Annotated in this window: 54 protein-coding genes, 1 pseudogene and 1 riboswitch (1 of these 56 running past the window's edge); of the genes and pseudogenes, 34 read left to right on the top strand and 21 right to left on the bottom strand. The window is 67.7% G+C overall.

The window, feature by feature from the left end:
* A protein-coding gene (locus B0684_RS02915; protein WP_018168861.1) for a 2-oxoglutarate dehydrogenase E1 component crosses the window boundary here: on the bottom strand, nt 1-2,225 show its 5' portion. 586 nt of this gene lie to the left of the window's left edge; only the first 2,225 of its 2,811 coding nucleotides appear in the window; it begins with the start codon at nt 2,223-2,225; the stop codon falls past the left edge of the window.
* A 189-nt stretch (nt 2,226-2,414) separates the two neighbouring features.
* Here B0684_RS02915 and uvrD point away from each other — a divergent pair, with 189 nt between their 5' ends.
* Nucleotides 2,415-4,619, top strand: a complete 2,205-nt coding sequence (uvrD, locus tag B0684_RS02910) for a DNA helicase II (protein WP_038038012.1) — start codon at nt 2,415-2,417, stop codon at nt 4,617-4,619.
* Between the two features lie 208 nt (nt 4,620-4,827).
* Here the strand turns inward: uvrD and B0684_RS02905 are convergent, their stop codons facing one another.
* Nucleotides 4,828-5,358, bottom strand: coding sequence for a DsrE family protein (locus B0684_RS02905; RefSeq protein ID WP_018168859.1), 531 nt, complete (start codon nt 5,356-5,358; stop codon nt 4,828-4,830).
* A gap of 158 nt (nt 5,359-5,516) precedes the next feature.
* On the opposite strand from B0684_RS02905, the gene rpsT reads away from it, so the two are divergent.
* A complete protein-coding gene (rpsT, locus tag B0684_RS02900) occupies nt 5,517-5,786 on the top strand; it encodes a 30S ribosomal protein S20 (protein WP_019612252.1) in 270 nt (89 codons plus the stop codon).
* A gap of 165 nt (nt 5,787-5,951) precedes the next feature.
* Here the strand turns inward: rpsT and ggt are convergent, their stop codons facing one another.
* The 3 genes from ggt to coaD are packed head-to-tail and all read right to left on the bottom strand — an operon-like array spanning nt 5,952 to nt 8,443.
* Nucleotides 5,952-7,661, bottom strand: coding sequence for a gamma-glutamyltransferase (gene ggt / locus B0684_RS02895; protein WP_018175958.1), 1,710 nt, complete (start codon nt 7,659-7,661; stop codon nt 5,952-5,954).
* 8 nt (nt 7,662-7,669) lie between these two features.
* On the bottom strand, nt 7,670-7,921 hold the full coding sequence (locus tag B0684_RS02890) for a YfhL family 4Fe-4S dicluster ferredoxin (protein ID WP_018168857.1): 252 nt from the start codon (nt 7,919-7,921) through the stop codon (nt 7,670-7,672).
* Between the two features lie 33 nt (nt 7,922-7,954).
* The gene (gene coaD / locus B0684_RS02885; protein ID WP_018145020.1) at nt 7,955-8,443 is read right to left on the bottom strand and encodes a pantetheine-phosphate adenylyltransferase; all 489 of its coding nucleotides are present in this window, start codon (nt 8,441-8,443) and stop codon (nt 7,955-7,957) included.
* A 104-nt stretch (nt 8,444-8,547) separates the two neighbouring features.
* On the opposite strand from coaD, the gene B0684_RS02880 reads away from it, so the two are divergent.
* The gene (locus B0684_RS02880) at nt 8,548-8,775 is read left to right on the top strand and encodes a hypothetical protein (RefSeq protein ID WP_018168855.1); all 228 of its coding nucleotides are present in this window, start codon (nt 8,548-8,550) and stop codon (nt 8,773-8,775) included.
* A 96-nt stretch (nt 8,776-8,871) separates the two neighbouring features.
* Here the strand turns inward: B0684_RS02880 and B0684_RS02875 are convergent, their stop codons facing one another.
* The 3 genes from B0684_RS02875 to B0684_RS02865 form a co-directional block, all read right to left on the bottom strand.
* Nucleotides 8,872-9,882, bottom strand: coding sequence for a PA2778 family cysteine peptidase (locus B0684_RS02875; protein WP_018175957.1), 1,011 nt, complete (start codon nt 9,880-9,882; stop codon nt 8,872-8,874).
* Between the two features lie 12 nt (nt 9,883-9,894).
* Nucleotides 9,895-10,308, bottom strand: coding sequence for a PA2779 family protein (locus tag B0684_RS02870; protein WP_018145017.1), 414 nt, complete (start codon nt 10,306-10,308; stop codon nt 9,895-9,897).
* Nucleotides 10,309-10,412: 104 nt separating this feature from the next.
* Nucleotides 10,413-10,850 carry a hypothetical protein gene (locus B0684_RS02865; RefSeq protein WP_018145016.1) on the bottom strand — a complete coding sequence of 146 codons (438 nt, stop codon included), beginning with the start codon at nt 10,848-10,850 and terminating at the stop codon, nt 10,413-10,415.
* A gap of 152 nt (nt 10,851-11,002) precedes the next feature.
* Here B0684_RS02865 and B0684_RS02860 point away from each other — a divergent pair, with 152 nt between their 5' ends.
* Both B0684_RS02860 and merB read left to right on the top strand, forming a co-directional pair.
* On the top strand, nt 11,003-11,227 hold the full coding sequence (locus B0684_RS02860; protein WP_018175956.1) for a GDCCVxC domain-containing (seleno)protein: 225 nt from the start codon (nt 11,003-11,005) through the stop codon (nt 11,225-11,227).
* Nucleotides 11,224-11,859: an organomercurial lyase gene (gene merB, locus B0684_RS02855; protein ID WP_018175955.1), complete on the top strand. Its 636-nt coding sequence runs from the start codon at nt 11,224-11,226 to the stop codon at nt 11,857-11,859. Before B0684_RS02860 ends, merB begins: the two co-directional genes overlap by 4 nt.
* Here merB and B0684_RS02850 read toward each other — a convergent pair.
* The gene (locus tag B0684_RS02850; RefSeq protein ID WP_018175954.1) at nt 11,856-13,121 is read right to left on the bottom strand and encodes a 6-phosphofructokinase; all 1,266 of its coding nucleotides are present in this window, start codon (nt 13,119-13,121) and stop codon (nt 11,856-11,858) included. The genes merB and B0684_RS02850 overlap by 4 nt on opposite strands.
* 217 nt (nt 13,122-13,338) lie before the next feature.
* Here B0684_RS02850 and B0684_RS02845 point away from each other — a divergent pair, with 217 nt between their 5' ends.
* Complete coding sequence (locus B0684_RS02845) at nt 13,339-14,352, top strand: class 1 fructose-bisphosphatase (protein WP_018175953.1); 1,014 nt, start codon at nt 13,339-13,341, stop codon at nt 14,350-14,352.
* Nucleotides 14,353-14,487: 135 nt separating this feature from the next.
* Nucleotides 14,488-15,831, top strand: a complete 1,344-nt coding sequence (chrA, locus tag B0684_RS02840) for a chromate efflux transporter (protein ID WP_018649604.1) — start codon at nt 14,488-14,490, stop codon at nt 15,829-15,831.
* 36 nt (nt 15,832-15,867) lie between these two features.
* On the opposite strand, the gene B0684_RS02835 is transcribed toward chrA, so the two are convergent.
* The 3 genes from B0684_RS02835 to B0684_RS02825 form a co-directional block, all read right to left on the bottom strand.
* Nucleotides 15,868-16,869, bottom strand: a complete 1,002-nt coding sequence (locus tag B0684_RS02835; protein WP_018175951.1) for a 2-hydroxyacid dehydrogenase — start codon at nt 16,867-16,869, stop codon at nt 15,868-15,870.
* Between the two features lie 249 nt (nt 16,870-17,118).
* The gene (locus B0684_RS02830; RefSeq protein ID WP_018649603.1) at nt 17,119-19,146 is read right to left on the bottom strand and encodes a CocE/NonD family hydrolase; all 2,028 of its coding nucleotides are present in this window, start codon (nt 19,144-19,146) and stop codon (nt 17,119-17,121) included.
* Nucleotides 19,143-20,456 carry an ATP-grasp domain-containing protein gene (locus tag B0684_RS02825; protein ID WP_018175950.1) on the bottom strand — a complete coding sequence of 438 codons (1,314 nt, stop codon included), beginning with the start codon at nt 20,454-20,456 and terminating at the stop codon, nt 19,143-19,145. The genes B0684_RS02830 and B0684_RS02825 overlap by 4 nt, the downstream gene beginning before the upstream one ends.
* Nucleotides 20,457-20,642: 186 nt before the next feature.
* Here B0684_RS02825 and B0684_RS02820 point away from each other — a divergent pair, with 186 nt between their 5' ends.
* From B0684_RS02820 to B0684_RS02790, 7 genes are all read left to right on the top strand, one after another.
* Complete coding sequence (locus tag B0684_RS02820) at nt 20,643-21,755, top strand: 4Fe-4S dicluster domain-containing protein (RefSeq protein WP_018175949.1); 1,113 nt, start codon at nt 20,643-20,645, stop codon at nt 21,753-21,755.
* Complete coding sequence (locus tag B0684_RS02815) at nt 21,752-22,225, top strand: cyclic nucleotide-binding domain-containing protein (RefSeq protein ID WP_018175948.1); 474 nt, start codon at nt 21,752-21,754, stop codon at nt 22,223-22,225. The genes B0684_RS02820 and B0684_RS02815 overlap by 4 nt, the downstream gene beginning before the upstream one ends.
* On the top strand, nt 22,215-23,075 hold the full coding sequence (locus tag B0684_RS02810; RefSeq protein WP_018649602.1) for an FAD/NAD(P)-binding protein: 861 nt from the start codon (nt 22,215-22,217) through the stop codon (nt 23,073-23,075). The genes B0684_RS02815 and B0684_RS02810 overlap by 11 nt, the downstream gene beginning before the upstream one ends.
* A complete protein-coding gene (locus B0684_RS02805) occupies nt 23,072-23,884 on the top strand; it encodes an NADH-quinone oxidoreductase subunit B family protein (protein WP_018168839.1) in 813 nt (270 codons plus the stop codon). The genes B0684_RS02810 and B0684_RS02805 overlap by 4 nt, the downstream gene beginning before the upstream one ends.
* Nucleotides 23,881-25,179, top strand: a complete 1,299-nt coding sequence (locus tag B0684_RS02800; protein WP_018175945.1) for a Ni/Fe hydrogenase subunit alpha — start codon at nt 23,881-23,883, stop codon at nt 25,177-25,179. Before B0684_RS02805 ends, B0684_RS02800 begins: the two co-directional genes overlap by 4 nt.
* A 40-nt stretch (nt 25,180-25,219) precedes the next feature.
* Entirely contained in the window at nt 25,220-25,870 is a 651-nt protein-coding gene (locus B0684_RS02795; RefSeq protein ID WP_018175944.1) for a hydrogenase maturation protease, read from the top strand.
* A gap of 233 nt (nt 25,871-26,103) precedes the next feature.
* Nucleotides 26,104-27,111: a chemotaxis protein CheB gene (locus B0684_RS02790; RefSeq protein WP_018175943.1), complete on the top strand. Its 1,008-nt coding sequence runs from the start codon at nt 26,104-26,106 to the stop codon at nt 27,109-27,111.
* 110 nt (nt 27,112-27,221) lie between these two features.
* On the opposite strand, the gene gdhA is transcribed toward B0684_RS02790, so the two are convergent.
* Nucleotides 27,222-28,571, bottom strand: coding sequence for an NADP-specific glutamate dehydrogenase (gene gdhA, locus B0684_RS02785; protein WP_018168835.1), 1,350 nt, complete (start codon nt 28,569-28,571; stop codon nt 27,222-27,224).
* Between the two features lie 235 nt (nt 28,572-28,806).
* Nucleotides 28,807-29,129, bottom strand: a pseudogene (locus tag B0684_RS13860) (EamA family transporter); the annotation flags it as partial.
* A 157-nt stretch (nt 29,130-29,286) separates the two neighbouring features.
* Here B0684_RS13860 and B0684_RS02775 point away from each other — a divergent pair.
* Nucleotides 29,287-30,420 carry an acyl-CoA desaturase gene (locus B0684_RS02775; protein WP_018168834.1) on the top strand — a complete coding sequence of 378 codons (1,134 nt, stop codon included), beginning with the start codon at nt 29,287-29,289 and terminating at the stop codon, nt 30,418-30,420.
* 33 nt (nt 30,421-30,453) lie between these two features.
* On the opposite strand, the gene B0684_RS02770 is transcribed toward B0684_RS02775, so the two are convergent.
* The gene (locus B0684_RS02770; RefSeq protein WP_018144999.1) at nt 30,454-30,771 is read right to left on the bottom strand and encodes a response regulator; all 318 of its coding nucleotides are present in this window, start codon (nt 30,769-30,771) and stop codon (nt 30,454-30,456) included.
* A 210-nt stretch (nt 30,772-30,981) separates the two neighbouring features.
* Between B0684_RS02770 and B0684_RS02765 the strand changes: the two genes are divergently transcribed.
* Genes B0684_RS02765 through B0684_RS02735 form a run of 7 tightly spaced genes read left to right on the top strand, consistent with a single transcriptional unit; the run spans nt 30,982 to nt 36,509 of the window.
* Nucleotides 30,982-31,329 (top strand): DUF3024 domain-containing protein, encoded by a 348-nt coding sequence (locus tag B0684_RS02765; RefSeq protein ID WP_018649599.1) that lies wholly within the window; start codon nt 30,982-30,984, stop codon nt 31,327-31,329.
* Between the two features lie 9 nt (nt 31,330-31,338).
* The gene (locus tag B0684_RS02760; RefSeq protein ID WP_018168831.1) at nt 31,339-31,599 is read left to right on the top strand and encodes a hydrogenase maturation nickel metallochaperone HypA/HybF; all 261 of its coding nucleotides are present in this window, start codon (nt 31,339-31,341) and stop codon (nt 31,597-31,599) included.
* Nucleotides 31,596-33,905: a carbamoyltransferase HypF gene (hypF, locus tag B0684_RS02755; RefSeq protein ID WP_018649598.1), complete on the top strand. Its 2,310-nt coding sequence runs from the start codon at nt 31,596-31,598 to the stop codon at nt 33,903-33,905. The genes B0684_RS02760 and hypF overlap by 4 nt, the downstream gene beginning before the upstream one ends.
* Nucleotides 33,906-33,909: 4 nt before the next feature.
* Complete coding sequence (locus tag B0684_RS02750) at nt 33,910-34,164, top strand: HypC/HybG/HupF family hydrogenase formation chaperone (RefSeq protein ID WP_018649597.1); 255 nt, start codon at nt 33,910-33,912, stop codon at nt 34,162-34,164.
* On the top strand, nt 34,161-35,249 hold the full coding sequence (gene hypD, locus B0684_RS02745; protein WP_018649596.1) for a hydrogenase formation protein HypD: 1,089 nt from the start codon (nt 34,161-34,163) through the stop codon (nt 35,247-35,249). The genes B0684_RS02750 and hypD overlap by 4 nt, the downstream gene beginning before the upstream one ends.
* Nucleotides 35,246-36,250 carry a hydrogenase expression/formation protein HypE gene (hypE, locus tag B0684_RS02740; RefSeq protein WP_018649595.1) on the top strand — a complete coding sequence of 335 codons (1,005 nt, stop codon included), beginning with the start codon at nt 35,246-35,248 and terminating at the stop codon, nt 36,248-36,250. The genes hypD and hypE overlap by 4 nt, the downstream gene beginning before the upstream one ends.
* Before the next feature lie 52 nt (nt 36,251-36,302).
* On the top strand, nt 36,303-36,509 hold the full coding sequence (locus B0684_RS02735) for a hypothetical protein (RefSeq protein WP_018168826.1): 207 nt from the start codon (nt 36,303-36,305) through the stop codon (nt 36,507-36,509).
* Between the two features lie 2 nt (nt 36,510-36,511).
* Here B0684_RS02735 and B0684_RS02730 read toward each other — a convergent pair whose 3' ends face one another.
* Nucleotides 36,512-37,015: a GNAT family N-acetyltransferase gene (locus B0684_RS02730; RefSeq protein WP_143592439.1), complete on the bottom strand. Its 504-nt coding sequence runs from the start codon at nt 37,013-37,015 to the stop codon at nt 36,512-36,514.
* 170 nt (nt 37,016-37,185) lie between these two features.
* Between B0684_RS02730 and B0684_RS02725 the strand changes: the two genes are divergently transcribed.
* The 3 genes from B0684_RS02725 to B0684_RS02715 all read left to right on the top strand — a co-directional run bounded on the left by B0684_RS02725 (nt 37,186) and on the right by B0684_RS02715 (nt 40,160).
* Nucleotides 37,186-38,136: a PDC sensor domain-containing protein gene (locus B0684_RS02725; protein ID WP_018168824.1), complete on the top strand. Its 951-nt coding sequence runs from the start codon at nt 37,186-37,188 to the stop codon at nt 38,134-38,136.
* Nucleotides 38,137-38,229: 93 nt separating this feature from the next.
* Nucleotides 38,230-39,066, top strand: a complete 837-nt coding sequence (locus B0684_RS02720) for a PP2C family protein-serine/threonine phosphatase (RefSeq protein WP_026305913.1) — start codon at nt 38,230-38,232, stop codon at nt 39,064-39,066.
* A 47-nt stretch (nt 39,067-39,113) separates the two neighbouring features.
* Entirely contained in the window at nt 39,114-40,160 is a 1,047-nt protein-coding gene (locus tag B0684_RS02715; protein WP_233123371.1) for a LysM peptidoglycan-binding domain-containing protein, read from the top strand.
* Here B0684_RS02715 and B0684_RS02710 read toward each other — a convergent pair.
* Complete coding sequence (locus B0684_RS02710; RefSeq protein ID WP_018168821.1) at nt 40,137-41,858, bottom strand: serine/threonine-protein kinase; 1,722 nt, start codon at nt 41,856-41,858, stop codon at nt 40,137-40,139. The genes B0684_RS02715 and B0684_RS02710 overlap by 24 nt on opposite strands.
* Before the next feature lie 19 nt (nt 41,859-41,877).
* A complete protein-coding gene (locus B0684_RS02705) occupies nt 41,878-42,360 on the bottom strand; it encodes an FHA domain-containing protein (protein WP_018168820.1) in 483 nt (160 codons plus the stop codon).
* Between the two features lie 212 nt (nt 42,361-42,572).
* Here B0684_RS02705 and B0684_RS02700 point away from each other — a divergent pair, with 212 nt between their 5' ends.
* Together B0684_RS02700 and B0684_RS02695 are read left to right on the top strand one after the other, a co-directional pair.
* Nucleotides 42,573-42,944 carry a DUF5362 family protein gene (locus tag B0684_RS02700; protein ID WP_018144985.1) on the top strand — a complete coding sequence of 124 codons (372 nt, stop codon included), beginning with the start codon at nt 42,573-42,575 and terminating at the stop codon, nt 42,942-42,944.
* Nucleotides 42,945-43,056: 112 nt separating this feature from the next.
* A complete protein-coding gene (locus B0684_RS02695) occupies nt 43,057-44,154 on the top strand; it encodes a GGDEF domain-containing protein (protein ID WP_018168819.1) in 1,098 nt (365 codons plus the stop codon).
* A gap of 311 nt (nt 44,155-44,465) precedes the next feature.
* Here the strand turns inward: B0684_RS02695 and thiC are convergent, their stop codons facing one another.
* On the bottom strand, nt 44,466-46,355 hold the full coding sequence (thiC, locus tag B0684_RS02690; protein WP_018168818.1) for a phosphomethylpyrimidine synthase ThiC: 1,890 nt from the start codon (nt 46,353-46,355) through the stop codon (nt 44,466-44,468).
* Between the two features lie 81 nt (nt 46,356-46,436).
* Nucleotides 46,437-46,534: riboswitch (TPP riboswitch) on the bottom strand.
* Between the two features lie 101 nt (nt 46,535-46,635).
* On the opposite strand from thiC, the gene B0684_RS02685 reads away from it, so the two are divergent.
* Nucleotides 46,636-47,316 carry a TIGR00153 family protein gene (locus tag B0684_RS02685; protein ID WP_018168817.1) on the top strand — a complete coding sequence of 227 codons (681 nt, stop codon included), beginning with the start codon at nt 46,636-46,638 and terminating at the stop codon, nt 47,314-47,316.
* Nucleotides 47,317-47,350: 34 nt separating this feature from the next.
* Complete coding sequence (locus B0684_RS02680) at nt 47,351-48,610, top strand: inorganic phosphate transporter (protein WP_018168816.1); 1,260 nt, start codon at nt 47,351-47,353, stop codon at nt 48,608-48,610.
* Nucleotides 48,611-48,662: 52 nt separating this feature from the next.
* Here the strand turns inward: B0684_RS02680 and B0684_RS02675 are convergent, their stop codons facing one another.
* On the bottom strand, nt 48,663-50,171 hold the full coding sequence (locus B0684_RS02675) for a protein adenylyltransferase SelO (protein ID WP_018168815.1): 1,509 nt from the start codon (nt 50,169-50,171) through the stop codon (nt 48,663-48,665).
* Between the two features lie 145 nt (nt 50,172-50,316).
* Here B0684_RS02675 and B0684_RS02670 point away from each other — a divergent pair, with 145 nt between their 5' ends.
* Nucleotides 50,317-50,820 carry a hypothetical protein gene (locus B0684_RS02670; protein ID WP_018649594.1) on the top strand — a complete coding sequence of 168 codons (504 nt, stop codon included), beginning with the start codon at nt 50,317-50,319 and terminating at the stop codon, nt 50,818-50,820.
* Nucleotides 50,821-50,887: 67 nt separating this feature from the next.
* Here B0684_RS02670 and argH read toward each other — a convergent pair whose 3' ends face one another.
* Nucleotides 50,888-52,336: an argininosuccinate lyase gene (argH, locus tag B0684_RS02665; protein WP_018175931.1), complete on the bottom strand. Its 1,449-nt coding sequence runs from the start codon at nt 52,334-52,336 to the stop codon at nt 50,888-50,890.
* Nucleotides 52,337-52,449: 113 nt separating this feature from the next.
* On the opposite strand from argH, the gene B0684_RS02660 reads away from it, so the two are divergent.
* The 4 genes from B0684_RS02660 to B0684_RS02645 form a co-directional block, all read left to right on the top strand.
* Nucleotides 52,450-53,481 carry a sensor histidine kinase gene (locus tag B0684_RS02660; RefSeq protein WP_018168812.1) on the top strand — a complete coding sequence of 344 codons (1,032 nt, stop codon included), beginning with the start codon at nt 52,450-52,452 and terminating at the stop codon, nt 53,479-53,481.
* A complete protein-coding gene (locus tag B0684_RS02655; protein ID WP_018175930.1) occupies nt 53,478-54,200 on the top strand; it encodes a LytR/AlgR family response regulator transcription factor in 723 nt (240 codons plus the stop codon). Before B0684_RS02660 ends, B0684_RS02655 begins: the two co-directional genes overlap by 4 nt.
* A 103-nt stretch (nt 54,201-54,303) precedes the next feature.
* Nucleotides 54,304-55,248 (top strand): hydroxymethylbilane synthase, encoded by a 945-nt coding sequence (gene hemC / locus B0684_RS02650; RefSeq protein ID WP_077276955.1) that lies wholly within the window; start codon nt 54,304-54,306, stop codon nt 55,246-55,248.
* A 4-nt stretch (nt 55,249-55,252) separates the two neighbouring features.
* Nucleotides 55,253-55,685, top strand: a 433-nt coding sequence (locus tag B0684_RS02645) for a uroporphyrinogen-III synthase (protein ID WP_143592438.1), incomplete at its 3' end; no start/stop codon positions are given.

The raw sequence follows: 55,685 nt of genomic DNA, 5'->3' as shown, positions 1-55,685 counted from the left end.
ACGCAGACCTGCATGTTCTCCTGCGCCGCCAGTTGCAGGAAGCGCTCCGGGCGGGCCGAGGAGTGCTCCGGCCCCTGCCCCTCGTAGCCGTGGGGCAGCAACAGGGTCAGGCCGGACAGGCGCCCCCACTTCTGCTCGCCGGAGGAGATGAACTGGTCGATCACCACCTGAGCGCCGTTCACGAAGTCGCCGAACTGCGCCTCCCAGACCACCAGAGCCTCGGGCGCGGCAGTGGCATAGCCGTATTCGAAGGCGAGCACGCCCTCCTCGGACAACAGCGAATCGATCACCAGGAAACGCGGGTGGTCCGGATCCAGGCGCCGCAGCGGGACGATGGCCTTGCCGGTCTCCTGGTCGTGCAGGACCGCATGGCGGTGGAAGAAGGTGCCCCGGCTGGAGTCCTGCCCGGACAGGCGAATGCGGTAGCCGTCCTGGATCAGCGCGCCGTAGGCCAGGGTCTCGGCCGCACCCCAGTCCAGCGGCTGCTCGCCGCGCGCCATGGCCACGCGGGCATCCAGGATCTTCTGCACGCGGTCGTTCAGTCGGAAACCCTCCGGCGGGGTGGAAAGCTGCTCGAGGGTGCGCGCCAGACGGTCGGCGGGGGCGCCGGTGTCCACATCCTGGTCCCAGGTCTGGTTCAGATAGGGGCCCCAGTTGGTCGAGGATCCGGCATGGCTGTTGCGCTCGCGCAGCAACGACAGCGCCACCGGCTGGCCGGCATCCAGTCGGCCGCGATAGTCCTCCAGCGCTTGCTCCTGTGCGTCTTCGGTCGTCAGGCCCTCGCGGATCAGGCGTCTGGCGTAACGCTCGCGGGTCGTCGGCAGGTCGCGGATACGACGATACATATGCGGCTGCGTCGCGGCCGGCTCGTCGGCCTCGTTGTGGCCCTGGCGGCGGTAGCAGACGAGATCGATGACCACGTCCTTGCCGAAGCGCATGCGGTAGTCCAGCGCGATCTGGGTGATGAACACCACGGCCTCGGGATCATCGCCATTCACATGCAGGATGGGCGCGTTCACCATCTTGGCGACATCCGTGGCGTAATGCGTCGAACGAGCGTCCTTCAGGGTCGAAGTCGTGAAACCGATCTGGTTGTTCACCACCACATGCACGGTGCCCTTGGTGGAGAAGCCCCGGGTCTGGGACATGTTCAGGGTCTCCATGACCACGCCCTGCCCGGCAAAGGCGGCATCGCCATGGATCACCACCGGCATCACCCGGTTGCCCTTGCGATCGCCGATACGCACCTGGCGCGCCCGCACCGAACCCTCCACCACCGGGGTGACGATCTCCAGGTGCGAGGGATTGAAGGCCAGCGCCAGATGCACCCGACCGCCCGGGGTATCCAGGTCCGAGGAGAAACCCATGTGGTATTTCACGTCGCCGGTGCCACGGTCGTCGCGCGGACGCCCCTCGAACTCGTTGGCCAGCTCCTCCGGGGACTTGCCGAACAGGTTGACCAGCACGTTGAGGCGTCCGCGGTGTGCCATGCCGACCACGAACTCCTGCAGCCCGCGCGCGCCGCCCCGCTGGATCAGGGCATTCAGCAGCGGGATCAGGCTCTCCGCGCCTTCCAGCGAGAAGCGCTTCTGCCCGACATAGCGCCGATGCAGATAGCGCTCCAGACCCTCGGCCGCGGTCAGACGCTCGAGGATCGCCAGGCGGGTGTCGTCATCGAAACCGAAGTGGCCATGGGCCGATTCCAGACGCTCCTGCAGCCAGCGCTTCTCGTCGGTGGCCATCAGGTGCATGTATTCCGCGCCGATGCCGGCGCAGTAGGTCTCCTTCAGCACCCGTTCGATCGTATCCAGCGAAACCCGCCCGTCGATGAACAGCGAGCCCGGATCAAAGGTGACATCGGGGCCGACCTGGTCGAGGCCGTGATGCTCGCGGCTCAGCTCGCGCGGTGGCTCCGGCGGTTCGCGCTCCAGAGGATCCAGACGGGCGCCAAAGTGACCGAGGTAGCGGTAGGCATTGATGAACTGCAGCACGCGGATCTGCAGCTGTTCATGGGCCAGATCCGGACGATCGGTGGAGCGCCGGCGGCGTTCCGGGCGCGGCGCCCCTTCCAGCGAGCGGAAGTAATCGGCCCAGGCCGGCGGGACGGAATCGGGCTCGTCCTGGTAGCGCTCCAGCAGATCCTCGGCGAAAGCGAGGTTATCCGGGTGCAGCTCCTGCCCGGATACGGGGCTGTCCAGCCGGTGCCGGGATGGCATCTCGTTCATTCGCGGTCTCTTCCCATTCCTGATGCGTCGGCCTTTGGGACCTGATCGGCGCGCGAGGTTCCCGCGCGGAGTCGATGAATCAGCGTCTTCTTGAAGGCTGCCTCCGAGGGTAGCGCGTTTGCGCGGGCGAAGGCACACGGCCCGCATGCGGAACGTGCGATTCCGGCCGGGTTTCCCTACCATTCGCGCATGGATGTCTCCCCCCTGCTCGATTCCCTCAACCCGGCCCAGCGCGAGGCCGTGGCCGCCCCGCCGCATCCGGTGCTGGTCCTGGCCGGCGCCGGCTCCGGCAAGACCCGCGTGCTGGTGCACCGCATCGCCTGGCTGATTGGCGTCGAGGGCGTGGCCCCGCACAGCCTGCTGGCGGTCACTTTCACCAACAAGGCGGCGGCCGAGATGCGCGGGCGCATCGAGTCGCTGCTGGGGCACCCGGCCACCGGGCTGTGGGTCGGGACCTTCCATGGCCTCGCCCACCGCCTGCTGCGCCAGCACTGGCAGGAGGCGAAGCTGCCGCAGGCCTTCCAGATCCTCGACTCCGATGACCAGCTGCGCATGGTCAAGCGCGTGCTGCGCGCCCTGGAGCTGGACGAGTCGCGCTGGCCGCCCAAGCAGGCGCAGTGGTACATCAACGCGCGCAAGGACGAGGGCTCGCGCCCGGAACACCTGCCGGATACCGGCGACCCGGTCGCCCGCCAGTGGGTACGCGTCTACACCACCTACCAGCAGGCCTGCGAGCGCGCCGGTGTGGTGGACTTCGCCGAGCTGATGCTGCGCTCGCTGGAATTGCTGCGCGACAACAAGGCCCTGCTGGAGCACTACCGCACGCGCTTTCGCCACGTGCTGGTCGACGAATTCCAGGACACCAACGACATCCAGTACGGCTGGCTGCGCCTGCTCGCCGGGGACAGCCCGGTATTCGCCGTGGGCGACGACGACCAGTCGATCTACGGCTGGCGCGGCGCGAAGATCGAGAACATCCAGCACTTCCAGAAGGACTACCCGGGCACCCAGGTCGTGCGCCTGGAGCAGAACTACCGCTCCAGCGCCAACATCCTGAACGCGGCCAACGCCCTGATCCGGCACAACTCGGGCCGTCTGGGCAAGGAGCTGTGGACCGAGGGCCACGAAGGCGCACCGGTCCGCCTGTACACCGCGCTGAACGAGCAGGAAGAGGCGCGCTTCATCGCCGAGACCATCGCCCGCCACGTGGACCAGGGCGGGCTGTACCGCGAGTGCGCGGTGCTGTATCGCTCCAATGCCCAGTCACGCGTGCTGGAAGAGACCTTCATCGGCCGGCGCATGCCCTACCGGGTCTACGGCGGCCTGCGCTTCTTCGAGCGCCAGGAGATCCGCGATGCCCTGGCCTACCTGCGCCTGGCCGGCAACGGCGATGACGATGCCGCCTTCCTGCGCGTGGTCAACCAGCCCCCGCGCGGGATCGGCGAGAAGACCCTGGAGGGCCTGCGCCAGGCCGCCCAGGCAGCCGACACCAGCCTGCTGCAGGCCGCCACTCACGCGGTGGACGCCGACGCCCTGCCCGGACGCGCGCGCACCGCGGTCGCCGGGTTCGTGCAGCTGGTCCGCACCCTGCAGCAGGAGCTCCCGCGCCAGCCGCTGGCCGATCAGGTGGAACAGGCAATCGAGCGCGCGCAATTGCGCGAGCACTACAAAAAGGAAAAGGGCGAGCGTGGCGAGGCACGGCTGGAAAACCTGGACGAGCTGGTAGGGGCCGCGCGCGCCTTCGACATGAGCAGCACCGCCGAGAGCGAGGAAGGCGAGGGCAATCGCCTGACCGAATTCCTCGCCCACGCGGCACTGGAGGCCGGCGAGGGTGCGGCCGACCCGCACGAGGACGCGGTGCAGATGATGACCCTGCACTCGGCCAAGGGCCTGGAGTTTCCGCTGGTCTTCCTGACCGGCATGGAAGAGGGGCTGTTCCCCAACGCCCGCTCGCTGGAGGAGCCGGGGCGACTGGAGGAGGAGCGCCGCCTGGCCTATGTCGGCATGACCCGCGCCGAACAGGAGCTGTACCTGATCCATGCCGAGACGCGGCGGCTGTATGGACGCGAGTCCTACAACGTCGCCTCGCGCTTCATCAACGAGATCCCCGAGGGCGCGCTGGAAGTGCTGCGCCCGCAGGCCTCGCCGTATGGCGCGGGCCGCTTTGCCGCGGCCCGGAACAAGACGGCGGGCTTCGGGGCCATGGATGCGCAGGCCGCCGAGGCCTCCGCGGCGGGCCTGGCGATCGGCGCACGGGTGCACCACGCGAAGTTCGGCGAGGGGCTGATCACCCAGTTCGAGGGTTCCGGCAACTCGGCCCGGGTCCAGGTGAACTTCGCCCACGCCGGCTCCAAGTGGCTGGTGCTGAGCTTCGCCAAGCTCGAAGTCCTGTAATCCACGACTGAACGGGCACGCCCGACACGGCCTGCTTGCACCACGAAGGGCACGGAGAAAAAGGACTCGAGGGGGTATTGCGCAAGGCCGGCGCACCCTGTCCGCGATGCCCCAGTATCGCACCCACCCCTGGCCGTCTCCGGACCTTCGTGGAGACACGAAAAAGCCCCGCCGAGGCGGGGCTTCGGGTCAAGCATGCGGAAGACCCTTACTCGATCTTGATGTAGGCGAAGCCTTCCTCGTTCTGCAGCTCGGCCACGCGCACCACACCCGAGGGCACGAAGGTGACGTGGTCATAGATCAGGTCCTCGTCCAGTCCGATCTGCGAACGGGTGATCTCGCACAGCTCGAGCTTCACGCCGTGGGTGCTGGCGAGGCTCATCAGGCGCCCACGCAGGGTGTCGCGCTCTTCCTTGAGCTCCTCGTCGGCCTCGAACGGGGTATCAGCCAGGTCGTCATCGGTCAGGAAGCGGATGCCGTGCGCCACGAACACGATGCGCACGTCGGCATCGATAAACTCGTTCTGGTAATGCGTCATCATATTGTTGATGCTGGTCAGCATCGCGGAGAAGCGGCGCGGGTCGGCAAAGTCGGCGTGATAGACGACCTTGGCCTCCGGCTCGAAGGCCTTGGCCTGCGGCATGAAGGCAATGCTGGCCAGCAGGAGCGCCACGAACAGCAGGGCCATGCCCGATGCTGTCGCCGGTGCGGCCCGAAGGGTCTGGTTGAATCGATTCATCCTGTTCTCCTTTGAATGGCTTTCTTTCTTCTACAGTAGACGCATGGACGGCCCCAGGCCATCCCCATCACGCGCACGACCCGGTTGACGCTGGAGTGCTCCGGGGGTATGCTCTGCCGCCTTTCCAGAACCTAGCGATTTAACGCGAGGGAAGTACTTTGGCAAATATTGCTTCTGCCCGTAAGCGGGCCCGTCAGGCGGTCAAGAACCGCGCCCACAACATGGGGCTGCGCTCCCGTTTCCGCACGGCCATGAAGGCCGTGCTGAAGCCGCTGCACAAGGGCGATGCCCAGGCGGCCGCCGAGGCCTACAAAGAGGCCGTTCCGGTGATCGACAAGACCGTGAGCAAGGGCCTGATTCACCGCAACAAGGCGGCTCGCCACAAGAGCCGCCTGAACGCCCGCATCCGCGATCTGGCCCAGGGCTAAGCCCCCGGGTTCCGGGCCGGTACTGCCGGCCCGGCGGTTGCAGTGAATCGAAAAAGCCGCTCCCCGATCTCGGGGTGCGGCTTTTTGTGTGGGCGCAATTCGTGAAGGCCAGGGATACGCTGATTCATTCGCGCGCCCCCTGTGCGCGCGTCCACCAGCGCGTCTTCAGGGCTGGAACACCCGCGCCTCGCCCTCGCCGCGCGGATCGGAAGCCGCCTCCAGGCGACCCGCCCCGCGCTCCCACAGGATGGCGTTCATGTCACCGAACGGACGCACCTGCGGCACCAGCTGATGCCCTCGCGAGACCAGCTGGCCACGCAGTTCGGCATCGAACGCCCCGGTTTCGTGTTCCACCCGATCGGGCAAATACTGGTGGTGATAGCGAGGCGCCGCGACGACCTCCTCGATGGATTGCCCCTCGAGCACGCCGAACACGCCGTGCAGGACCATGGTAATGATGCGGCTGCCACCCGGCGTGCCCAGGATCGCCACGCGATCCTGGGTCTCGACGAAGGTCGGGCTCATGCTCGACAACGGGCGGCGCTGCGGCGCGATGGCATTGGCCTCGAAACCGACCAGGCCATAGGCGTTGGGCTCGCCCGGCTTGGCCGAGAAGTCGTCCATCTCGTTGTTCAGCAGCACGCCCGTCCCGGGCACCACGTAGCCGGACCCAAACGGGTAGTTCAGCGTCAGCGTGGCCGCGACCCGGTTGCCCTCGGCGTCGATCACGGAAAAGTGCGTCGTCTCGCGACTCTCGGCCGCGGCCGAGCCCGGAACCTCGGGCTGCGGCTCCACTGACAGCGGCAGGTAGCGGCTGGGGGTGGCCGTGTCGGGATGGATGGTAGCGCGCAGACCGGCCGCGTATTCGCGCGACAGCAGCCGCTTCAGCGGCATATCCACATGGTCCGGATCGCCCAGGTACTCGGCGCGATCACGATAGGCGCGGCGCATCGCCTCGATGGTCAGGTGGACGCGCATGTCCGGCGCCAGTGCCTCGAGGTCGTAGAACGCCAGGATGTTCAGGATCTGGCCGAGCGCGACCCCGCCGGAAGATGGCGGCGAGGCGGTGGTGATCGTGGCGCCAAGATAGTCCAGACGCACGGGGTCGCGCTCGACGACCGCGTACCCCGCCAGGTCGTCCAGAGTCCAGATACCGCCGGCCTCGCGCACGCCGGCGACCAGGCGCTCGGCCAGATCACCGGTATAGAAACCATCACGGCCTTCGTCCGCCAGGCGCCGAAGGGTCACGGCCAAGTCCGGCTGGCGCAGAATCGCGCCTTCGTCCGGCAGGCGACCCGCCTCAAGGTAAATGTCTCGTGCGTCAGCCCCGTCGCGCAGGGCCTGATGACGAAAGCCCGCCATCTGCAGGTAGCGGCCGCTGACCGGAACACCGTCCTCGGCCAGACGGATCGCCGGGGCCAGGCTGTCGGCCAGCGAAAGGCGTCCGTATTCCCGCGCCAGGTGATCCATGCCAGCGGGCATGCCGGGGATGCCGGCGCCAAGCACGCCATCCAGCGACAAGCCGTCGATCACCTCGCCGTCGGCATCCAGATACATGTCGCGGTCGGCCGCGGCCGGGGCGGTCTCGCGGGCATCGAGCATCACGCTGCGGTCGGAGGATGCCTCGTACAGCAGGAAGAACCCGCCGCCCCCGAGCCCGGAGCCGTAGGGCTCGGCTACACCCAGGGCGGCGGTAATCGCGACGGCGGCATCGAAGGCGTTGCCGCCGTCGCGCAGCACGGCCTCGCCCGCCTCGGTGGCGGCCGGATGCGCGCTCGCCACTGCGTGCTGCCCCGGCCCGGCCAGCGCCAGCGGCGCCGCCAGCGACAGGGTGACGAGGACCGTGCAGTGCAGGAGCGGGCGACGCCAATCCATGTCGCGGCCTACTTCGCGGCCATCAGGGCGTCGTACTTGGCCGTCAGCTGCTCGCGGGTCTCCTTGTGATCGGGATCCAGCGGGATGCAGTCCACCGGGCAGACCTGCTGGCACTGCGGCTCGTCGAAATGGCCGACACATTCGGTGCACAGGGCGGGGTCGATCTCGTAGATCTCGTCCCCCGGGTAGATGGCCTCATTCGGGCACTCGGGCTCGCAGACATCGCAGTTGATGCATTCGTCGGTGATCATCAGGGCCATGGGCCGTTCCTCGTATCCAGTGGCGGGGCCCGGCTAGCGTGCTGCGCCGTTTTGTTCGGCCAGCATGCGCGCCACACCGGGGCTAACGAATTTTGAGACGTCGCCGCCCAATCGGGCGATTTCCCGTACCAGACTGGAGGAGACGAAGCTGTACTCCTCCGCTGGCGTCAGAAACAGCGTTTCGACCTCCGGCGCAAGCTGTCGGTTCATCGCTGCGAGCTGGAATTCATGTTCAAAGTCGGACACCGCCCGCAATCCGCGCAGGATCACGTTGGCCTGCTGCGCATGAACAAAGTGCGCGAGCAGGACATCGAAGCCCTGCACCTCCACGCCGGGGATGTCACCTACCGCCTGCTCGGCCAGGGCCACGCGGGTCTCCAGCGGGAAGGCCGGGCCCTTGTTGGGACTGGCGGCCACCGCGACTACCACGCGATCGAACAACCGTGCCGCACGCCGCACGATGTCCGTGTGACCGTGGGTGATCGGGTCGAAGGTGCCAGGATAGATGGCAGTAACGGACATGGGCGAATGGCCGGTCAGGAAAGCCCCCATTAGACCGCAAGCACCGCGAACAGACAAAATGCCTTTCGCGCACGCCGCGCCCGCACCAAACTAAGGACAGCCCGATGAGTGACGACTACCGCCCCCCGCTTGCCGACTACTGGGACCAGCTCGAGTCCCGCTACGGCGGCGGCTTCAACTTCCATCAGATCTCGCGCGACGAACTGGCGCAATTGGTGGAACACCTGCGTCAAGCGGTAAAGAATGACCCGCAGGTCACGGACGTGGAGAAGCAGAACCTGGGCCTGGTGCTCAAGCACGCCGAACAGGCCCTGGAAAAACGCTCGACCTAACGCAACAGGGACTGTCCCTGCGAGCGGTGCGCGGTCATCCACACCCTGCCGATCGCCGCGGGCTTCGCGACTCGCGATGACGGAAGCCGTGCGGTCTTACCGCGCGCGTGCCTCGGTCGCCACGGCACAGGGCGGCAGGGCTCGACACTCGGCGCCGCCGTCCGGAGCCTCCGCCGCAGCGCCCAGGGTGCGCGCATACGCTCCCGGTCCCGCCAGATCGGCCGCACAGCTCGCGGCCTCGCGTGCCTGCTCGCCGCACTCGCGAGCGATCAGCACGTGCGCGAGGTTGTTCCAGCCCTCGTGGCGGGCCGGATCGCGCTCGACCAGCGCCCGCAGGGCATTCTCCGCCGCCGGCAGATCGCCCTGGGCAAAGGCCACGTTGGCGCGACCCACGTAGGGGATCGGTTCATCGGGCCAGCGGTCCATGGCGGTTTCGTAGCCCGTGGCCGCCGCCGCAAAGCGCCCGGTCTGTTCCAGTTCGTTGACCGCACGCAGCCAGCGCAGCGGCTGGGCGGTGGCCGGCAGGGTATCGGGGGACATCACAAGGAAGGCCCAGCGCTCACCCCGCGCCCAGGTGCGCTCGAAGCGGGCGAAGGAATTCACGTGGCGCTGGATCGGGCCGCTGCGCAGGAAGATCTCCCGATCCTCCAGGTCGTATCCGATAACCACCGCAAAGTGCCATTCCGGGATCAGGGCCACCCCGAGGTTCTGAAACACCACTACCGGGTTGCCCGCCGCCACCTCGCGCAGGATCGCCTCCAGTTGGGGCTCGATACGGTAGGCCACCTGGTCGCGCGCGCGCACCGCCGCGCGCATCTCGGTCTGCAGGCTGCCCGCGCGGGCGGGGATGTAAACCTCCTCGATCAGATCATCCAGCGCGGCGTCGATCCCCCGGGCATTCAACGCCGTGGCCAGCGCGGCGGGGCCGCACTGGTATTGCTCCTGGGGAAAGAACGGCGTGTCAGCCAGTTCGACGCGCGCCGGCAGGTCCGTCGGACGCTCGCTCGCCAGACCCGCGCTCTGCGGCGCGGTGGCACAACCGGTCAGCCAGAGAAGCGCGGCGAGCGCGAGAAACCCCGTAACTCGCCGCGTCGAGATGGACCCCATGCAGGGCGTGGCTTAGCGGGACGGTCCGACAAACGAGAAGATGTCGGTCACACCCACCGCATCCAGGATCACGAACACCACGAACACGATGGCGACCACACCCAGGACGCTGGCCGCGCCGGCCGGGTCGGTCTCCATGTGCGCCTCCAGCTGCGCCAGTTCGTCGTCGGTCAGGCGGGCCACACGCTGCTCGGCGCGCTCGGGATCAACCCCCATCTCGATCAGCTGCGCGCGAACCTCGGCGTCATTGAGCTGTTCCAGCAACTGGGCGCGGGTGTCGTCCGCGCTGGCCTGCTGGATCATGCTGCCGGTATCCAGCATGCCGACATCGGCGAATGCCGGGGTGGCGGGCAGCAGGGTCAGGGCCAGCGCGACCAGCAGTGCCGCGGGTGCGGACAGAACTCGACGGAACGAATGAACGCTCATGGGCAGACTCCTTGAAATCGGTGAACGGTTGTTAGAAGTGTAGCCCGCCAGAACCGCGAATTGACCGGCCGCAAACGAAAATCGCGGCCGGTTTCACACGTCTGTCAGCTTTCGTCGGGGGCGTCGACCACCTTGATCTCGTACTCCAGGACCTCGACACCACGCGCCCAGGCCCCGCCGCACACGGAGTTGTCGCGCGTGCGCTCCTGGGTCTCGCCCGGACCCAGCGTGCGCCACAGGCGGGTCGTCGTGCGCACGTCGTCTTCCAGCTCTCCGGGGCAGTTGTAGGCGGTCTTGGTGACCCGGACTTCCAGCCAGTCATCCGTGTTGTTGGTCGCGCGCCACTGTCCGCGCACATTGGCGCAGCCGTATTCGTGCATGCGGTATTCGAAGGCGACCTCGTCCGGCGAACCGTCCGCCGGGGCAAAGTAGGCGCCCTGGGCCGCGACCTGGCCGGGCGCGACAAACGCGGCGGCCAGCACACTGGCAGCGGTCAGGGCGAGGGTGCGATTGAGAATGCGCGAGTACATGATTTCCTCCATCCGGGATCCGGTTGTGGGCCCGTCTTGCGCGGGCTTGGCAGAGAATAGACGCTGGCCAGACGGCGTTTGTGCCGATTCCGGTTGTCTGGCGGGGTTTTTCCCGCCAGCCCCGGTCGTTGGCTCCCATCCTCGCAAACCGAGCTGAAACGCATATGAACGAGATCGTGCCCGATTCGACCCTGACCTGCCCGGAATGCGGGCACCAGAAGACGGAAACGATGCCCACCGACGCCTGCCAGTGGTTCTACGAATGCACCGGCTGCGGGGCCCTGCTCCGGCCGATTCCAGGAGACTGCTGCGTGTTCTGCTCCTACGGCACCGTGCCCTGTCCGCCCATTCAGCAGGAGGGCCCGGGCGGCTGCTGCGCCTCGTCATGAGGCCGGCGCACGTGACCGCCGCCCTGGGACGCCTGCGCGGCGACTTCCCGCTGGAACAGCGCCTGCGGGATGCCCCCGAAGCCGTGCGCGCCGCCTATCTCGAAGTCCTGGAACACTGGCGCCAGCGCGGACGGCCACCAGAGGCCCGGGAGCTGGATATCCGCGCGCTGGAGCGACTGGCCGCGCTGGATGCCGTGGCCCATCAGGCCCAGGGTCTGGGCTGCTACCCGTACAGCGCCGCACCGGGGCGGATCACGGTCAGCGTCGCCGGGCGCGGTCCAGTCGCCGCGATGTGCGCCGTCGACGCGCTGGCCATCCCGATGCTGAGCGGCGCGCATAGCCGGCTCGAGGCGGCTTGCAGCCACTGCGGTGCGGCGCTCAGCCTGGAATCCGGGCCCACCGCGGTTGCGGATACGGCCTCCGTGTGGGTGCATTACCGGCCGCGCCGCACGGACAACACCCCGTGCTGCACCAGCCTTTGTGAGGGCATCACCTTCGTCTGTGCGCGTTGTGCATCGGCCGAACACGCGGACTATCTGCGCGTCGACGAGGCGGACAGAGTCGCCCGGCAGTTTTTCGCCTTCCAGCGGGCCTGGCTGGACGCCGACGCCCACTCGCCCGGAAACGACTAGTCGGTCTTGACCTCGAACGGAGGGCAACGCTTGGGCAGCAATTCGCCCCGGATGCGCGGGTAGCAGGGCAGGCCCTGGTCGAACGGCGGGGCGTCCTCGCCCTGGATCAGCGGGCGCAGGTAATCGCGCGCGGCCTGGGTGATGCCGTAGCCGTCCGGGGTGATGTACTCGCGCGGCATGCCCTGCTCGACGTCGGCCACGGTCTCCAGCGGGGTAAAACCGATACTCCAGCGGTAGGGATCGTTGGAATCGCGGCGGATGATCGGCATGAAGGCATCCTCGCCGGCCACCACGCCCTCCACCGCCGCACGGCCACAGGCATAGGCCTGCTCCACGTCCACCTTCGACGCGATATGCCGCGCGGAGCGCTGGATATAGTCGACCACCGCCCAGTGCAGCTTGTGTCCGGTCTGTTCGCGGATCAGCTCGGCCAGGCGCGGGGCGGCGCCGCCCAGCTGGGTGTAGGCATACACATCATGGCTTTGTGCCACCGAGAACAGGGTGCCATCCGGATTCTTCAGACCCTCGGAGACCACCACCACACAGTAGCCGTGACGCTCGATGGTCCGGTTCAGGTGCTCGAGAAAGTCGTCCTGGTCAAACGGGGTCTCGGCGAACAGGATCAGCATCGGCGGCTGGCCGTCGAACTCCTGTGCCAGCGCGGCGGCGGCCGCCAGCCAGCCCGCATGCCGACCCATTACCTCGAGCACGAACACCTTGGTGGAACTGGTGTGCATGGACTCGACATCCAGACTGGCCTCGCGCACGACCGTGGCGATGAACTTGGCGGCGGAGCCGAACCCGGGGCTGGAGTCGGTCACGGCGAGATCGTTGTCGATCGTCTTGGGCACGCCGATCGCCTTGATCGGGAAGCCCATGCGATCCCCCATCCTGGCGATCTTCAGCGCGGTATCCATGGAACCGCCGCCGCCGTTGTAGAAGAAGGTGCCGATGTCATGGGCGCGGAAGACCTCGACCAGGCGTTCGTACTGTTCCGGATCCTTGTCGGGATCGCCCAGGTCGAAACGGCAGGAGCCGAACGCCCCGCCGGGGGTATGACGCAGGGCCGCGAGGGTCAGCGGGTCCTCCTGATCCAGGTCGATGATCTCCTCGCGCAGGACACCGAGGATGCCGTCGCGCGCCGCATAGATCTTGCCGAAATGGGCCGGATGGGCGCGCACCGCCTCGATCACCCCCCAGGCGCTGGCGTTGATGACGGCGGTAACCCCGCCGGACTGGGCGTACAGCGCGTTTTGCGGCATGCGAATCTCCCTTGTGGATACAGCCCCGGATGCCATGCACGACAAGTGCCAGCCCGCTCAAGCCATGAACTACCCGTCGGATCGGCCCATCCGGGTGCTTTTGCTACACTATGCCGGTTAAGACACTCGGCGCACCGGGGCCGTTCGCCCCGTCATGGTGCTCACGCACCTCGATTGCGCGGTGTCACCCGATTCACAACACCATCAGGATTGCATCATGCATATCGGCACGACTTTGACCAACTACATTATCGAGACCCAGCGCGGTATCCAGGGCGCGACCGGCGAATTCACCGGCCTGCTGAACGATATCTCGGTGGCCTGCAAGAAGATCTCCGACCTCGTCGACAAGGGTGACCTGGTCGGCGTTCTCGGCTCCGCCGGCTCCGAGAACGTGCAGGGCGAGACGCAGAAGAAGCTCGACATCATCACCAACGAGGTGTTCATCGAGGCCCTGGGCCACAACGGCCACGCCGCCGGCCTCGCCTCCGAGGAGATGGACGAGATCTGCGAGATGCCGGCCGGCGCCCCGCGCGGTCATTACCTGGTCCTGTTCGACCCGCTGGACGGCTCCTCCAACATCGACGTGAACGTCTCCGTCGGCACGATCTTCTCCATCCTGAAGGCGCCGGAAGGCGTCTCCGATCCGAAGACCGAGGACTTCCTGCAGCCGGGCACCAAGCAGATCGCCGCCGGCTACTGCCTGTACGGCCCGTCCACCATGATGGTGCTGACCACCGGCAAGGGCGTGCAGATGTTCACCCTGGACAAGGACTTCGGCGAGTTCCTGCTGACCAAGGACAGCGTGCAGATCCCGGAAGACACCGAGGAATTCGCGATCAACATGTCCAACAGCCGCTTCTGGGAGGCCCCGGTCAAGCGCTACATCGACGAATGCCTGGCCGGCAAGGAAGGCGCCCGCGACAAGGACTTCAACATGCGCTGGGTGGCCTCCATGGTCGCCGAGGTGCACCGCATCCTGTCGCGCGGCGGCGTGTTCATGTACCCGATGGACTCCAAGATGCAGGCCAAGGGCACCGCCGGCAAGCTGCGCCTGATGTACGAGGCCAACCCGATGAGCTTCATCATCGAGCAGGCCGGCGGCGCCTCCACCACCGGTCGCGAGCGCATCATGGATATCAGCCCCACGGGCATTCACCAGCGCGTGCCGGTGGTCCTGGGCGCGAAAAGCGAAGTGGAGCGGATCACCCGCTACCACAACGAGGGCTAAGAACCCCTCGCGCCTCGGGCACCCCGATGCGCTCCCCAAGGCCCGGCCCCGCAAGGCGCCGGGCCTTTTTGTTGCAATCAAGGACAACGCGGATGGGCTCGGACAAGCGCTGCCCAATCCGAACGGACGTGACGGATGACAGAGCCCTCGGATAAACGACCAGACGCCCCGACCCGGGGCGAAGCCTTTCGCTACTGGCTCAAGCTCGGCTTCATCTCGTTCGGGGGTGCCGCCGGGCAAATCGGGATGATGCACGAGGAGCTGGTGGAACGGCGTCGCTGGGTCTCCGAGAACCGCTTCCTGCATGCGCTGAACTACGCGATGGTCCTGCCCGGCCCGGAGGCGCAACAGCTGGCGACCTATCTCGGCTGGCTCCTGCACGGCACCTTCGGCGGCCTGATGGCGGGGCTGCTGTTCATCCTGCCCTCGCTGGTCCTGATCACCGGGCTGTCCTGGGTGTACCTGGCCTTTGGCGACGTGCCCACGGTGGAGGCCGTGTTCTACGGCATTAAGCCGGCGGTGATCGCAATCATCGTCTATGCCGGCTGGCGCATCGGCGGACGCGTGTTGAACAACGGCCTGCTATGGCTGATGGCCGTTGCGGCGTTCCTGGCGATCTTTGTGCTCAACATCCCGTTCCCGTACATCATCATCGCCGCGGGGCTGCTCGGCTGGCTGGGCAGCCGGGTCTGGCCGGAACGCTTCCGCAGCGGCGAATCGCACAGCGCCGGCAGCCACAAGGCCACGGGGCCGGCCGTGGTGGACGACGACACCCCACCCGCGCCCAGGATGCAGTTTCGCTGGTCGCGGGTGTTCCGCTTCCTCTTGGTCGGCCTGGGCCTGTGGGCCGCGGTGTTCGGTCTGCTGCTCACGGTATTTGGCTGGGACGCCACGCTGACCCGCATGGGCCAGTTCTTCACCCAGACCGCGTTGGTGACCTTCGGCGGGGCCTACGCGGTGCTGCCGTATGTCTATCAAGGCGGAGTGGAGACCTACGGCTGGCTGAGCCCGACCCAGATGATCGACGGGCTGGCGCTGGGCGAGGCCACGCCGGGGCCGCTGATCATGGTGGTCACCTTCGTCGGCTTCATCGGCGGCTGGACCCAGGCGTTTCTCGGCCCGGATCAGGTACTGCTGGCCGCCTTGCTCGGGGCGCTGGTCGCGACCTTCTTCACCTTCCTGCCGTCGTTCCTGTTCATCCTGGTGGGCGCGCCCCTGGTCGAACGCACCCGGGGCGATCTGCACTTCACCGGCCCGCTGACCGGCATTACCGCCGCGGTGGTCGGGGTGATCGTGAACCTGGCCGTGTTCTTCACCTGGCACGTCCTGTGGCCCGCCGGCTTCGAGGGCACCTTCGAGTGGTTCTCGGCCCTGCTCGGGATCGCCGCCTTTATGGCCCTGGCCCGTTTCCGGGTGGGCATCATCCCGCTAATCCTCATCTGCGCCGCGCTCGGTGCGGGGTATCGGCTCCTGCTGTAGGCACCCTGGCCTGCTGGGCCAGGCGAAAGGCACCGATCAAACCACTCGGCCCTCCAGGGTAGCCGCAGCCTCGGTATTGGCCGCCAGCACCTGCAGGTTGGTCACCGTGTGGTCCGCGATGTTGGTCAGCGCCTCGCGAGTCAGGAAGGCCTGGTGGCCGGTGACCAGCACGTCGTCGCGCTGCATCAGCCGCGCCAGGCGGCGATCGGGCAGCCCGGCCAGCGACCAGTCGCGGAAGAACAGCGAGGCCTCGTTCTCGTACACATCCATCGCCAGCCCGCCGAGCTGACCGGACTCCAACGCGGCCTCGGCCGCATCCGTGTCGACCAGCGCCCCGCGGGCGGTGTTGATCAGGAAGGCCCCGCGCGGCAGCCGCGCCAGGGTCTCGGCATTGATCATGTGGCGGTTCTCGCGGGTCAGTGGACAGCTGAGGCTGAGCACCTCGGACTGCGCCAGCAGCGCATCCAGCTCGAGGTACTGGACGCCCGCGGCCTGCAGCTCGGCGTTCGGATACGGGTCGTGCGCCGCCACCCGGCAGCCGAAGCCCAGCATGATGCGCGCAAAGGCCTGGCCGATGCGGCCGGTGCCGACGATGCCCACCGAGCGGCCAACGAGATCGAATCCGGTCAGGTGATCGAGGCGAAAATCACCTCGCCGCGTGCGGTCCCAGGCGAGGTGAACGCGCCGGTTCAGCGTCATCAGCAGGGCGACGGCGTGCTCCGCAATCGCGTTCGGGGAATAGGCCGGCACCCGGGCCACGCGCACGCCACGCTCGCGGGCGCGGTCGATATCCAGGTTGTCGTAGCCGGAACAGCGCAGCGCCACCACATGCACCCCGTGATCGGCGAGCCCGTCGATCACGCGCCGGTGCAAGTCATCGTTGGTAAAGACGCAGACCGCATCCGACCCTGTGGCAAGGTGCACCGTCTCTGCGGTCAGGCGTTCGGCATGCAGGAGAGGCTTCATGTCCGCCGCTTGAAAAGCAGGGAGCAGAAACTCGCGATCGTGTTGCTGAACACTGAATACGGTGACCCGCATAACGTTCTCTCTAATCCATAGGTTGGATAGGGGTTCGCGTAGTACCTGCGCACGCTAGGTCCCCAAGGGGTTTCCCAACGATGCCTCGTTCCGGTGTTTGCGCATGAGGGAGGAACCGGCCCTGGGCAGCGACGATGCGCGTGCCCCATGGAACCGCCCCCGAGACCGGACGATGGCACCAGCGGGGGCCCAGCATAACGCAGGATCGGGCGCTGTCACGGGCAGACTCCAACCCCCTTGGTGGCTTTGTCAGACGAGGTCGCGGGGGATCTTCACGTCCCAGTTGCGGGCATAGACGCGACGCCCGCCCTCGTACGCATCCAGCTGGGCGTGGATCTCGAAATCGGTGGGGCTCGAGGTAAGCACCGTTCGGGTTACCGTGCGCACCGCCCAGTCGCCGCGTCGGAAGCCGCGTTCCCATAGGGTCTCCCCACGCACCGAGTTGAAGTCGTCACCCTGGTAGCTGTACCACTCCAGCGCCTTCCGCTGCATCTCCAGGTTCAGGTCGTCCAGCCGTACCGTCCCCGCATCGTTGGTCACCGCGAGAGTCGACTCGTCCTCCGCCAGGTCGCGAATGACCCGCCAGTTGTGCAGCTGCGGCGTTAGCTGATGGGTTTCCGTCGAGGGAGGCCCGCCCTCGGGGAGCGGGAAGGCGATTCGGGCATCCATGTCTTCGCGCGGCGCGCGACGGGGCAGAAGCAGACGGCTCGCGCCCGTCATGAGCCGCAGCCGCACCGGCCGCGGCGCCGGCCATGCCAGCGGGAAATACGAAGTCGACAGCGATAGCCGGATGCGATGGCCTACCGGGAAGCGCTGGGCCACGTCGTTGAACTTGACCCGGACGCGGTAGGTTTTCCCGGGCTCCAGGGGTTGCGGGGTCTCGGCGTCTTCGCGGTGGGTCAGGTTGAGCAGCCCGTAGGTGACGCGGGTCGCCTTGTCGTCAGCGGCAACATCGGACAACCGCGCCGCAACCATTGCGACGGGCTGGTCGACACTCAACTCCAGCTCCAGCATCGCGGCGCCGAGGACCTCCAAGGGCTCTTCCAGCGGGGCGCTGGTGAACACCAGGGCACCGCCATCCTCTTCGCGCTGGTCATGGGGCAGGTCCGGGGTCGCGGCATACGAGCACCACTTGCCAGCAAACAGGCCCACGCTCAGCGGCGACTGCAGGGTCATTTCGCGTTCCGGCGCGACAGCCGATGCCCTCTCCAGCCTCCCCGGCCAGGCCAGGGTCAACGGTTCGAACTCCACGTTCGCCGAGGGCCAGTGTGGTTCGCCTACCCAGCGCCCAGGGCGCTCCTCGTAGCGGGTGGTCGGCGGGACGCTGTCCTGCATCCAGACCCTCAGCATGGGTTCGTCCATGATCCCGTTCTGCTCACCCTTCAGCCAGCGGTCCCACCAGCGCAGACATTCCTGCAGGAAACCGATGGCCGGGCCCGGTACACCCTGATGCGGATACTTGTGGCTCCAGGGGCCGACCAGACCCAGTCGCGGCCCCTGGAGGTTGGCCAGCAGGCGAAAGACCGCATTGGAGTAGCCGTCGGCCCAGCCACTGACCGCCATCACCGGGGCTCGCACCGCGGACCAGTCTTCGCAGATCGAGCCATGCTTCCAGTAGTCGTCGCGGCGCTGGTGGCGCAACCACTTCTCGAGCCACAGCCCGCTGCCCTCCAGGCGCTGGAACCACATCTCGCGCCAGCGTTCGCCCACGATCTCCGGATCCGGCGGCAGGGAGTTGTAGGCAAACATGGTCGAGGCCCAGGACAGGTTGTCCCCCAGCAGGCAGCCGCCCATGTGATGGACGTCGTCGGCATAGCGGTCATCGGTGGAGCACACGCTGACCACCGCCTTTAGTTCCGGGGGCCGCAGCGCGGCGATCTGCAGGCCGTTGAAGCCGCCCCAGGAGATGCCGATCATGCCCACATTGCCGTTGCACCAGGGCTGTTCACCCATCCAGCGCAGAACCTCCACGCCGTCGTCCAGTTCCTGCTGCAGGTATTCGTCCTCCAGCACCCCCTCGGAGTCACCGGACCCGCGCAGGTCCACCCGCAAACAGGCGTAGCCGTGACCGGCAAAGTAGTGATGCATCGCGTCGTCGCGCAGCCGGGTGGAATCGCGCCGTCGGTACGGGATGTATTCCAGGATCGCGGGGACGGTTTGCTGTTCGGCGCCTTCGGGGCGCCACAACCGGGCGGCCAGGTGCGTGCCGTCAGCAAGCGGGATCGGGATGTATTCCTCGACCGTCACGGCGTAGGGAAAGTCGCGGACGATTTTCATGGCTGTGCCTCGTCGACGGGTTCGAACTCCATGGGCAGGTGCTCCATCACACGCGTATAGGTTCGCTCCAGCTCGGTGTTGTCCGCGGCCCCGACAAACAGGGTAGCGACCTCGTAGGAGTAGCTGTCCTGATAACAAAGCTGCGACAGCAGCATGCCCTCCTCGACTTCGATCTGTACGACCACACCGGGGAACTCGGCCTCGACGGCCGCGATGTCCGCCGGCGTGGGCATCCGCACGACCCGTGCATCCTGGTACCGGCGAACCATGAATTTGGCCGCACATCGGAAGGCCCCCTGGCGATGGGGCATCGTCGGCGCGCGCCCCAAGCCCAGATCAATCATCACCTGATGGTGATAGCAGCCATCCACCATCCGGAACAGCGGGGCATGAGACTTGGAGATGCGGGTGTTGATCTCCAGCAGCCAGATCCGGTCCGTGGCCTCGTCCCAGTAGAACTCCACGTTGAACGGGGCGCAGTCATAGCCCACCTGCCGGATCACGCGGTCCGCTATCTCCTCCATGCGTGCCTGTACCGTCTGCGGCAGGATGGACGGGTACTGGTAGCGGGAGAACGAGGAGCCGGCTGCACCCTCGCGCAGGGAGTCGATGGCACCGTAGATCCGGACCTCGCCCTGCCAGGCATACCCTTCCAGCGTGCACTGGCGACCCTCCGATATCAGCGCCTCGGCAATGCAGTGATTGCCGTCGATCGCGGCCACCTCCGGGGGCAGCGTCGCGTGTCCGAGGACATGGTTGAAGGGCTCGCCGAAGCGGTCGATCTCCCTGCGGATCCGCTCCATGGCACGCCGGAAGTCGTCCACATCGCCGATGCGAAAGCCGAGGTAGGAGAGCACCGATTTCACCGGTTTGATCCAGAACGGAAAATCCAGGGTGACCTCGCGCAGGGGATCGTCGGCAAACGGGTTGACCGCGCAGAAGGCCGGGATGTGTTCGGGTGCAACGCGGGCCTGTTCAAGCCGGCTCCAGTACTTGTGCTCGCACTTCAGCACGCTTTCCAGGGTCGGCCCCGGCAGGTCCCTGGCCTGGCGCAGGAGGGGCAGGATCGTGCTGACCGGAAAGTCCCAGAAACCGACCACGGCATCCACCGTGCCGGGAAACTGGCTCAACCGTTCGCGACCCTCGATCAGGATCCGACGCACCGGAAACCGGGCGCAGGGCTTGACCTCCTCGCGTGTGAACAGTGCGTGGAAGGCATAACCCTCCGCCCCGGGCAGGGTCTGGAGCTGGCCCAGATGGAAGTCGTCCAGACCGACCACGAAGATATTGTGCCTCGCCGGCGCATTCATAACTGGCATCGTTTTCCCCGGACAACGGGTCGCCAGGGCCGCACACCGCCCTCCATGGAGTGTGGCAGGTATCCGGGTGATTACCAGCCCGGGAGGTCGCTGGATCGCGCCACGCTCTTGCCGCACTATGGACGGGTGTGGGGCCTTGCCGTACCGAGCGGCTCGCCCGAGGCCCAGGAGCCGTCTGTGGAAGTGATCGCACCGCAAGCCGTGGACACGCTGATCCGCCTGCTGGCCGGGGAGGGCTACGAGGTCGTGGGGCCGACACGGCGCGATGGCGCGATCGTCTACGACCGAGTGGGCGGTCTCGAGGACCTGCCGGTGGGCTGGACCGACGAGCAGGCCCCCGGACACTACCGCCTGCGCGAACGCGACGACGACGCGCTGTTCGGCTATGTGGTCGGGCCGCATTCCTGGAAGAAGTACCTGTTCCCGCCCGAGGAGACCCTGTTCCGGCTGACCCGCCAGCCGGACGGCAGCTTCGTGACCGAGCCCGGCACCTCCGACGCGCCGCGCCGTGCCTTCATCGGCATGCGCGCCTGCGAGCTGGCGGCGATCGACGTGCAGGACCGGGTATTCCTCGGCCAGGCGGTGCAGGACCGCGGCTATGCCGCCCGCCGGCGGGACCTGTTCATGGTCGCGGTCAGCTGCGCCGAGCCGGGCGGAACCTGCTTCTGCGCTTCCATGGATACCGGCCCGCGCGCCCGCGAGGGATTCGACCTGGCGCTGACCGAGGTGATCGACGCCACCCAGCACTTTCTGGTCGCCGAGGCCGGGTCCGAGGCCGGGCGCGCGATGCTCGACCGGCTCGATCCGCGCCCGGCCAGCGATGCCGAGCAGGCCGCCACCGAGCGGGTGTGGGCCGAGGCACCGGAAAAGATGGGCCGGCAGATGCCGGCGGATGCCCGCGAGGTGCTCAACCGGGCCTTCGAGCACCCGCGCTGGGAGGAAACCGCCGAGCGCTGCCTGTCCTGCTCCAACTGCACCCTGGTCTGCCCTACCTGCTTCTGCTCGCAGGTCGAGGAGGTGCCGGACCTGGAAGGCCAGCGCACCGAACGCGTGCGGCGCTGGGATTCCTGCTTCAACCAGGAACACTCGCACCTGGTCGGCGGGCCACACCACGAGTCCGTGGCCGCGCGCTATCGCCAGTGGATCACCCACAAGCTGGCCACCTGGCATGACCAGTTCGGCACCTCCGGCTGTGTCGGCTGCGGGCGCTGCATCACCTGGTGCCCAGTGGGGATCGACATCACCGAGGAAGTCACCGCGGTGCGCCGCGATCCGGAGGGCCGGGGATGAACGAGCTGCTGGCCATCATCGAGAAAGAGCCCTTCTTCGAGGATATGGCGCCGGAGCACCGGCGCCTGCTGGCGGCCTGCGCGGCGAAGTGCAGCTATACGGCCGGCACCCGGCTGATGAGCGACCACGAGCCGACCGAGACCTTCTGGCTGATCCGCGAGGGCCAGGTCGCGCTGGAGAGCCCGCTGCGGGAAGGCAGCGTGGCATTCCAGACCCTCGGGACGGGAGACATCCTCGGCTGGTCCTGGCTGCTGCCGCCGTACCGCGCCAGCTACGATGCGCGGGCGGTGACCGACATCCATACCCTGCGCTTCGATGCCGGCGTGCTGCGCGAACGTATGGAGGCCGACCCGGCGTTCGGCTACGTACTGATGAAGCACTTCGCCGCGCTGATCGTCCAGCGCCTGCAGGCGGCGCGGTTGCAGGCGCTGGATATCTACAGCCACGGAGGGCCCGGCCATGGCGCCTGACGCGGTTGCAACCCTGCCGGATCAGGCGATGGCGCCAGAGCCCTGGCGCATCCACTCGGTGCGCCGCGACGTGGCCAGCAACGAGGTCCTCAGCTGGACGCTGTACCCCGAGCCGGGGGTGGAGCCCGGCGCCGCGCCGGCACCCGGGCAGTTCAACATGCTTTACCTGTTCGGCGTGGGCGAGGTGCCGATCTCGGTCTCCGCGATCACCGACGACGGCGGCATCGTGCACACCATCCGTGCGGTGGGCAGCGTGACCCGCGCGATGCAGGATCTGGAGGCCGGCACGGTGGTCGGCCTGCGCGGGCCGTTCGGCACGGCCTGGCCGCTGGAACAGGCGCGCGGGCGCGACCTGGTGCTGGTCGCCGGCGGCATCGGCCTGGCGCCGCTGCGGCCGGTGATCCACGCGGCGCTCCAGAGGCGTTCGGAATTCGGGCGCGTGGTGGTCTGCTACGGCGCGCGTTCGCCCGGCGACATGATCTTCCGCGACGAGCTGGACGCCTGGGCGGCGCGCGATGATGTGGATCTGCGCATCACCGTGGATCGCGGCACCGCCGCCTGGCGCGGCGATGTCGGCGTGGTCACCCAGCTGGTGGATCGTGGCGGCTTCGACCGGCGCAACACCCTGGCGCTGACCTGCGGCCCGGAGGTGATGATGCGCTTCACCGCGTCCGCGCTGGAGCGCCGCGGCCTGAAGCCGGAGGACATCTATGTCTCCATGGAGCGCAACATGCGCTGCGCGGTGGGCTTTTGCGGCCACTGCCAGATCGGGGCGCATTTCGTCTGCCGCGACGGCCCCGTGTTCCCCTACCCGGTGATGGAACCGGCCTTCCGGGTACGCGAGCTATGAGTCGGGAAAAGCCCACCTTGGCGGTGTTCAAGTTCGCCTCCTGCGACGGCTGCCAGCTCAGCCTGCTCGACTGCGAGGACGAGCTGCTGGCGGTGACCGACCGCATCCGGATCGCGCACTTCCCCGAGGCCACGCGCACCCGCATCGACGGGCCGTGGGACCTGACACTGGTGGAGGGCTCGATCACCACGCCACAGGCGGCGGAGGAGATCCGCGAGATCCGCCGCGCATCGAAGTTCCTCGTGACCATCGGCGCCTGCGCGACCACCGGCGGCATCCAGGCCCTGCGCAACTTCGCGGATGTCGAGGCATTCACCCGCCAGGTCTACGCCCACCCGGAATACATCGAGACCCTGGCCACCTCGGATGCCATCAGCCAGCACGTGCCGGTGGACTTCGAGCTGCGCGGCTGCCCGATCGACAAGTACCAGTTGCTGGAGGTCATCAGCGCCTTCCTCTACGGTCGGCGCCCGCAGGTCTCCAGCGCCAGCGTCTGCGAGGAGTGCAAGCGGGCGGGACAGGTCTGCGTGATGGTCGCCCACGGCACGCCCTGTCTCGGCCCGGTCACCCACGCCGGCTGCGGCGCGTTGTGCCCTGGTTGCAACCGCGGCTGCTATGGCTGCTTCGGGCCCAAGGAGACGCCCAACGCGCCGGGCCTGTCCGGCCAGCTGGAGACCCTGGGGATGGATCGCGCCACGCGCGTGCGCTTCTACCGCACCTTCAACGCCGGCGCCGACGCCTTCCGCGAGGAGAGCGAACGTCAGGAGAGCGGCGCGGCACCGCCCGAAGAATCAGGAAACCGGCCATGAGCGAGACCCGCACCATCGAAGTCGACTACCTCGCCCGCGTGGAGGGCGAGGGCGCGATGTACGTGCGCACTGAGGGCGACCGCGTGGAGGAGGTGAAGCTGTCGATCTTCGAGGCGCCGCGCTTCTTCGAGGGCTTCCTGCGCGGGCGCGACTTCCGCGAGGCCCCGGACATCACCGCGCGCATCTGCGGCATCTGCCCGATCGCCTACCAGATGGGGGCCTCGCTGGCGATGGAGGACATCTGTGGCATCACCGTGGACGGCGTGCTGCAGGACCTGCGGCGGCTGGCCTACTGCGGCGAGTGGATCGAGAGCCACGCCCTGCATGTATTCATGCTCCACCTGCCGGACTTCCTCGGCTATCCGGATGCGGTCACCGCCGCGAAGGACCACCCGGATATGGTGCGCAACGGCCTGCGCATCAAGAAGATCGGCAACTCCATCCTGCGCCTGCTGGGCGGGCGCGAGATCCACCCGGTGAACCTGCGCGTCGGCGGCTTCTACCGCGCGCCGTCGCCGGCCGAGGTCGCGGGGCTGGGCGAGGACCTGTCCTGGGGCCTGGAGGCCTCCTGCGAGGTCGCCGAATTCCTCGCCACCCTCGACTACCCGAACCTCGAACGCGACTACGAGTTCGTGTCGCTCGTCCACCCGGACGAATACCCGATCACCCACGGGCGCCTCGGCTCCAGCAGCGGCCTGGACGCGGCCATCCGCGACTACGACGACATCTTCACCGAGGAACACGTCGCCCACTCCAACGCCCTGCACAGCCACCGCTCGGACTCCGGCGAACCGGTGTTCATGGGCCCGCTGGCGCGCTTCGCCCTGAACCGCGAACGCCTCACCCCGCGCGCCGCCGAGCTGGCCGAGCGCGCCGGCCTGGGCATCGCCTGCCGCAACCCGTTTCGCAGTATCCAGGTGCGCATGATCGAGATCGTGCTCGCCTTCGAGGAGGCCCTGCGCCTGGTCGACGGCTACCGCGCCGCACCGGCCGAACCCGCGCTGCCGGTCACCCCGCGCGCCGGCACCGGCTTCGGCGCCACCGAGGCCCCGCGCGGCATCTGCTACCACCGCTACAGCATCGACGACGCGGGCCTGATCACCGACGCCAAGATCGTCCCGCCCACCTCGGTCAACCAGCCCACCATCGAGGCCGACCTGCGCGAACTGGTCCAGACCCACCTCGACCTGCCGGACGACGAACTACGCCACCACTGCGAAGTCGCCATCCGCAACTACGACCCCTGCATCTCCTGCGCCACCCACTTCCTCGACCTGACCGTCGACCGAAAATGAACAGCGCCCAAAAGAAAGATGCGAGTTTCGGAAGGAACGCATGCGGAAGCCCACCAAACTGAATCAGGAAGAGCAGGAACTGCTCGATCCCTTTGAAGCAGGCGAGTTCGAATCGGACATGGACAACGAACGCAGGGCATCCATTGTCGAGGCCGCGGAAAATGGATCCCGCAAGACCCCTGAACAAACCCAAGAGGCCTCGGCCGACGATGGAAGATCGGCAGGCAAGGGGCCACTCGTCATCGGCATCGGGAACCCCTGGCGCGGCGACGACGGCATCGGCCACGCCGTGGTCGACGCACTCGCCGGCACGCCGGGCCTCACAACCGCCACCTGCAGCGGCGAGCCCGCCGAGCTCATGGACCTGTTGCAGGGCCACCACCCCGTCATCCTGGTCGACGCCATCGTCACCGGCGCCGCGCCCGGTACCCTCCATCGTCTAGACGCCCGCGAGCCGCTGCCGCGCGGCGCCCGCTACTCCTCCCACGGCATCGGCCTCGCCGAGGCCGTCGAACTCGCCCGTTCCCTAGGCGACCTCCCGGAGACGCTCATCGTCCACGGCATCGAATCCGCCCGGCTCGAAGACGGCGCCGGCCTCTCGCCGCAAGCCATCGACGCCGTCCCAAAAGTCGCCCGCCGAATCCTCGACGACCTCACACTCGCAATGCCCCCGGATCGCTGTGCCCGGTAACGGCTTCCACACATTCGCAGATTCGGGGTCGTAGCTCGCCTTTCCCGTTCAGCGAGGCGAGACGAAGAAGGTAAAAGCTGACCCCGTTCGCGCTTCGCGTGCCCCCTTTTTGCGATTGCCGATGGTCAGGTCTATATATTCTGAATAACCCATTTATTTATCGGCGTCACCGATCTCGGTGACGCGATGCCACACTCGGCTGTTCGAACCTGCTCCATCGATGGATGGTGGTGATGACTAAAAAAAGCAACTCGATGGTCATTGTCGTTGGGGCATCCGCTGGGGGGATGGCTGCATTAAAGACTCTAGTCGCGCAACTTCCGAAGGGTTTTGCGGCACCCATTTTCATAGTCAACCACATGAGCGCGGACAACTCCGGAGAAGCGCTGGTCAAAGCCCTGAGTGAAAGCGGCCCCCTTGCCTGTGTCCAGGCGCATGACGAACACGCTTTCAAACCTGGGGGGATTTATCTGGCACCCCCCGACCAACACATGTTGATTGAGAAGGGAAAGATCCTCATTACCAAAGGTGCCAGGGAAAACCGGTCACGGCCCGCTATTGACCCCTTGTTTCGCTCCGCAGCAGTGGCCTATGGCAACCGGGTGATAGGCATCATCCTGACGGGGTATCTGGATGATGGCACCAGCGGAATGATGGCCATCAAAAGATGCGGTGGAGTCTGCATCGCACAAGATCCCGAGGATGCGTCTTATCCGGATATGCCGCAATCGGTCATCGCGAATGTTGGGGCCGATCACTGTTTGCCGGTATCCGGGATGGGGGCACTGCTATCCGATCTTTTAAGGAGGGAACTACCGGAAAGCAAGGAGGTTCCGGAAGACATCATGATCGAGGCAGAGATCGCAAAGCGGGTACTGAGCGATTTGCCTTCGGTCGAGGCGCTCGGCGAGCAGGTGCCCTACAACTGTCCCGACTGTGGTGGGGTGTTATGGCAAATAGAGGAAGGAAGCATCCTGCGCTATCGCTGTCATACAGGCCATGCGTTTACCTCTTCGGTGCTGCTTGCACAACAAAATGAAAAGATCGAGGAAACGCTCTGGGTTGCGCTCAGAATGTTCGAGGAGCGCCAGAATCTGCTCGTAACTATGAGCAAGAATGAAAACAAAACGGCCGCTTCATCGGTCTCCCAGCGGGCAAAGGACTCGCAAGTCCACATTGACCGCATTCGTGCCATGTTGAAGGCGACCGACCATGATTCTCACGGCAAAGAGGCGAGATGAACGTTTCCGTCAATCTCGCCGCACGCACCTCGGGCCGGGTGTTGCCCCTCGCCTCGCCATAGTGGCAAATGGCAAACCGCTGATCCATTTGCACGTCCGCGTTGAGCGTCTCAGATGTGGCCCATCGCCTCCATGGCACGTGCGACCTTCACGAAGCCGGCGATGTTGGCGCCGACCGTGTAATTGCCAGGCGAGCCGTATTCCTCGGCCGTTTCGTGGCAGGTGCGATGGATGATGGCCATGATCTCCTGCAGGCGCGCCTCGGTGTATTCGAAGGTCCAGGAGTCCCGGCTCGCATTCTGCTGCATCTCCAACGCGCTGGTAGCCACGCCGCCGGCGTTGGCGGCCTTGCCGGGACCGAAGGCGGTGCCGGCATCGCGGAAGGTCCGGATGCCTTCCGGGGTCACGGGCATGTTGGCGCCCTCGGCGACCGCGATGCAGCCGTTCTCGACCAGCGCCTTGGCGTCCTTGCCGGTCAATTCGTTCTGCGTGGCACACGGCAGGGCGACGTCGCAGGGGATTTCCCAGATGCAGCCGTTTTCGCTGTATTTCGCCCCCTTCTTGCGCTCAGCGTAGGCGCTGATCGGGCCGCGCTCACGTTCCTTGATCTGGCGCACCAGGTCCAGGTCGAGACCGCCTTCATCGAGAATGACGCCGCGCGAGTCGGAGCAGGCGATCACCCGGGCGCCCAGTTGCTGGGCTTTCTGGGTGGCATAGATGGCGACGTTGCCGGCCCCGGAGACCACCACGCGCTTGCCCTCCAGCGAATCGTTGCGGGCCTTGAGCATCTCCTGGGTAAAGAAGACCGCGCCGTAGCCGGTGGCCTCGGTGCGTGCACGACTGCCGCCCCAGTCCAGCCCCTTGCCCGTGAACACGCCGGATTCGAAGCGGTTGGTCAGGCGCTTGTACTGGCCGAACAGGTAGCCGACCTCGCGCTGGCCCACGCCGATGTCGCCCGCGGGCACGTCAGTGTACTCGCCGATGTGGCGGTACATCTCGGTCATCAGGCTCTGGCAGAAGCGCATGATTTCGGAATCGGAGCGCCCCTTCGGGTCAAAGTCGCTACCGCCCTTGCCGCCCCCGATCGGCAGGCCGGTGAGGGCGTTCTTGAACACCTGCGAGAAGCCGAGGAACTTGATGATGCCCAGGTACACCGAGGGGTGAAAACGCATGCCCCCCTTGTAGGGGCCCAGCGCACTGTTGAACTGGACGCGGAAGGCCCGGTTGATGTGCAGCTCGCCCTTGTCGTCCTGCCAGGGGACGCGAAAGATGATCTGACGCTCGGGCTCGCAGATGCGCTGGATGATCTTGAGCTCGGCGAGCTCCGGGTACTTCACCAGCACCGGTCCCAGCGTCTCCAGCACGCCATGGACAGACTGATGGAATTCCGTCTCCCCGGCGTTGCGGTGCAGGACTTCCTGATAAATGGGTTCGAGCTTCTCGTCGAGGCTTCCGTTCATGGATCGCATCCTGATGGTCTGATTCGGACGCATTTAGGCATGCGGGTGCCGAGAAGACAATCCCGACCGCCCCATGATGGTGCATTCCGTCACCGACTTCGCAGCGCAGGAAGGGGGCCGGGTGCGGCGTCAGATCGCGCTATTGGCCGCGATCTATCGAAGGCGACAAAGACCTGGCCTGACGCCGAGAACCTGCGCGGCTGGCCGGTCCATCGGTCGCGGCTTCGGGGTCATGGACAGCCTGCGGGCTTCCGTGCGAACCGGCGTACTTGAGAAGCCGAAGATGAAGATGGCGCAGGACATACCCGCCAGCAGGCCCTCACCGGCGCCAATAAGGATCACGCCGCTCGCGGCCAGTGTCATAGATCTGGGTCAGCATCACGATCCCGACCATTATCAGCGCGATCGCCACCAGCTTGAGCGTATCGGGGCTTTCCAGCTTCAGGGCGAAGGAGACGATTAGACGAACACCGGAGCGGTGTACCTCAGTGTGGCCGCCACGGCCACACTAGCGTTCGCGATACTCAGGAAGTAGAACGCGAAGTGGCCCGCCACACCCGGCGCGAAGCGGCGCCTCCGAAGGAATTACCATCATCCGGCAACGCTCTGGGCCCAAGCGTCCGGAACGAGGGCACTTTTACTCGCCGGTCGCGGTCTCATCTGCTATGAATAGGTGAGCATCTTCGCTCGCCCCGGTCGCCTGCAGGTCTCCACCATGTCCGAACGTGCCCCCCCGATTGCCTGGACGCCGGCAGTTTTCTTTGCACTGACCAACCTGGCCGCGGTCACGCTGGTGCCGTGGTGGTGGCTTACCCAGGGCTTCAGCGGCGCGGCCTGGCTGTTTTTTGGCCTGTTCCTGGTGCTGAGCGGGCTGGGCATCACGGTGGGTTATCACCGGCTCTGGGCGCACCGCACCTTCAAGGCGCGGGGGCCATTGCGCGTCCTGCTGGCGCTGAGCGGTGCCCTGGCGCTGCAGAACAGCATCTACAACTGGGGCGCGCGGCATCGCGTGCATCATCGCTACGTGGATGATGTGGAACGCGACCCGCATTCCATCAAGCGCGGTTTCTGGCATGCCCACATGGGCTGGATGCTGCGCAACTGGCCCACCAGCGAGCCCGACTATTCGCGGGTGAAGGACCTGGCGAAGGACCCGGTGGTAATGTGGCAGCATCGGCATTACTGGACCCTGGCCTGGGGACTGAACCTGGGCCTGCCTCTGCTGCTGGGGCTGGCATTCGGGGATGTGATCGGCATGCTGCTGCTGGCCGGCATTCTGCGCATGGTGCTCAGCCACCACTTCACGTTCTTCATCAACTCCCTGGCGCATTGGTGGGGCCGTCGTCCCTACAGTGACGACAGCACCGCCGTGGACAACGGACTGGTCGCCCTGCTCACCTGGGGCGAGGGGTACCACAACTTCCACCACGCCTTTCAGGCGGACTACCGCAACGGGGTGCGCTGGTGGCAGTACGACCCCTCGAAGTGGCTGATCAACCTTTTTGCCTGGACCGGACTGGTGTATGACCGCCGCTGGACACCGCGCTTCAAGATCATGCGCGCACGGCTGCACACCGAGTTTCGCCGGCTGCTCAATGCCGACCAGGCCGAGCCGGCGCACGACTCCTGGCGCGCAACCGTGGAGCGGGAGTATCAGCGTTTCCGCGATACCGTGAACCAGTGGCAGGAGGTGCAGGCGCGCAAGATGCGGGCCGGGCGCGAGGCCATGAACGATCGCTGGGTGCGCACGGAACTGCGCACCCAGTTCAAGGAACTGGAGTATCGCCTCAAGATGCAGCGCCGCCGCCTGCGCGCCCTGTCGGCCTCTCGTCGCGCGACCACGGCGTGAACGCGGGCCCCGGATTGCGGGGCCGGAGCGCCTTCAGGCGCGATCACCCCCCAGCTTGGCTGCGACCCGGTCGGCCACCTTGCCACGGACCACGACCTCGTCGGCGCCCGCCTGGCGCGCCGCCTTGAGCATCGCCCCTTCCACGTGCGGGCCAAAGGCGAGGATCTTCGCGTCTGGGTAGCGCTCGCGCCAGGTCGACACCGCTTCCACGCCACGGCTGCCGAGGTCGACTACCACCAGGTCGGGCTGCTCCGGCGCCTGACTGCTGGTAACCGATGCGCCGGCCGAACGCCAACGCGACTCCAGCCGCACGCGGGTCATCAGGTCCGGGGTGTCCAGGTGGATCTGCATGAGCGCTCCTGATTGGGCCGGGCGATTGAAGGGGTGGCGCGCAGCGCGGCGACCTGACCGGATCGTGGGCAACCGTGCCCGGGCGGGTCGATTCCGCGCCTGCACGTAGTACAAACTCTAGACTACCGGGTACCGCCGGCATCATCGCGTTCGCGAAGGCCGGCTGGAAAGCCCCTCCTTGGCCCGGCTACAACCAGAGAACGGATAACAATGGCCCTGAGCGAACTCGAGCGCAAACGGATCGAAAAGCTGATGGAGGCGTTCATGGAACGGCGGCGGCCGCCCGCCCATGTTCGAGACCGTCTGGACTTTGTCTGGCGCCTGGAGGGTCAAAGCGTGTCGCTGTACGAGGTGCGCCCGCTGATGGATGACGCTTCGAGGATCGTGGAAAACCCGGTATTCAAGGCCACGTTCGTGCGCAAGTCGGGCCGATGGAAACTCTACTGGCAACGGGCAGACCTGAAGTGGCATGGCTACGACCCACACCCGGAACTCGCCTCGCTGGAGGATGTGCTACAGGTGGTGGAGAAAGACGAATACGCCTGTTTTTTCGGATAGGGAACACGGATGCACGAGTTTTCGCTGATGGCCGATCTGATGCGCAAGATCGAGCAGGTGGCGGCCGACAACAACGCCCGGCGCGTGACCCGCGTACGGGTATGGCTGGGCGCGTTGTCGCATATCACGCCGGAGCATTTCCGCGAGCACTTCGAGGACGGCACCCGCGGCACCGTCGCCGAGGGGGCCGAGCTGGAGGTGGAGACCTCGGACGACGAGACCCACCCCGAGGCCCAGCAGATCCTGCTGCGGAGCCTGGACGTGGCGTGAGCGCCGCCGCGACACGCGCCCCGTCGCCTGCGCGCTGGCACCTGGTGGTCACCGGCCGGGTTCAGGGCGTTGGCTTCCGGCCGTTTGTCGCGGAGCGGGCCCGGCGGCTCGGCATCACCGGCTCGGTGGGCAACACGCCGTCCGGCGTGGTGATCGAGGCCGAGGGACGAGAGGCCGCGCTCGTCGCGCTGCGGGCTGCCCTGGAGCAGGAGGCCCCGCCGGCCGCGCGGGTCGATGCGATCACCGTGACGGCATCTCGCCCCGTCGGCGATACCACCTTCCGCGTGGTTCAGGGCCCCGGGCAGGGCGGCGCGCCGGCCCTGGCACCGGACCGTGCACCCTGCCCCGACTGCCTCGCCGAGATCCGTGACCCCGCGGCGCGGCGCCACCGCTACCCGTTTACCGCCTGTACGGCCTGCGGGCCGCGCTGGAGTATAGCGACGGCCCTGCCCTGGGACCGTTCGCAGACCACCCTGGACGGATTCCCGCTGTGCGCGGCCTGCCGGGCGGAGTTCGAGGCCCCGGGGGACCGGCGCTTTCACGCGGAGGCCATGGCCTGCCCGGACTGCGGGCCGCAGGTAAAGCTGCGCGGCCCGGACGGAAGCGAACACGCCACCGGCGATGCGGCCCTGCACGCGGCAGTCAACGCCCTGCGCGAGGGGCAGATCCTGGCGCTGAAGGGTCTGGGCGGGTTCCAGCTCCTGGTGGACGCGACCCGCCAGGATGCGGTGGTCCGCCTGCGCACGCGCAAGCAGCGCCCGGAGAAGCCGCTGGCGGTCATGCTGCCGGATGGCGACTGGCTGGACCAAGTGGCACGTGCCACCGGCGCCGAACGTACGCTGCTGGATGCGCCGGAGGCACCGATCGTGCTGGTGGACCGCCGGCCCGGCGCCCCGCTGGCAGAGGGCGTGGCGCCGGGGTTCAACCGTCTGGGACTGATGCGGCCGGCGACGCCACTGCATCACCTGCTGCTGGAGGCCTTCGCCGGCACGCTGGTCTGCACCTCGGGCAACCGCGGCGGCGAGCCCCTTTGTATCGACACCGCGGAGGCGGTGACCCGACTGGGCATGATCGCGGACGGGATCCTGGACCACGATCGGCCGATCGCGCGGGCACTGGACGATTCGGTGTTCCAGATCGCCGCGGGCCGGCCGCAATGCCTGCGCCTCGGCCGCGGGTATGCGCCGCTGCGAGTGCCCCTGCCAGACGCCGGGCCCGTCACCCTCGCACTGGGGGGCCACCTGAAGGCCGCCCCGGCCCTGGCCCTGGAGGACGAGGTGGTCGTCGGCGCCCACGTCGGCGACCTGGACAGCGATGCGGCCCTGCACCGGCTGGCTGGCGAGGCCCGCGCACTGGGCGAGCTCTGTGGCGTGGACATCGCGCGCGTCGCCTGCGACCGGCATCCCGACTACGCCTCCACGCCGCTGGCCGGGGCCTGGGGGCCTCCGGTCGTCGCCGTACAGCACCATCACGCCCATGCGGCGGCCTGCCTGGCGGAGCACGGGGTACGCGAACCGGCCGTGGCGCTGGTCTGGGACGGCATGGGCCTCGGCGAGGACGGCATGCTGTGGGGCGGCGAATGCCTGGCAGTGGACGCCGACGGGGGCTTTCAACGGCGGGGTCATCTGCGGCCCTTCCGCCTGCCCGGGGCCGAGGCCGCGATACGCGAACCCCGGCGCGCCCTGCTGGGCCTGCTGCATGCCCACTTCGACGGCGATCCGGCCGCGCTGGAGGCGAGCCCCGCGCGGGCCTTGTTTACCGCTGCGGAATGGCACCCGCTGCTCGCGGCACTGGAGCGAGGGATCCACGCCCCCTGGACGTCCAGCGTCGGGCGGCTGTTCGACGCGGTCGCGGCGCTGGGCGGGCTACGCACCGGTGCCGGCTTCGAGGGGCAGGCGGCCATGCTCGTGCAGCAGGCGGCGGAGGCCACGGGATACGGACTCGGCACCGCCGGCATTGCGCTGGATACAGCAACGGCACCCTGGCAGGCCGACTGGGGCCCGCTGGTCGCGACCCTGCTAGCCGACCATGCCGACGGCGCCGGGGCCAGCCGTATGGCCGTCCGCCTGCACGGGGCGCTGGCCGGGTTCGCCGTGGAGGCCGCCCGGGCCGGGCGCGAGGAAACCGTGGCGCTGACCGGCGGATGCTTCCAGAATCGGTGGTTGCTGCAACAATGCGTGGACGCGCTGCAGGCCGCCGGCTTCCGTCCGCTGTGGCCGCAACGCATCCCGCCCAATGACGGCGGGCTGGCGCTGGGCCAGGCGCTGATCGGGCGCCGGGCCGCGGTGCCCCCGAACGGAGACTGAGCCCATGTGCCTTGCCATCCCCGGTCGTATCGACAGCGTGGACGGTGTCGACCCGCTGTTCCGCCAGGCGCGCGTAGCCTTCGGTGGCGTCACGCGCATGGTCTCGCTGGCCTGCACCCCCGAGGCCGGGCCCGGCGACTACGTGCTGGTCCACGCCGGCATCGCGATCGCCACCCTCGACGAGGCCGCTGCCGAACGCACCCTGGCGGCCCTGCGCGAAATCCCCGCGCACGACCCGCCCGCCCCGGAGGGCCCGTGAAGCACCTGGACGAATACCGCGACCCGGCGCTGATCCTGCGTCAGGTGGAAGCGATCCGCGCCACCTGCACCCGGCGCTGGACGCTGATGGAGGTCTGCGGCGGCCAGACCCACGCGATCCTGCGCCATGGCCTGGATGAACTGCTGGCGGACGCCGTCGAGCTGATCCACGGGCCCGGCTGCCCGGTCTGCGTGACCCCGGCCGAGACCCTGGACCAGGCGGTACTGCTGACCCGCCACCCGGAGGTGATGCTTTGCACCTTCGGCGACATGCTGCGCGTGCCCGGGGCGCTGGGCGACCTGAACGCGGCGCGCGCGGCCGGGGGCGAGGTGCGCGTGATCTACTCGCCGCTGGATGCGGTGGCGCTGGCGCGCGAACACCCGGAGCGCGAGGTCGTGCTGCTGGCGGTGGGCTTCGAGACCACCGCCCCGGCCGCCGCAATCGCCGTGCTGCAGGCCGAGGCCCTGGGCCTGGGCAACCTGTCGCTGCTGGTCTCGCACTCACTGGTCCCGCCGGCGATGGAGGCCCTGCTGGTCGACCCGGACAACCGCATCCAGGGCTTCCTGGCCGCCGGCCATGTCTGCACGGTGGAGGGGGCGGCCGCCTATCACGCGATCGCCGAACGCTTCCGGGTCCCGATCGTGGTGACCGGCTTCGAGCCCGTGGACCTGCTGGCCGGGATCCACGCCTGCGTGGAGCAACTGGAACGCGGCGCGGCCCGGGTGGAGAACCGCTACGACCGGGCCGCGCCGGACGACGGCAACGCAGCCGCGCGCGCTGCGGTCTCTCGCGTCTTCGAGCCGGTCGAGCGCGAATGGCGGGGCATGGGACGCCTGCCCGCCAGCGGCCTCGGGCTGCGCCCGGAATACGCCCGGTTCGACGCCGTGGCCCGTTTCGGGCTCGTCACACCCGAGGCGACCGGGGATGGCCCCTGCATCGCCGGCGAGGTGCTGCGCGGACTGCGCCGCCCCACCGACTGTCCCGCCTTCGGCCGCGATTGCACGCCGGATACCCCGCTGGGCGCGCCCATGGTCTCCTCCGAGGGGGCCTGCGCGGCCTACCTGCACTATCGGGGCGAGGCATGACCACCGACGTCGTACGCCTCGCGCATGGCGGCGGGGGGCGGATGCAGGCGAAGCTGCTGGACGAGGTGATCCTGCCAGCGCTGGGCATCCCGGCCCTCGCCGCCCCCGATGCTGCCGTGCTCGACGCCCCGGGCGGGCGCCTGGCAATGACGACGGACAGCTTCGTGGTGCGGCCGCTGTTCTTCCCGGGTGGCGACATCGGCCGGCTCGCGGTGCACGGTACGATCAACGACCTGGCGATGGCCGGGGCGCGCCCGCTGTGGCTGACCCTGGGCCTGATCCTGGAGGAGGGGCTGCCGCTGGACGACCTGCGGCGCGTCCTCGCCTCGGTGCAGGCGGCCGCAGAGGAATGCGGCGTGCGGGTGGTCGCCGGCGACACCAAGGTGGTGGAGGCCGGGCGCGGCGACGGGGTCTACATCAACACCAGCGGGGTGGGCGTCGTGCCCGAAGGCGTGCAGATCACGCCGGGCGCGATCCGGCCCGGTGATGTACTGCTCGCCAGTGGCGATCTTGGCCGCCATGGTGTCGCAATCCTCGCCGCCCGCGAAAACCTGGGCCTGGACCCGCCGATCCCCAGTGACAGCGCATCGGTCGCCGGGGCCGTGGCCGCACTACTGGCCGCCGGCGTGCCAGTCCGCGCGCTGCGCGACCCGACCCGCGGCGGTGCGATCGCCGCCCTGCAGGAGCTGGCCGATGCCTCCGCCTGCCGGCTGGTGCTGGAGGACGCCGCAATCCCCGTGCGCAACGACGTGCGCGGGGCCTGCGAGATCCTCGGTCTGGACCCGCTGCACTCCGCCTGCGAGGGCCGCTTCCTGGCCGCCGTTCCGGAACACGCGGCCGCTCAGGCCCTGAGGATTCTCCGGACCCGCGCGGAGACAGCCGGGGCCGTCGCCATCGGACGGGCGGAGGCGGGCGAACCGGCCGTCATCCGGCGCCTGGCGACCGGCGTGGAGCGCCGCGTCATCCTGCCGGCCGGCGAGCAACTGCCACGTATTTGCTGAAGCGGCCTGCGTGTCGCGCTATGGTGGGTCAGAACGACAGGAGGACCCCGAGATGAACTTGCGCACCCTCATGGGAACCGCTCTAGCATTGGCCACCACGCCCGTCCTGGCCCACCCCGGCCACGGACACGGGGACGCCTTCTCGCTGCTCCACTTCCTGAGTTCACCCGAGCATCTCTGGCCCCTCGGGCTGCTGATGCTGGCCATTGTCGGGGGCCTGTTCGGTGCCCGCTGGTGCCGCCACCGGGCGCGACGCTGACGTCAGCCGGCGACGGGCGAACCTTCCACCGCCCACCAGTAGCGCTGTTCGTAGTCACGGTCGCGATCGCGCACCGGTACCGGGACGAAACCCATCGCCGCGAAGAAGCTGGCCGCCGAGGCCTGGGCCTTGACCAGCACCCCGGCCACCCCGGCCTCGTGCGCGGCGCTCCGGCAGGCCTCGACCAGTTGCCGGCCCACACCCTGCCCGCGGGCGGCTCGCCCCACGTAGAGGCCATGCAGCAACAGCCCATCGGCGGCACCCTCCGGCAGCTCGCGGGTCTCCGCCGTCTCCCAGGCGGCGGCGCCGACCACCTCGCCCGCACGCTCCAGCACCGTCACCTCGAGGAACATCAGATCGGCCTCGGTATAGCGGTAGGCCGGCAGGGCGAGCCGGCGCACGCGCTCGGGCAAGGGCCAGTCCTCGACCGCCTCGGCCACCAGCCCATTGATAGCGTCGAGATCGCCGGGGCGGGCCGGGCGGAGGGATTCGGTAGATTTCGTCATGGGCATGTTCGCAGTATCGGGCACAGGCTGACTCGTCGTCGGCATGGTTCCTGCTCGGACCTGTTCGACGGGCCGAAGTGCCGGGACAAACGGCCCGCGCGGGCCGTCACGACAACGCCATCCCCGATCAGGGATAATCGTGGCGCACCGAAAGGAGACGACACCGCACCATGACGGAACTGAAAAAGGCGATCGAGCACCAGCGCGACTACCTCGAGGACAAACTGCATGAACCCCTGGCGGAGATCGCCAGCCGCTTGAGCGCGGCGTGGCCACGCCGCGAGGCGCTGGACTCGATCCTGGAGGAGGCGATCCGCCAGATCCCGGAGGCGACCTTCGTGTATGCGCTGAATACCGAGGGGGTCCAGCTTTCGGACAACATCTCGCGCACTGGCGTACTGCCGGAACACTTCGGGCGCGATCGCTCGCAGCGCCCGTACATGAAGGAGGCCGTGCCCGCGGACGGCTTCCTGCTGTCGGATGCCTACATCAGCCTGCTCGGACGCCGGCCATCCCTGACCTCATTGCAGCTGGTGCGCGACGACCAAGGCAATGCGCTGGGCTTTCTCGGCGCGGATTTCGACCTGCGCAACCTGCCCGACTTCTCCGAGGACCTGTACGAGGAACCCAGCGAGTGGCGCCAGATCAAGGGCGATCCGTCGATTCGCGGGACACTGTTCCTGCAGAGCCGCACCGAGAGCCTGATGGACCAGAACATGGACACCGCCCTGGCCATTCTGGAAGAACTGTTCACCGAGCGCGGCGTGTTCCAGGGCGTATTTCACTTCTCCAGTTCGCGCGCCACGCTGTGGACCACCGAGGACCCGTACCGCTACCGCATCCTGACCCACGAATCCCTGGGCGACCCGGACGTCTGCCTGGCGTTTCCGCACGAGCCATACCCCGCGGAGGCGCTGATCCCGAGGGAGGACGTCGGCCGCGTGCTGGAGGCGTTGCGCGCGCTGCGCTATGCCGACGAGACCGTGTACCTGCGTTCCGCCTCGATCAACCTGTTCAACGGCATGATCAGCCTGACCTTCTCGTGCGACGGCTCGCATTACATGACCTGGGACGACTTCCTCGGCCGCTCTATCCAGTTCTGGATCGGCGCCACCGGCTAGGGAGACACGGATCGATGCGCTTCTCCCCCCGGGGCTGTCGCGCGCCGATCAACTCGGTCATCATGGTCGCGGGATCAGCGGGGCCACACGCACATGGAAACCGGATACGCCAGGGAGATGGGTGGCCGCGCCGAGCAACAGGACGCGGTGACCGTGCTACAAAACGCGGACGGGCAGAGCGCCCTGCTGCTGGTCGCGGACGGAATGGGCGGCCACGAGGGCGGGGCACGCGCCTCGCACGCCGCGATCGCGACCGCCGAACGCCTGTGGACCCGCTACGCGGGGCAGGCTGCCGATGCCCGTGACCTGCTCCACGCTCTCTTCCACGAGACCCATGCAGCCTTGCTGGAGGCCGGGGGTACCGATCCGTCACAACGCCCCGGCACCACGCTGGTGGCACTGTATGTGACCCCGACCTCCGCCTGCTGGGCCCATTGCGGCGACAGCCGGCTGTACCACTTCGAGGGCGACACCCTTCAGCGACGCACGCGCGATCACACCCGGGTCCAGCAGCTGGTCGACGAGGGGGTAATAAGCGAGGCGCAAATGGCAACGCACCCGGAGCAGAACCGGCTATTGCGAGGCCTCGGCGTGGTCGACCCGATCGAAGTGGACTACGCCGAGGCCCCCGTCACCCGTCACACGCGCTTCTTGTTGTGCTCGGACGGCTTCTGGGAACAGATCGGACCGATCGAGATCGCGGAACTGCTGGACAGCCCGGACCTCGACTCGGCCACCGCGAGCGCCGCCGTCGAAGCGGCGCGACGCGGCGGAGCCAAGGGTGACAACGTGGCCCTGGCAGCATGGCGGAGCGGGCCGCCGCGCGGGCGTTTCTGGCGCCGGCACCTGAAGGCGCGCATTGGGCCCACGCTGGGCCTGCTGGCGCTACTGGCTGCGGCCCTTGCGATCCTGCTGTGGCCGCTGGACTGATGCCGACCGTATACTCGCGGACTCGCCGAGCCGCACCAGTCCTTGCCATGATGCCAGCCCACACCACGCTGCTTCGCCTCGTCCTGCTTGTCGTACTGACAGCGTTCCTGTCCGGCTGTGCGCAGCTACAGGGCTTGTTCGACCCCGAGGCGGAGTCCGCCGAGGACGTGGTCGCCGCGACCGACGAGGCCCCGTCCGACCCGATCGCCCGTGAGGGGCAGGACGAGCGCCTCAAGATCGCCGAGATCGTGCAGCTCTTGCAGGGCGGCGAGATGGACCGGGCACGCTCGGCACTGGACCGGATCCTCGCAGATGATCCGGGCAACCGCGCCGCCCGCGGCCTGCGTGAACAGCTCTCCGGGGATCCGCAGGCGACCCTGGGCGAGGCCTATTTCGTTCACACGGTCGAGCCGGGCGACAGCCTGGGCGGGCTGGCGCGTGAGCACCTCGGCGATGCCACCCGCTTTGTGATCCTCGCACGCTACAACGACATCGAACGCCCGGACCGACTGCTCGTCGGGCAACGGCTGCGCATCCCGCGGGATGTAGCGGGGCCGCAGCGTGGCGAGACCGATCTGGACGAACAGCTGATGGCTCTGGACCCCGACGCCGCGCCCGGCGTCAGCGAGGACGGTTTGCGCCGCGCAATCGAGGCCGACCTGGCAGCCGGGCGTTATGGCGCGGCGCTGGAGGTCGTGGAGCTGGCCCGCGAGCACCCCGAGGCGCAGAACGAATGGGCCAGCTGGCTGGACCCCCTTTCGCGCGACGCGGCGATCGGCTACTGGCACCAGCGGGGCGTGGAGGCGCGCTCTGCAGGCGCGACCGGAAACGCGCTGGAGGCCTTCGGCCGGGTGCTCGAACAGGACCCGCAACACGCGACCGCGCGCCAGCACCTTGACGAGCTGGAGCAACAGCGCAAGGAGGCCCTGCACGCGGAGGCCATCGTGCGCTACCGCAACCAGGACCTGGAGACCGCCATCGCATTGTGGGACGAGGCCCTGGCGATCGACCCCGGGTTCGAGGCGGCGCNNGCGCCGCCTGGATGCCCTGGACCGCGAGAACGACCGGAGTTAATCCGTAGCGGTACGTCTTGAGGTGGCTTCGATCGGCAACTCGTCGGATGCGAGCTCCTGGGTGCGGTCGCCGTCAGCAACCGGCCCGGCAGCGCTGCACTCGGGCGTCCCGGCGACCCGGCGCTTCATGCGCGCCTCCAGCGAGTCGGCCATCGCGTTGTAGGCACTGAAGACCCGCTCGAAGTCGTCGTGTCGACGGGCACGGATCCGGGTATCGAGCCGCCCCTGACCGATCTGGTCCAGCGCCCCGCGCAGGCGGTCCAGCGGCGCCTGAAGACGCCGGGCGAGCACGTAGGCCCCCAGGAGCACCGCGAGGAGGGTGACCAGCGTGAGCATCAGCAAGGCCATGAAGGTGGCCTCGTTCGCCGCGCGCAGCGACCCCGTGGACAGCCCGACCTGGAGTTGCCCAAGGTGATGATCCTGGTAGCGAACCGGGGCCTCGAACATGAACAGCTCTGCGCCATCCCGCCCGGTGACGGACCACACGGCCTGGCCGTCGCGACGCTGAAGCAGGCGGTCCTCGGAAGGCGGCTCGTAGGGCTGGCCCAGGACCTCCGGGTCGCTGCTGGCCACCACCTCGCCGCGGTGGTCCACGACGCTCAGCAGGGCGATCTCCCGGTTCGCCTGCATGTCGCGCAGGCGGCCCTGGACCGCGATGGTGTCCTCCAGCAACAGGTCCTCGGCACTCTCCACCGAGATGATCTGCGCCAGCGTGGCCCCATAGTCAAACGCCAGGTCGGTCATCACCTCATTCTGCTTCTGGTGTACCAGCGTACCGCCGACAACCAGGGTGACCGCCACCAGTGCCCCCATGACCGCGGCCCAGCGCAGACGCAGCGGGATGATCCGACGCCCGGCACCTGCCCGTTCGCGCTCGGCGCGTTGCTCGTCGATACGCTCGAGGTCCACCAGTAGCTCGCCGGCCGACTGGTAGCGCTCGTCCGGCTCCTTCGCCAGCAGGCGCAACACCAGCTCGATCAGTTCCTGCGGACAGTCGCGCACGATGACCCGCGGTGCGGGGACCGAATCCTTGACCACCCGGGTCAGCAGGGTCTCGACATCATGCCCGCGAAACGGGGTGGCCCCCGTCAGGAGCTCGTACAGCACCACGCCCACGGAATAGAGATCGGCACGAGCGTCGGTATCGCGGCCACGGACCTGCTCCGGCGCCATATAGTGCGGCGATCCTGCGATATAGCCGTCGTCGTCCTCGGCAAGCCAGTCGTCGTCGGCGCGCCAGTCGGGGTCCCTGAGGGTGCGGGCGATGCCGAAGTCCATCACCTTGATGTTCGCCGTGGCGCTGGTGACGATGATGTTCTCGGGCTTGATGTCACGGTGCACGACGCCATGCCGGTGGGCATAGTCCAGGGCCTCCACCAGCTGGATGGCGATCTTCAGGACATTGCGCAGCAGCAGCGGCCGGAACTGTTCCGCGAACTCCGCGAGGGTGATGCCGTCCAGCAGCTCCATCGCGATGAACGGCTGCTGATCCGACTCGCCGACATCGAAGATGGTGACGATGCCCGGGTGGGTCAGGGTGCCGGCGGCACGCGCCTCGGCCAGGAAGCGCCGGCGGTACTCGGGCCGGCGGGCGTAGTCCGGTTGCAGGCACTTGATCGCCAGCGGACGCCGGATATCCGGGTCGTAGCCGCGATGGATGACGGCCATCGCACCGCGCCCGATCTCCTCGCCGACCCCGTAGCGTCCGATCCGCTGCATGCGCCGGCGACCCTGAGCCTCAAACCGTCTCGAGCAGGATGCGCGCGACGGCCGCCAGTACCAGGACCGCAACCGCGATGCCCAGCCAGCGCCAGCGTGACCGAGGCCCACGGCCAGGCCGGGCATCGGAACCGTCGTCGCGGCGGCGGAACACGAACTCGGCCCGCCCGAAACGGACGTGGTCGCCGTCCTTCAGCGCAGCCTCGTGCACCTTTTCGTCGTTTACCCAGGTGCCGTTGGTGGACAAGAGATTGACCACCCGGCATTCGCCGCCGTCGTTGACCAGCCAGGCATGCTGCGAGGAGACGCTGCCCTCCTGCAGTACGATGTCATTGGTAGCCTCACGCCCCACCGAGCGCTTGCCCGGTTTCAAGGTCAGGCGCTGCTGGCCGAAGGGCTCGGAGATCCCCACCAGCACCGGGTGGCCGCCGGGGGGCGCCCCCCCGCTGGCGGTGTCCGCGGCGCTTTCCTGCTCGGGCAAGGCCTGTCCCTGAAACAGCATTGTCCCCTGCGGCCCGCTGCGGCCGGCATCCCTGCGTCGTCCCTGGTCGCTCATACATCCCCCTGCTTCACGAGCCTTGCGTGGCCCTGTTTTTCGGGTTGTCACCTGCTCGAGTATGCACGGGCGGCGCGCACCAAAACAACGAATGCGTCACACCATGAAAGGGCCTGCTATGCTCCGGCCATCCGCCCATCACGACAAGGAGTCTGAACATGGAACAGGACACCACCAACGGGGCCGACCTCCGTGGACTGATCGAGCCGCTCGTTCGCGGAAAATTCTGGATGCAGTTGATCGGGGTGATGCTAATCATCTCGGGCGTGCTGACCGCCCTGTCGATCATCGGCATCATCATCGCCTGGATCCCGATCTGGGCCGGCGTGGTCCTGATGCAGGCCGCCGGCGCCTCCCAGCGCGCCTACGAAAGTGCCGATCCGGAAGCGATCAAGTACGCCCTCGGCCGCCTGCGCATCTACTTCACCATCTTTGGCGTGCTGCTGCTGATCTACCTGATCCTGATGGTCCTGGGCATGATCTTCGGCATCGGCGCCGGCCTGATGGGCGGCTTCGGCCACATGCAGTAGTCCCGGCGGGCGCCACTTTCGATTAACGTTTCGCATGGCCCGTTCGCAGGGCCGCGGCGGCGACACGTCCGGATCCGCACGCTGCGGCCTGAACGGTTATAGGAGTCAGGGTTTGGACATCATCAGGCGCCTGCGGGTCCTGGGAAACCCGTTGCACCGGGAAGACTCAGACGCTCGACGGGCTTTCGCGGCCTGGCATCGCCAGGTGCGGATCCCGCAGGCCCGCTACGTCGCGTTCCTGACGGCCCTGCTGTATTTTCTGTACGCCGTCCTCGAGCAATCGGTGGCCACCGACCTGCACACCTCGAGGCTTGTGGCCCATGCCCTGCTGGTGCCGGGATTGCTGCTGGCGGTCGGGCTGATGAGTTTCGATCAGCGCCTGCAGCCGCTGATGTGGGTGCTGCTGACCCTGGCACCAGTGGTAGCGAACGCGGCCAACCTGCATCTGAACGTTGGTTCGGCGCAGTTTCTGATATTCGCCCCCGAGATCTATCTCAGCATCATGTGGACGTTTGCGATCTCCGGACTGGCCCTGCGCCAGGCCGTGATTGCCGCAACCGCCATCATCGCGCTGGTAATCGCCGCCACCTTCCGCCAGCCGCTGGAGGCGGATCTGCTGCAGCTGCACCTGATGTGGGCCCTGGCCGCGTTCTCCTTCGGCTGCTTGAGCGCCTTCATCCTCGAGAAGGCCCACAAGCACACCTTCCTGCAACAACAGCAGCTGGCCCGTGCCGCCCGGATCGACGAACTGACCTCCTTGTGGAACCGTGCGCATATCGAGCGCCTGTTCGACGATGAACGCGCACGGGCCGAGCGCTACGGTGAACCGTTCGCGGTCATCCTGATCGACATCGATCACTTCAAGTCCGTGAATGACACCTGGGGACACAGCACCGGCGATGGGGTGCTTCGCCAGTTCGCCGGCCTGCTGCGGCAGAACCTGCGCAAGGTGGATGCCATCGGTCGGATCGGGGGCGAGGAGTTCTTCGTGCTGCTACCGCAGACGCGCGGCGAACAGGCGCTCGTCGCTGCCCGTGAGCTGCAGGCGCGAATCACCGCCTTCGACTTCGAGACGGTGGGGCGGCTGACCGCGAGCTTCGGTGTCACCGAATACCGCCCCGGCGAGGACCGGGTCGACACCTTCAATCGTGCCGACCAGGCCCTGTACGCCGCCAAGAAGAACGGCCGTAGCCGGATCGAGGTGCGCTAGGGAGACGCTGATTAATTCGCACGTCCGCGTTGGTGCCCCATTTTTTCCGAGACAAGGCGCGGTGCGCAGCGCCGTAGTCACTCTACGGTCAAGCGCCGCAACGCAGGATCGGGAAAAATGGGGCGCCAACCCCTTGAGGGCTCGGCCGCCCGTTGTTGACGAAAATGGGCCCGCTGACCGCGTTGCGGCTTGCTTATGTAGCTCGGCTACACTTCGCTCACCGCGCCTTGTCAGCGGGCAAAATCGATCGAGCGCGGACGTGCGAATTAATCAGCGTCTCCCTAGCGTCTCTAGCGTCTCTCCCGGTCGATCTACACCTCGCGGTAGAGGCGCGCACCCTTCTCGACGAACTCGACCGCCTTCTCCTGCATCCCCTTCTTCAGGGCCTCGTCTGCGGAGACGCCCTGGGCCGCGGCGTAGTCGCGCACATCCTGGGTGATCTTCATGGAGCAGAAGTTGGGGCCGCACATGGAGCAGAAGTGGGCGACCTTGTGCGCGTCCTTGGGCAGGGTCTCGTCGTGGAATTCGCGCGCGCGTTCCGGGTCCAGCGCCAGGTTGAACTGGTCCTCCCAGCGGAACTCGAAGCGCGCCTTGGACAGCGCGTTGTCCTGCAGCTGCGCGCCGGGGAAGCCCTTGGCGAGATCGGCCGCGTGGGCGGCGATCTTGTAGGTGATGATGCCGTCGCGCACGTCCTGCTTGTTGGGCAGGCCCAGATGCTCCTTCGGCGTCACGTAGCAGAGCATCGCGGTGCCATACCAGCCGATGTTGGCCGCGCCGATGCCGGAGGTGATGTGGTCATAGGCCGGGGCGATATCGGTCACCAGCGGGCCGAGGGTGTAGAACGGCGCCTCGAAGCAGTCTTCCAGCTCCTTGTCGACGTTCTCCTTCACCTTCTGCAGCGGGACGTGACCGGGGCCCTCGATCATCACCTGCACGTCGTGCGCCCAGGCCTTCTGCGTCAGCTCGCCCAGGGTCTCCAGCTCGCCGAACTGCGCGGCGTCGTTGGCGTCGGCCAGGCAGCCGGGGCGCAGCCCGTCACCGAGGGAGAACGAGACGTCGAACGCCTTCATGATCTCGCAGATCTCGTCGAAACGGGTGTAGAGGAAGTTCTCCTCGTGATGCGCCAGGCACCACTTGGCCATGATCGAGCCGCCGCGCGAGACGATGCCGGTCACCCGATCGGCGGTCAGCGGCACGTACTGCAGGCGCACGCCGGCGTGGATGGTGAAGTAGTCCACGCCCTGTTCGGCCTGCTCGATCAGGGTGTCGCGGAACAGCTCCCAGGTCAGGTCCTCGGGCTTGCCGTCGACCTTCTCCAGCGCCTGGTAGATCGGCACCGTGCCGATCGGCACCGGCGAGTTGCGCAGGATCCACTCGCGGGTCTCGTGGATGTTCTTGCCGGTGGACAGGTCCATCAGGGTGTCGCCGCCCCAGCGTGCGGACCATACGAGCTTCTCGACCTCCTCCTCGATCGAGGAGGAGACCGCCGAGTTGCCGATGTTGGTGTTGACCTTCACGCGGAAGTTGCGGCCGATGATCATCGGCTCCAGCTCCGGGTGGTTGATGTTGGCCGGAATGATCGCGCGGCCACGGGCGATTTCGTCACGCACGAACTCGGGCGTGATCGCCTCGGGGATGGATGCCCCGAAGGACTCGCCGGCGTGCTGGCGCAGCAGCTTCTTGTAGCGCGGGTCGGCGCGCAGCTCCTGCAGGCGGTTGTTCTCGCGGATGGCGACGAACTCCATCTCCGGGGTGACAACCCCCTGGCGGGCGTAGTGCATCTGCGAGACGTTCGCCCCGGACTTCGCCCGGCGCGGCGGGCGGATGTGCTCGAAGCGCAGGCTGGCCAGTTCCGGGTCGGCGGCGCGGACGCGGCCGTATTCGGAACTGGGGCCATCCTGCCATTCGGTGTCGCCGCGCTCGTCAATCCAGCCGCCGCGCAGATCCGTCAGGCCATGGCGCAGATCGATGGTCGCGTCCGGATCCGTGTACGGGCCCGAGGTGTCGTAGACCGGGATCGGCGGGTTCTCTTCCGGGGTGCCGGAGGTCAGCGTGGGGCTTTGTGCGACCTGGCGGAACGGCACGCGGATATCCGGGCGCGAACCCTGCACGAAGACCTTCTCGGAATTGGGAAACGGGCGCGTGACGTCGGCGGAGACCTGGGCGGTCTTGCGGGCGAAGGACTCGGGGATGGCGCTCATACAGTGACCTCTGCGGTGCGGGCATGGCAGCAGAGGGAACGGAACGGGCCGGACAGACTGCGAACGGAGCGCGCGCGGACTGGATCGAGCACCGAGCTTCCCTCCGCCAGCGTTAACTGGTTCAGGTTCAAGGGGACTCTCTCAGCTCGCATCGATCGCGGGCACCCCCAGCTCTGACGGATGAGTGTACCGCACCGAGGGCGTCGGCGGGACCAACAAGACCGCGCGCGCTCCGGTGTTTTGCGTTAGATTAACGCTTTGTGACAACCTTCGCGCCGCCATGTCCCCCAAGAACTTCGTCTTCGAGCTGTTTGGCCGTTCCCCGGTACGCCCGCTACAGGCGCACATGGAGAAGGTGCGCGCCTGCATCGCCGAGCTCCCGCCGTTCATGGAGGCCATGGCCCGCGACGACTGGGAGACCGCGCGGGTACAGCAGAAGAAGATTTCGAAGCTGGAACGCGAGGCGGACCGCCTGAAGAAAGACCTGCGCCTGCACCTGCCCAAGGGCATGATGCTGGCCATGTCGCGCCGCGACGTGCTCGACACCCTGCTGATCCAGGACCGCATCGCCAACATGGCGAAAGACATCGCCGGGCTGATGCTGGGCCGCCAGATGCAATTCCCCGACAACATGGGCGAGTCGCTGAAGCGCTTCCTCGACCGCAGCGTGGATGCCGTCGACCAGGCCGGCCGGGCCATCAACGAGCTGGACGAACTGGTGGAGGCAGGCTTCCGCGGCCACGAGGTCGAGGTCGTCAACGGCATCCTCACTGAGCTGGACCAGATCGAGCACGAGTCCGACGAGGCCCAGCGCGAGGTGCGCGAGATCCTGTTCGCGCAGGAGGCCGAACTACCGCCGGTCAACGTGATGTTCATGTATCGCGTGATCGACTCCATCGGCGAGCTGGCCGACCTGGCCCAGCGTGTAGGCAGCCGCCTGCAGCTGATGCTCGCCAAGTAACCACCGGCACCCAGGCACAGGCACCGAGGACGGCATGGAATACAGCACCCTGTTGCTCGGCCTTGCAGTGATCTTCGGCCTGTTCATGGCCTGGGGCATCGGCGCCAACGACGTTGCCAATGCCATGGGCACCTCGGTGGGCTCACGCGCGCTGACGATTCGCCAGGCGGTGTTTGTAGCCGCGATCTTCGTCTTCTCCGGGGCCTGGCTGGCCGGCGGCGAGGTCACCCAGACCATTCGCAGCGGGATGGTCGACTCCAGCCTGATGGCCGACAACCCCGAATTGCTCGTTTACGGGATGCTGGCGGCCCTGGCAGCCGCCGGGACCTGGCTGATGGTCGCCTCCTATTTTGGCTGGCCGGTCTCCACGACCCACTCCATCATTGGCGCCATCGTCGGCTTTGCCGTGGTCGGCCTCGGCTTCGAGGTGGTTCGCTGGGAACGTGTCGGCACCATCGCGATGTCCTGGGTGGTCTCGCCGCTCGTCGGCGGGATGATCGCCTTTGCCCTGTTCCGCAGTGTGCAGATCCTGATCCTCGATACCGTCGATCCGCTGAAGAACGCCAAGCGCTGGGCGCCGCTCTATATCTTCCTCACGGCCTTTGTCACGGCACTGGTGACGATGTTCAAGGGCCTGACCCACGTCGGCCTGGACCTCACGCCCGTGCAGGCCTATGGCTTCGCGATCCTGATCAGCGCCATCGTGGTCGTGCTCGGGATGATGGCAATCCGCCGCCTGCGCTTTGACGATCCCACCGGCGTGGGCGAGGAAGGCTCCCATTTCGCCAATGTCGAGAAGGTGTTCGGCATCCAGATGGTGGTGACCGGGTGCGCGATGGCCTTTGCCCTGGGCTCCAACGACGTCGCCAATGCCGTCGGCCCGCTGGCTGCCGTCGTGGACGTGATCCAGACCGGCGATGTGAGCACCGAGACCGTCGTGCCCATGTGGGTGCTGCTGCTGGGTGGGGTCGGGATCGTGTTCGGCCTGTTCACCTACGGCCACAAGGTGATCGCGACCGTGGGCACCGGGATCACCCAGCTCACCCCCAGCCGCGGCTATGCCGCCACCGCCGCGGCGGCGGCCACCGTGGTCCTGGCCTCCGGCACCGGCCTGCCGATCTCCACTACCCATACCCTAGTGGGCGCGATCCTCGGCGTGGGCCTGGCGCGCGGGATTGCCGCGATCAATCTGGGGCTGGTGCGCATGATCTTCCTGTCCTGGATCGTGACCCTGCCGGCCGGCGCGATCCTCGCGGTGGTCTACTTCTACATCCTGCGCGGTATCCTCGGATAAGTTGGCCTCGGTCTCCGGACGTTCCAGTCCGGGGTCCGGCCTGCACGCCCTCTCAGGACGAACAGCTTAGCTGGATCCCGCTCGCCCACTCCGGCGGCAGGTCCGCATAGGCCTCGTATTCCGGCTGCTCGGCGAACGGACGCGCCAGGATCTGCTGCAGACGCAGCACCTCGGATGCATCCCCTGCCTCGGCTTGCTCGATCGCGGCCTGGGCCAGATGGTTGCGCAGGATGTACTTGGGATTGACGGCATTCATCGCCGCGCGCCGCTCTTCAGGGGGCAGCCCCTCCCCCGCGAGCCGCGCCTGATAGCGCGACCACCAGGCCTGCCATGCGGCCCCATCCTCCAGTTCCGATTCCAGTTGCGCCCGGATCTCCGGCTGCTCCAGGTCCGGCAGCTGGCGGAAGAATCGGGTGTAATCCACGCCCTCGGCCGTCATGCGTGCGAGCAGCTCCTGGATCAACGCCTCGTCGTCCTCCTGCTCCACCTGCAGCCCGAGCTTCGCGCGCATACGCGCCAGCCAGGCCTGCCGGTACTGCGACTGGAAGCCCTGCAGCAGCGCCTTGGCGTGCTCGATCGCCGCCTCGCGAGTGGCGTCGGCGAAATGGATCACCAGGGTCTCGGCCAGGCGGATCAGGTTCCACTGCGCGATCTGCGGCTGCTGGTCGAAGGCATAGCGCCCGCCCTGGTCGGTGTGGTTGCAGATGTAGCCGGGGTCGAAGGCATCCATGAACGCGAACGGCCCGTAGTCGATGGTCAGCCCGGCCAGGCTCATGTTGTCGGTGTTCATCACGCCGTGACAAAACCCGATGGCCTGCCAGTCGGCGACCATCTCCGCGGTGCGGGCGATCACCGCCTCCAGCATCGCGGCGACGGGATCATCGGCCCCCTGGAGTTCCGGGTAGTCATGTGCCAGGGCGTAGGCGATCAACTCCTGCAGGCGGGCGCTGTAGCCGTTGTAGTGGAAGTACTCGAAATGCCCGAAGCGCAGGAAGCTCGGCGCGGCACGCAGCACGATGGCCGCCGGCTCGACACGCTCGCGGTACACCGGCAGGCTGGACCCGAACAGCGCCACCGCACGGGTGGTCGGCACGCCAAGGGCGGCCATTGCCTCGGAGACGAGATACTCGCGCACCGAGGAACGCATGACCGCACGACCGTCCGCGCCGCGCGAGAAGCGCGTCGGACCGGCGCCCTTGACCTGCAACTCCCAGGTCTCGCCCGTTGGCGTGCGAACCTCGCCCAGGAGCTTCGCGCGACCATCGCCCAGTTGCGGCACGAAGACGCCGAACTGGTGTCCCGCGTACACCGAGGCGCGCGGCTCGGCGCCCGCCAGCTCGCTACCGTGAGTGCAGGCCCCGAGCCACGGGTCGCGGCCAAGGGCCGCGGCCTCCAGGCCCAGACGCTCGCACATGGCCGGGCTGCTCGCCAGGCAGGTCGCATCCGGAAACGGGGCGGGAGCCGGGCTCTCGTGAAAGGCCTCCGGCAGACGGGCAAAGTGGTTGATCCACTCCAGTTGGCTCTCGGATGCGGCGGCGTTGACGGGGTCGGGAACCGACATGGGGCATTCTCGGCAGGTTGCGGTGTCAGGGGTTATCATGCGCGTCGCATCGACCCGGGTTCAGGAACCCACGGCGGTCGCGCGTTCATTTTCCGGCCGGATGCCCCACGGCAGCCGGCACCCCAGCATTCCGGAGGCAAGCCCCGTGTCCGAACAAGACAACCCCAAGCCGCAGAACCTGAAGACCAACGAACGCCTGGTCTGGCTCGGCTTCATGCTGTTTTTCGTGGTCGTGCTGGCGATCTACATCGCCCGCGGCAACGGGCTCGAACAGGATCTTTCGGAGGCCAACCGCGACCTGCTGCAGGCGCAGATGCAGCTGCAGCAATACACCCGCCACGAGATCCCGCGTCCGGTGGAACTGGGCCTGACCAATGCCCATCTCCAGGACCTGCAGCGTCGCGGCATGGTGCGCCCGAACGAGCGTCTCGCCGATGACCTGATGCAGCAGACCGGCCTGATCCCGCACGAGGCGCCGGAAGGCGACGCATACGCGTTCCGCCGCGACGGCATCCACGTCCTGAACCACCAGTGGGTCCTGGCGAACTTCGAGGGCGATTCGGCGCACGGCCAGCTACTGCTGGCCTACGAGGTCGTCCACGGCAACGTCCACTGGGAAGTGCTGGAGTCCACGCTGGACCGGATCTGAAGGCGGGCCAGGCGGCACACAGACGCGCCCCGCCCCCGCACAACGGGAACCGCAGCGCGGGGTGAACTCAGCGGTCGGCGCGGGCCAGCGCGGCCAGGTGCTCGCGGGCGGCCGCAGCCTGGCGGCGCACCTGTTCCGGGGCGGTCCCCCCCGTGAGGTTACGCGCGGCGGCCGAGCCCTCGGGCGTCAGCACCGTGAACACGTCCTCGCCCACCGCCGGGCTGATCGCCTGCAGGTCCGCCAGCGGCAGCTCCGCCAGATCCACCCCGCGCTCCTGCGCAATACGCACCGCTCGCCCGACGACCTCGTGGGCATCGCGAAAGGCCACACCGCGCCCGACCAGGTAGTCGGCCAGATCGGTCGCCGTGGCGAAGCCCTTGCGCGTCGCCGCCAGCGTATTCTCCCGCCGCACCTCAAGGTTCGGCACCATGTCGCCGAACGCACGCAGCGAGCCCAGCAGGGTGTCGACGGTGTCGAACAGCGGTTCCTTGTCTTCCTGATTGTCTTTGTTGTACGCCAGCGGCTGGCTCTTCATCAGGGTCAGCAGCGACATCAGGTGGCCGTAGACCCGGCCGGTCTTGCCCCGCACCAGTTCGGGTACGTCCGGATTCTTCTTTTGCGGCATGATCGAGGAGCCGGTGCAGTAGCGATCCGGCAACTCGATGAAGGCGAACTGGGCGCTGGTCCACAGCACCAGCTCCTCGGCCTGACGCGACAGGTGCATCATCAGGGTCGCGGCGGCCGCGGTGAATTCGATGGCGAAATCACGATCGGAGACCGCGTCCAGGGAGTTGCGGGTGACACTGTCGAAACCCAGCAGCTCGGCGGTGTATTCACGATCCAGCGGATACGGCGTACCGGCCAGCGCGGCGGCGCCCAGCGGCAGGATGTTCACCCGGCGCCGCGTATCACGCAGACGCTCGGCATCGCGCTCCAGCATCTCGTACCAGGCCAGCATGTGATGGCCGAAGGTGACCGGCTGGGCGGTTTGCAGATGAGTGAAGCCGGGCATCACGGTATCCGCCTCGCGCTCGGCCAGGGCCACCAGGCCATCCTGATAGCCGCGGATCAGGCGCAGGACATCGTCGATGGCCGCGCGCAGCCACAGGCGGATGTCGGTCGCGATCTGGTCGTTGCGCGAACGCCCGGTATGCAGTTTCTTGCCGACGTCGCCGATGCGTTCGATCAGCCGCGCCTCGATGTTCATGTGCACGTCCTCGCGCCCGACCTGCCAGTCGAACTCGCCGGCGGCGATCTCGTCGCGGATGGCGTCCAGCCCCGCGAGGATCTCCCCGGCCTCGGCCTCTGTCAGCACCCCGACCTTGGCCAGCATGCGCGCATGCGCCTGTGAGCCCTGGATGTCCTCGCGGTACAGGCGGCGGTCGAAATCCACCGACGCGGTGAAGCGCTCGACGAAGGCATCGGTGGGCTCGGAAAAGCGCCCGCCCCACAGCTTGGCCTCGCCGGAGGCGGCGGGCGTGGCGGCTGGCTTGTCGTGCGAGGAATCCTGCGTCATGGTGCATCCTGAAGCGGGTGGGAAAGACACGGAAGTATACGGGCACAGCCGGGGAGTGAACATGGCGCGGTCCCGCGCCCGTTTGCGCACGGCAACAGGGGAGAGTGTTACGCATGGCCCAGGGGGAAACCACCAGGGACACCACCGGGGAGCTCTCGCCGCTGCCCGATTTCTGCAGTGCGGAGACGTTGCTGCGCGTGCTCATGGTGGCCGTGCTGCTGGCACTGGCCGTGGCCCTGTTGCGCGGCGGCGGCCAGGACTGGCTGTCGGCCCTGGCGCTGCACGCGCTGTTCATCTTCTGGGTGGCGCTGACCAGCCTGTTGATCCTGTGCGGGCTCAAGAGATCGCTGCACCGACTGCCGCTGACCGCGCAGATCGTGCTGCCGCCCTTGGTTCCCATCGCCAACACCGCCATCGTCTATCGCCTCGCGGAGGAACTGGTGCTGGCCGACCCGGCGCTGCGCTGGCCGGTGATCGGCGTCGCCACCATCCTCAGCCTGATGGCCATGCACTACCTGTACCTGCAGGCGGCCTGGCAACGCGAAACCCGGGCCGTGGCAGCGGCCCGGGAACAGGCCATGCGCGCCCGCCTGCGCCCGCATTTTCTCTACAACAGCATGAACACCATCGCCGGGCTGTGTCGCAGTGATCCTGCGCGTGCGGAACAGATCACCCTGGATCTGGCGGATCTGTTCCGCGCCACATTCGCCACCGGCGACCGCCACTCGCTGCGTGAGGAGCTGGACCTGGTCCGCGCGTTCCTCGAGATCGAACAGACCCGTTTCGGCGAACGCCTGGTACTCGACTGGGACTGCCCCGACCACCCGGGCCTGGATCTCGATGTGCCCACGCTGATCCTGCAACCGCTGGCGGAGAACGCGATCCAGCACGGGATCGCACCCGCACGCGGCGCAGGGCGCATATGGGTGCGCTGCCGCATGGATTCCGGACGGGTCACGGTGACCATCGGCAACACCGTGGATCCACACGCACGCGGCGAGGGGACCGGCACCGCCACCGATGCGGTACGCCTGCGGCTGCAGCACGCCTTCGGCGGGCAGGTACACTTCGAGGCCGAGGCCGAGGCCGAGCGGTTCGAGGTCCGGATCCGTTTGCCGCTCGCGAACCGGGGGGAAACCACATGAACAACGCTCGACTGGAGTTATTGATTGCCGACGACGAGCCGATTGCCCGTCAACGCCTGACCGCGCTCGCCCAGGAGCTGGGGCATCGGGTGGTGGCGCAAGCTGCGCATGCCGGCGAGGTCGAGATGCAATTGCAGGACCACGCGCCGGATGCCCTGCTGCTGGATATCGACATGCCCGGGGAAACCGGGCTGGAACTCGCGCGGCGTCTGCATGCGGAAGATCCCGCGCTGACGGTAATCCTGGTCACCGCACACGACCGCTTTCCGCTGGAGGCGTTCGAGGCCGGGGTGCGCGACTACGTGCTGAAGCCGGTGCGCCGCGAACGGCTGGAACAGGCGTTGCAGCGTGCGGTGCAGCAAAAACAGGACCGGCCCGAGACCTTCCCGAACGAGGTCCACATCACCGTCGGCCGGCGCGAGGAACGCGTACCGCTGGAACAGGTGGACATCTTCATCGCGGAGGGCGGTTACGTCATGGCGCGCTCGGCACGCCTGGCCGGCTTCGTCGACGCCCGCCTGCGCGAACTGGAGGGCCTGTACGGCCCCGCCCTGTTGCGGGTGCACCGCGGCTGCCTGGCGGTGAAGGCCTCGGTCAAGGGCGTCGAAAGCCTCGGCCAGACCGACCACCGCCTGCTGTTCCACGACGACCTGGACCCCATCCCCATCAGCCGCCGCCAGCTGCCACGAGTGCGTGATTACCTGCGCAACGGGACCTGAGAGGGCCGCACACCCCTGCGGGATTCGGGGCGCGAAGCATTCGCCGTTATACTAGGCCGTTTGAACGCCCGGCCGCTCGCGCCGTGGCTCGCCCGGACAATCCATGAAGCCTGTACGCATCGCCACCCGAAAGAGCCCGCTTGCCATGTGGCAGGCCGAACACGTCGCCGCCCGTCTGCGCGCCCGTGAGCCGGAGCGCCCGGTTGAACTGGTGGGCATGACCACCCAGGGCGACCGTGTCCTGGACTCCCCGCTGGCGCGGATCGGCGGCAAGGGCCTGTTCGTGAAGGAGCTGGAGATCGCGCTGCTGGAGGACCGCGCCGACATCGCGGTGCACTCGGTGAAGGACGTGCCGATGGAGCTGCCCGAGCAGCTCGAACTGCCGGTGATCCTCGACCGCGAGGATCCACTGGACGCGTTCGTGTCCAACCAATACGCACATGTCGACGAACTGCCGCAGGGGGCCCGGGTTGGCTCCTCCAGCCTGCGCCGGCAGTGCCAGCTGCGCGCGCGGCGACCGGACCTGGAGGTCCGTGACCTGCGCGGCAACGTGAATACCCGCCTGGGCAAGCTGGATGCCGGCGAATACGACGCCATCCTGCTCGCTGCAGCCGGGCTCAAACGCCTCGGGTTCCATGAGCGGATTCGCAGCTGCCTGGAGCCGGACGTCAGCCTGCCGGCGGTTGGTCAGGGTGCCATCGCCATCGAGTGTCGCGCCGGCGATACCGCCATCGGCGCGCTGATCGCACCATTGAACGATACGGATACCGCCGACCGCGTGCGCGCCGAGCGGGCCTTCAACCGTCGCCTGGAAGGCGGCTGCCAGGTCCCACTGGCAGCCCATGCGACCCTGGTCGGGGATCAGCTGCACCTGGACGGCCTGGTCGGCGCAGTGGATGGCAGTCGCCTGTTGCGCCGCCAGGTCGAGGGGCCGCGCAGCGACGCCCAGGCCCTGGGGATCCGCCTGGCGGACATGCTGCTGGAACTCGGGGCAGGCGAACTGCTCGCGGCCGCACATCGGGAACACGGCCAGGACACGAAGGGGTAGACGCATGACCGCATCCGCAGACGACAACACGGTGGTCGACGAGGCCCAAGGCCCGCTCGCCGGCCTTGGCATCCTGGTCACCCGGCCGGCCGCCCAGGCGGAGCCGTTCTGTACCGCCTTGACGGCCGAGGGCGCGAGCGTGATCCGCTTTCCCGTGCTGGAGATCCTGGCCCCCAGTGATCCCACCAACCTGCGCGAGGTCCTGGACCGGCTGGCGGACTTCGATATCGCCGTGTTCATCAGCCCGAACGCCGTCCAGCGCGTGCTCAATCTGGCCCTGGCGGAACATTCATGGCCCACCACCACAAAGATCGCGGCGATCGGCAACCGCACGGCGCAGGAACTGAAGGGCTTCGGGCGCCCGGCGGACATCCTGCCGCCGCGACGCTTCGACAGCGAGGCCCTGCTGGCGCAGGAGGCGATGCAGGACGTGGCCG

Source organism: Thioalkalivibrio versutus (assembly GCF_001999325.1).
GTDB lineage: Bacteria > Pseudomonadota > Gammaproteobacteria > Ectothiorhodospirales > Ectothiorhodospiraceae > Thioalkalivibrio > Thioalkalivibrio versutus.
Note: the sequence above shows the minus strand (reverse complement) of the source record. Positions and strands in the feature narration are given on the sequence as shown.

Coding starts and splice junctions, on each gene's coding strand:
- uvrD (WP_038038012.1), top strand. CDS start 2,415: ATGGATGTCTCCCCCCTGCTCGATTCCCTCAACCCGGCCCAGCGCGAG.
- B0684_RS02905 (WP_018168859.1), bottom strand. CDS start 5,358: ATGAATCGATTCAACCAGACCCTTCGGGCCGCACCGGCGACAGCATCG.
- ggt (WP_018175958.1), bottom strand. CDS start 7,661: ATGGATTGGCGTCGCCCGCTCCTGCACTGCACGGTCCTCGTCACCCTG.
- B0684_RS02890 (WP_018168857.1), bottom strand. CDS start 7,921: ATGGCCCTGATGATCACCGACGAATGCATCAACTGCGATGTCTGCGAG.
- coaD (WP_018145020.1), bottom strand. CDS start 8,443: ATGTCCGTTACTGCCATCTATCCTGGCACCTTCGACCCGATCACCCAC.
- B0684_RS02880 (WP_018168855.1), top strand. CDS start 8,548: ATGAGTGACGACTACCGCCCCCCGCTTGCCGACTACTGGGACCAGCTC.
- B0684_RS02875 (WP_018175957.1), bottom strand. CDS start 9,882: ATGGGGTCCATCTCGACGCGGCGAGTTACGGGGTTTCTCGCGCTCGCC.
- B0684_RS02870 (WP_018145017.1), bottom strand. CDS start 10,308: ATGAGCGTTCATTCGTTCCGTCGAGTTCTGTCCGCACCCGCGGCACTG.
- B0684_RS02865 (WP_018145016.1), bottom strand. CDS start 10,850: ATGGAGGAAATCATGTACTCGCGCATTCTCAATCGCACCCTCGCCCTG.
- B0684_RS02860 (WP_018175956.1), top strand. CDS start 11,003: ATGAACGAGATCGTGCCCGATTCGACCCTGACCTGCCCGGAATGCGGG.
- merB (WP_018175955.1), top strand. CDS start 11,224: ATGAGGCCGGCGCACGTGACCGCCGCCCTGGGACGCCTGCGCGGCGAC.
- B0684_RS02850 (WP_018175954.1), bottom strand. CDS start 13,121: ATGCCGCAAAACGCGCTGTACGCCCAGTCCGGCGGGGTTACCGCCGTC.
- B0684_RS02845 (WP_018175953.1), top strand. CDS start 13,339: ATGCATATCGGCACGACTTTGACCAACTACATTATCGAGACCCAGCGC.
- chrA (WP_018649604.1), top strand. CDS start 14,488: ATGACAGAGCCCTCGGATAAACGACCAGACGCCCCGACCCGGGGCGAA.
- B0684_RS02835 (WP_018175951.1), bottom strand. CDS start 16,869: ATGCGGGTCACCGTATTCAGTGTTCAGCAACACGATCGCGAGTTTCTG.
- B0684_RS02830 (WP_018649603.1), bottom strand. CDS start 19,146: ATGAAAATCGTCCGCGACTTTCCCTACGCCGTGACGGTCGAGGAATAC.
- B0684_RS02825 (WP_018175950.1), bottom strand. CDS start 20,456: ATGAATGCGCCGGCGAGGCACAATATCTTCGTGGTCGGTCTGGACGAC.
- B0684_RS02815 (WP_018175948.1), top strand. CDS start 21,752: ATGAACGAGCTGCTGGCCATCATCGAGAAAGAGCCCTTCTTCGAGGAT.
- B0684_RS02810 (WP_018649602.1), top strand. CDS start 22,215: ATGGCGCCTGACGCGGTTGCAACCCTGCCGGATCAGGCGATGGCGCCA.
- B0684_RS02805 (WP_018168839.1), top strand. CDS start 23,072: ATGAGTCGGGAAAAGCCCACCTTGGCGGTGTTCAAGTTCGCCTCCTGC.
- B0684_RS02800 (WP_018175945.1), top strand. CDS start 23,881: ATGAGCGAGACCCGCACCATCGAAGTCGACTACCTCGCCCGCGTGGAG.
- B0684_RS02795 (WP_018175944.1), top strand. CDS start 25,220: ATGCGGAAGCCCACCAAACTGAATCAGGAAGAGCAGGAACTGCTCGAT.
- B0684_RS02790 (WP_018175943.1), top strand. CDS start 26,104: ATGACTAAAAAAAGCAACTCGATGGTCATTGTCGTTGGGGCATCCGCT.
- gdhA (WP_018168835.1), bottom strand. CDS start 28,571: ATGAACGGAAGCCTCGACGAGAAGCTCGAACCCATTTATCAGGAAGTC.
- B0684_RS02775 (WP_018168834.1), top strand. CDS start 29,287: ATGTCCGAACGTGCCCCCCCGATTGCCTGGACGCCGGCAGTTTTCTTT.
- B0684_RS02770 (WP_018144999.1), bottom strand. CDS start 30,771: ATGCAGATCCACCTGGACACCCCGGACCTGATGACCCGCGTGCGGCTG.
- B0684_RS02765 (WP_018649599.1), top strand. CDS start 30,982: ATGGCCCTGAGCGAACTCGAGCGCAAACGGATCGAAAAGCTGATGGAG.
- B0684_RS02760 (WP_018168831.1), top strand. CDS start 31,339: ATGCACGAGTTTTCGCTGATGGCCGATCTGATGCGCAAGATCGAGCAG.
- B0684_RS02750 (WP_018649597.1), top strand. CDS start 33,910: ATGTGCCTTGCCATCCCCGGTCGTATCGACAGCGTGGACGGTGTCGAC.
- hypE (WP_018649595.1), top strand. CDS start 35,246: ATGACCACCGACGTCGTACGCCTCGCGCATGGCGGCGGGGGGCGGATG.
- B0684_RS02735 (WP_018168826.1), top strand. CDS start 36,303: ATGAACTTGCGCACCCTCATGGGAACCGCTCTAGCATTGGCCACCACG.
- B0684_RS02730 (WP_143592439.1), bottom strand. CDS start 37,015: ATGACGAAATCTACCGAATCCCTCCGCCCGGCCCGCCCCGGCGATCTC.
- B0684_RS02725 (WP_018168824.1), top strand. CDS start 37,186: ATGACGGAACTGAAAAAGGCGATCGAGCACCAGCGCGACTACCTCGAG.
- B0684_RS02720 (WP_026305913.1), top strand. CDS start 38,230: ATGGAAACCGGATACGCCAGGGAGATGGGTGGCCGCGCCGAGCAACAG.
- B0684_RS02710 (WP_018168821.1), bottom strand. CDS start 41,858: ATGCAGCGGATCGGACGCTACGGGGTCGGCGAGGAGATCGGGCGCGGT.
- B0684_RS02705 (WP_018168820.1), bottom strand. CDS start 42,360: ATGCTGTTTCAGGGACAGGCCTTGCCCGAGCAGGAAAGCGCCGCGGAC.
- B0684_RS02700 (WP_018144985.1), top strand. CDS start 42,573: ATGGAACAGGACACCACCAACGGGGCCGACCTCCGTGGACTGATCGAG.
- thiC (WP_018168818.1), bottom strand. CDS start 46,355: ATGAGCGCCATCCCCGAGTCCTTCGCCCGCAAGACCGCCCAGGTCTCC.
- B0684_RS02685 (WP_018168817.1), top strand. CDS start 46,636: ATGTCCCCCAAGAACTTCGTCTTCGAGCTGTTTGGCCGTTCCCCGGTA.
- B0684_RS02680 (WP_018168816.1), top strand. CDS start 47,351: ATGGAATACAGCACCCTGTTGCTCGGCCTTGCAGTGATCTTCGGCCTG.
- B0684_RS02675 (WP_018168815.1), bottom strand. CDS start 50,171: ATGTCGGTTCCCGACCCCGTCAACGCCGCCGCATCCGAGAGCCAACTG.
- argH (WP_018175931.1), bottom strand. CDS start 52,336: ATGACGCAGGATTCCTCGCACGACAAGCCAGCCGCCACGCCCGCCGCC.
- B0684_RS02660 (WP_018168812.1), top strand. CDS start 52,450: ATGGCCCAGGGGGAAACCACCAGGGACACCACCGGGGAGCTCTCGCCG.
- B0684_RS02655 (WP_018175930.1), top strand. CDS start 53,478: ATGAACAACGCTCGACTGGAGTTATTGATTGCCGACGACGAGCCGATT.
- hemC (WP_077276955.1), top strand. CDS start 54,304: ATGAAGCCTGTACGCATCGCCACCCGAAAGAGCCCGCTTGCCATGTGG.